The organism is Pseudomonas sp. NPDC089407 (assembly GCF_044900445.1).
Classification (GTDB): domain Bacteria; phylum Pseudomonadota; class Gammaproteobacteria; order Pseudomonadales; family Pseudomonadaceae; genus Aquipseudomonas.
In genome coordinates this window covers 1-55314 of record NZ_JBJDNB010000030.1, presented here as the reverse complement: position 1 = coordinate 55314, position 55314 = coordinate 1, and the positions used below count along the sequence as shown (strand labels likewise).

The 55314-nt window shown below is 63.7% G+C and carries 53 protein-coding genes (1 of these 53 only partly in view); 27 read left to right on the top strand and 26 right to left on the bottom strand.

The genetic code is table 11. The annotated features are described in order from the left end of the window. Positions 1–536, bottom strand: partial view of a cobalt-precorrin-5B (C(1))-methyltransferase gene (locus tag ACI2KG_RS21455; RefSeq protein WP_404663204.1) — the 5' end (the start) only. Its footprint begins 559 nt before the window's first position; 536 of the gene's 1095 nt are visible here — the first part of the coding sequence; the start codon lies at positions 534–536; its stop codon lies beyond the left edge, outside the window. Continuing rightward, a complete protein-coding gene (gene cbiE / locus ACI2KG_RS21450) occupies positions 529–1740 on the bottom strand; it encodes a precorrin-6y C5,15-methyltransferase (decarboxylating) subunit CbiE (RefSeq protein WP_404663203.1) in 1212 nt (403 codons plus the stop codon). The genes ACI2KG_RS21455 and cbiE overlap by 8 nt, the downstream gene beginning before the upstream one ends. Positions 1741–1969: 229 nt before the next feature. Here cbiE and cobG point away from each other — a divergent pair, with 229 nt between their 5' ends. The 7 genes from cobG (at position 1970) to ACI2KG_RS21415 (ending at position 8480) form a co-directional block, all read left to right on the top strand. Further along, positions 1970–3301 (top strand): precorrin-3B synthase, encoded by a 1332-nt coding sequence (gene cobG, locus ACI2KG_RS21445; protein ID WP_404663202.1) that lies wholly within the window; start codon positions 1970–1972, stop codon positions 3299–3301. Continuing rightward, positions 3294–3920, top strand: coding sequence for a precorrin-8X methylmutase (locus ACI2KG_RS21440; protein WP_404663201.1), 627 nt, complete (start codon positions 3294–3296; stop codon positions 3918–3920). Before cobG ends, ACI2KG_RS21440 begins: the two co-directional genes overlap by 8 nt. Beyond that, complete coding sequence (locus ACI2KG_RS21435) at positions 3917–4651, top strand: precorrin-2 C(20)-methyltransferase (protein ID WP_404663200.1); 735 nt, start codon at positions 3917–3919, stop codon at positions 4649–4651. The genes ACI2KG_RS21440 and ACI2KG_RS21435 overlap by 4 nt, the downstream gene beginning before the upstream one ends. After that, a complete protein-coding gene (gene cobJ / locus ACI2KG_RS21430; RefSeq protein WP_404663199.1) occupies positions 4639–6336 on the top strand; it encodes a precorrin-3B C(17)-methyltransferase in 1698 nt (565 codons plus the stop codon). The genes ACI2KG_RS21435 and cobJ overlap by 13 nt, the downstream gene beginning before the upstream one ends. Positions 6337–6428: 92 nt before the next feature. Further along, positions 6429–7112, top strand: coding sequence for a hypothetical protein (locus ACI2KG_RS21425; protein WP_404663198.1), 684 nt, complete (start codon positions 6429–6431; stop codon positions 7110–7112). 59 nt (positions 7113–7171) lie between these two features. Then, the gene (locus tag ACI2KG_RS21420) at positions 7172–7864 is read left to right on the top strand and encodes a hypothetical protein (RefSeq protein ID WP_400618159.1); all 693 of its coding nucleotides are present in this window, start codon (positions 7172–7174) and stop codon (positions 7862–7864) included. Continuing rightward, entirely contained in the window at positions 7857–8480 is a 624-nt protein-coding gene (locus ACI2KG_RS21415) for a hypothetical protein (RefSeq protein ID WP_404663197.1), read from the top strand. Before ACI2KG_RS21420 ends, ACI2KG_RS21415 begins: the two co-directional genes overlap by 8 nt. Here the strand turns inward: ACI2KG_RS21415 and ACI2KG_RS21410 are convergent. The 9 genes from ACI2KG_RS21410 to ACI2KG_RS21370 form a co-directional block, all read right to left on the bottom strand. Continuing rightward, a complete protein-coding gene (locus tag ACI2KG_RS21410; RefSeq protein WP_400618165.1) occupies positions 8477–9073 on the bottom strand; it encodes a MarC family protein in 597 nt (198 codons plus the stop codon). The genes ACI2KG_RS21415 and ACI2KG_RS21410 overlap by 4 nt on opposite strands. A gap of 162 nt (positions 9074–9235) precedes the next feature. After that, positions 9236–12007, bottom strand: a complete 2772-nt coding sequence (locus tag ACI2KG_RS21405) for a response regulator (RefSeq protein WP_404663196.1) — start codon at positions 12005–12007, stop codon at positions 9236–9238. A 135-nt stretch (positions 12008–12142) separates the two neighbouring features. Next, positions 12143–13438, bottom strand: coding sequence for a phosphoribosylamine--glycine ligase (purD, locus tag ACI2KG_RS21400; protein WP_404663195.1), 1296 nt, complete (start codon positions 13436–13438; stop codon positions 12143–12145). A gap of 183 nt (positions 13439–13621) precedes the next feature. Continuing rightward, positions 13622–15229 (bottom strand): bifunctional phosphoribosylaminoimidazolecarboxamide formyltransferase/IMP cyclohydrolase, encoded by a 1608-nt coding sequence (gene purH / locus ACI2KG_RS21395; RefSeq protein WP_400618174.1) that lies wholly within the window; start codon positions 15227–15229, stop codon positions 13622–13624. A gap of 81 nt (positions 15230–15310) precedes the next feature. Continuing rightward, positions 15311–15631, bottom strand: coding sequence for a DNA-binding transcriptional regulator Fis (fis, locus tag ACI2KG_RS21390; RefSeq protein WP_003249693.1), 321 nt, complete (start codon positions 15629–15631; stop codon positions 15311–15313). Continuing rightward, positions 15628–16641 (bottom strand): tRNA dihydrouridine synthase DusB, encoded by a 1014-nt coding sequence (gene dusB, locus ACI2KG_RS21385; protein ID WP_400618177.1) that lies wholly within the window; start codon positions 16639–16641, stop codon positions 15628–15630. The genes fis and dusB overlap by 4 nt, the downstream gene beginning before the upstream one ends. 277 nt (positions 16642–16918) lie before the next feature. Beyond that, entirely contained in the window at positions 16919–18286 is a 1368-nt protein-coding gene (locus ACI2KG_RS21380; protein ID WP_404663194.1) for a DUF3426 domain-containing protein, read from the bottom strand. Positions 18287–18328: 42 nt separating this feature from the next. Beyond that, positions 18329–19207 (bottom strand): 50S ribosomal protein L11 methyltransferase, encoded by an 879-nt coding sequence (prmA, locus tag ACI2KG_RS21375; RefSeq protein ID WP_404663193.1) that lies wholly within the window; start codon positions 19205–19207, stop codon positions 18329–18331. Between the two features lie 211 nt (positions 19208–19418). Continuing rightward, the gene (locus tag ACI2KG_RS21370) at positions 19419–19874 is read right to left on the bottom strand and encodes a MaoC family dehydratase (RefSeq protein WP_404663192.1); all 456 of its coding nucleotides are present in this window, start codon (positions 19872–19874) and stop codon (positions 19419–19421) included. Positions 19875–20017: 143 nt separating this feature from the next. Here ACI2KG_RS21370 and ACI2KG_RS21365 point away from each other — a divergent pair, with 143 nt between their 5' ends. From ACI2KG_RS21365 to ACI2KG_RS21355, 3 genes are read left to right on the top strand one after another with little or no spacing between them, the layout of a single operon-like run. After that, positions 20018–20380, top strand: coding sequence for a CidA/LrgA family protein (locus ACI2KG_RS21365; protein ID WP_201202573.1), 363 nt, complete (start codon positions 20018–20020; stop codon positions 20378–20380). After that, a complete protein-coding gene (locus ACI2KG_RS21360) occupies positions 20377–21093 on the top strand; it encodes an LrgB family protein (RefSeq protein WP_404663191.1) in 717 nt (238 codons plus the stop codon). The genes ACI2KG_RS21365 and ACI2KG_RS21360 overlap by 4 nt, the downstream gene beginning before the upstream one ends. A gap of 9 nt (positions 21094–21102) precedes the next feature. After that, positions 21103–21693, top strand: coding sequence for an LON peptidase substrate-binding domain-containing protein (locus ACI2KG_RS21355; RefSeq protein WP_404663190.1), 591 nt, complete (start codon positions 21103–21105; stop codon positions 21691–21693). A gap of 66 nt (positions 21694–21759) precedes the next feature. Here the strand turns inward: ACI2KG_RS21355 and ACI2KG_RS21350 are convergent, their stop codons facing one another. Both ACI2KG_RS21350 and ACI2KG_RS21345 read right to left on the bottom strand, forming a co-directional pair. After that, complete coding sequence (locus ACI2KG_RS21350) at positions 21760–23076, bottom strand: bifunctional DedA family/phosphatase PAP2 family protein (protein WP_404663189.1); 1317 nt, start codon at positions 23074–23076, stop codon at positions 21760–21762. Between the two features lie 2 nt (positions 23077–23078). Then, positions 23079–23747, bottom strand: coding sequence for a DNA-3-methyladenine glycosylase (locus tag ACI2KG_RS21345; protein WP_404663188.1), 669 nt, complete (start codon positions 23745–23747; stop codon positions 23079–23081). Positions 23748–24239: 492 nt separating this feature from the next. Here ACI2KG_RS21345 and ACI2KG_RS21340 point away from each other — a divergent pair, with 492 nt between their 5' ends. The 13 genes from ACI2KG_RS21340 to ACI2KG_RS21280 all read left to right on the top strand — a co-directional run bounded on the left by ACI2KG_RS21340 (position 24240) and on the right by ACI2KG_RS21280 (position 36789). Further along, a complete protein-coding gene (locus ACI2KG_RS21340) occupies positions 24240–25511 on the top strand; it encodes a glutamate-5-semialdehyde dehydrogenase (protein WP_404663187.1) in 1272 nt (423 codons plus the stop codon). A gap of 1 nt (position 25512) precedes the next feature. After that, complete coding sequence (nadD, locus tag ACI2KG_RS21335; RefSeq protein WP_404663186.1) at positions 25513–26172, top strand: nicotinate-nucleotide adenylyltransferase; 660 nt, start codon at positions 25513–25515, stop codon at positions 26170–26172. 43 nt (positions 26173–26215) lie between these two features. Next, on the top strand, positions 26216–26635 hold the full coding sequence (gene rsfS, locus ACI2KG_RS21330) for a ribosome silencing factor (protein WP_009685825.1): 420 nt from the start codon (positions 26216–26218) through the stop codon (positions 26633–26635). Positions 26636–26645: 10 nt separating this feature from the next. Continuing rightward, entirely contained in the window at positions 26646–27113 is a 468-nt protein-coding gene (rlmH, locus tag ACI2KG_RS21325) for a 23S rRNA (pseudouridine(1915)-N(3))-methyltransferase RlmH (RefSeq protein WP_003249722.1), read from the top strand. A 16-nt stretch (positions 27114–27129) separates the two neighbouring features. Next, entirely contained in the window at positions 27130–29019 is a 1890-nt protein-coding gene (mrdA, locus tag ACI2KG_RS21320; RefSeq protein ID WP_404663185.1) for a penicillin-binding protein 2, read from the top strand. Positions 29020–29057: 38 nt separating this feature from the next. Then, complete coding sequence (rodA, locus tag ACI2KG_RS21315; protein WP_050491907.1) at positions 29058–30161, top strand: rod shape-determining protein RodA; 1104 nt, start codon at positions 29058–29060, stop codon at positions 30159–30161. A 17-nt stretch (positions 30162–30178) separates the two neighbouring features. Further along, complete coding sequence (mltB, locus tag ACI2KG_RS21310; RefSeq protein WP_404663184.1) at positions 30179–31189, top strand: lytic murein transglycosylase B; 1011 nt, start codon at positions 30179–30181, stop codon at positions 31187–31189. Continuing rightward, positions 31189–32193, top strand: a complete 1005-nt coding sequence (locus tag ACI2KG_RS21305; protein WP_404663183.1) for a septal ring lytic transglycosylase RlpA family protein — start codon at positions 31189–31191, stop codon at positions 32191–32193. The genes mltB and ACI2KG_RS21305 overlap by 1 nt, the downstream gene beginning before the upstream one ends. A gap of 371 nt (positions 32194–32564) precedes the next feature. Further along, positions 32565–33725 (top strand): D-alanyl-D-alanine carboxypeptidase family protein, encoded by a 1161-nt coding sequence (locus tag ACI2KG_RS21300; RefSeq protein WP_404663182.1) that lies wholly within the window; start codon positions 32565–32567, stop codon positions 33723–33725. Between the two features lie 73 nt (positions 33726–33798). After that, positions 33799–34074 (top strand): DUF493 domain-containing protein, encoded by a 276-nt coding sequence (locus ACI2KG_RS21295; protein WP_009685832.1) that lies wholly within the window; start codon positions 33799–33801, stop codon positions 34072–34074. Next, complete coding sequence (gene lipB / locus ACI2KG_RS21290) at positions 34074–34721, top strand: lipoyl(octanoyl) transferase LipB (protein ID WP_404663181.1); 648 nt, start codon at positions 34074–34076, stop codon at positions 34719–34721. Before ACI2KG_RS21295 ends, lipB begins: the two co-directional genes overlap by 1 nt. Before the next feature lie 2 nt (positions 34722–34723). Then, positions 34724–35740, top strand: a complete 1017-nt coding sequence (lipA, locus tag ACI2KG_RS21285) for a lipoyl synthase (RefSeq protein WP_400618224.1) — start codon at positions 34724–34726, stop codon at positions 35738–35740. Between the two features lie 110 nt (positions 35741–35850). Further along, positions 35851–36789 (top strand): LD-carboxypeptidase, encoded by a 939-nt coding sequence (locus ACI2KG_RS21280; RefSeq protein ID WP_404663180.1) that lies wholly within the window; start codon positions 35851–35853, stop codon positions 36787–36789. 131 nt (positions 36790–36920) lie between these two features. Here ACI2KG_RS21280 and ACI2KG_RS21275 read toward each other — a convergent pair whose 3' ends face one another. The 5 genes from ACI2KG_RS21275 to leuS all read right to left on the bottom strand — a co-directional run bounded on the left by ACI2KG_RS21275 (position 36921) and on the right by leuS (position 43024). Continuing rightward, positions 36921–38237, bottom strand: coding sequence for a lytic murein transglycosylase (locus tag ACI2KG_RS21275; protein ID WP_404663179.1), 1317 nt, complete (start codon positions 38235–38237; stop codon positions 36921–36923). A 60-nt stretch (positions 38238–38297) separates the two neighbouring features. Continuing rightward, entirely contained in the window at positions 38298–38462 is a 165-nt protein-coding gene (gene arfA, locus ACI2KG_RS21270; protein WP_009685838.1) for an alternative ribosome rescue factor ArfA, read from the bottom strand. Between the two features lie 211 nt (positions 38463–38673). Then, positions 38674–39711, bottom strand: a complete 1038-nt coding sequence (gene holA / locus ACI2KG_RS21265) for a DNA polymerase III subunit delta (protein ID WP_404663178.1) — start codon at positions 39709–39711, stop codon at positions 38674–38676. 39 nt (positions 39712–39750) lie between these two features. After that, entirely contained in the window at positions 39751–40356 is a 606-nt protein-coding gene (gene lptE / locus ACI2KG_RS21260) for an LPS assembly lipoprotein LptE (RefSeq protein WP_404663177.1), read from the bottom strand. A gap of 61 nt (positions 40357–40417) precedes the next feature. Further along, on the bottom strand, positions 40418–43024 hold the full coding sequence (leuS, locus tag ACI2KG_RS21255) for a leucine--tRNA ligase (RefSeq protein WP_404663176.1): 2607 nt from the start codon (positions 43022–43024) through the stop codon (positions 40418–40420). A 227-nt stretch (positions 43025–43251) separates the two neighbouring features. Between leuS and ACI2KG_RS21250 the strand changes: the two genes are divergently transcribed. Then, positions 43252–43566 carry a hypothetical protein gene (locus ACI2KG_RS21250; RefSeq protein WP_404663175.1) on the top strand — a complete coding sequence of 105 codons (315 nt, stop codon included), beginning with the start codon at positions 43252–43254 and terminating at the stop codon, positions 43564–43566. Between the two features lie 135 nt (positions 43567–43701). Further along, the gene (locus ACI2KG_RS21245) at positions 43702–44463 is read left to right on the top strand and encodes a YdcF family protein (RefSeq protein ID WP_404663174.1); all 762 of its coding nucleotides are present in this window, start codon (positions 43702–43704) and stop codon (positions 44461–44463) included. A 153-nt stretch (positions 44464–44616) separates the two neighbouring features. Here the strand turns inward: ACI2KG_RS21245 and lnt are convergent, their stop codons facing one another. The 4 genes from lnt to ACI2KG_RS21225 are packed head-to-tail and all read right to left on the bottom strand — an operon-like array spanning position 44617 to position 48472. Further along, positions 44617–46134 carry an apolipoprotein N-acyltransferase gene (gene lnt, locus ACI2KG_RS21240; protein ID WP_404663173.1) on the bottom strand — a complete coding sequence of 506 codons (1518 nt, stop codon included), beginning with the start codon at positions 46132–46134 and terminating at the stop codon, positions 44617–44619. Between the two features lie 8 nt (positions 46135–46142). Next, positions 46143–46982 carry an HlyC/CorC family transporter gene (locus ACI2KG_RS21235; RefSeq protein ID WP_201203614.1) on the bottom strand — a complete coding sequence of 280 codons (840 nt, stop codon included), beginning with the start codon at positions 46980–46982 and terminating at the stop codon, positions 46143–46145. A 25-nt stretch (positions 46983–47007) separates the two neighbouring features. Then, positions 47008–47481 (bottom strand): rRNA maturation RNase YbeY, encoded by a 474-nt coding sequence (ybeY, locus tag ACI2KG_RS21230; RefSeq protein WP_404663172.1) that lies wholly within the window; start codon positions 47479–47481, stop codon positions 47008–47010. Beyond that, positions 47474–48472 (bottom strand): PhoH family protein, encoded by a 999-nt coding sequence (locus ACI2KG_RS21225; protein ID WP_404663171.1) that lies wholly within the window; start codon positions 48470–48472, stop codon positions 47474–47476. The genes ybeY and ACI2KG_RS21225 overlap by 8 nt, the downstream gene beginning before the upstream one ends. 273 nt (positions 48473–48745) lie before the next feature. Here ACI2KG_RS21225 and ACI2KG_RS21220 point away from each other — a divergent pair, with 273 nt between their 5' ends. Beyond that, a complete protein-coding gene (locus tag ACI2KG_RS21220) occupies positions 48746–49072 on the top strand; it encodes a DUF1820 family protein (RefSeq protein ID WP_016489346.1) in 327 nt (108 codons plus the stop codon). 3 nt (positions 49073–49075) lie between these two features. On the opposite strand, the gene ACI2KG_RS21215 is transcribed toward ACI2KG_RS21220, so the two are convergent. The 4 genes from ACI2KG_RS21215 to ACI2KG_RS21200 all read right to left on the bottom strand — a co-directional run bounded on the left by ACI2KG_RS21215 (position 49076) and on the right by ACI2KG_RS21200 (position 52641). Next, positions 49076–49621 carry a tetratricopeptide repeat protein gene (locus ACI2KG_RS21215; RefSeq protein WP_404663170.1) on the bottom strand — a complete coding sequence of 182 codons (546 nt, stop codon included), beginning with the start codon at positions 49619–49621 and terminating at the stop codon, positions 49076–49078. A 286-nt stretch (positions 49622–49907) separates the two neighbouring features. After that, complete coding sequence (gene hemL, locus ACI2KG_RS21210) at positions 49908–51191, bottom strand: glutamate-1-semialdehyde 2,1-aminomutase (RefSeq protein WP_003249773.1); 1284 nt, start codon at positions 51189–51191, stop codon at positions 49908–49910. 15 nt (positions 51192–51206) lie between these two features. Further along, positions 51207–51830 (bottom strand): thiamine phosphate synthase, encoded by a 624-nt coding sequence (thiE, locus tag ACI2KG_RS21205; protein WP_404663169.1) that lies wholly within the window; start codon positions 51828–51830, stop codon positions 51207–51209. Between the two features lie 13 nt (positions 51831–51843). Beyond that, complete coding sequence (locus ACI2KG_RS21200) at positions 51844–52641, bottom strand: hydroxymethylpyrimidine/phosphomethylpyrimidine kinase (RefSeq protein WP_404663168.1); 798 nt, start codon at positions 52639–52641, stop codon at positions 51844–51846. A 265-nt stretch (positions 52642–52906) separates the two neighbouring features. On the opposite strand from ACI2KG_RS21200, the gene ACI2KG_RS21195 reads away from it, so the two are divergent. Further along, entirely contained in the window at positions 52907–54895 is a 1989-nt protein-coding gene (locus ACI2KG_RS21195) for a sensor histidine kinase (protein ID WP_404663167.1), read from the top strand. The last annotated feature ends 419 nt before the right edge of the window (positions 54896–55314 follow it).

Genomic DNA, 55314 nt, shown 5'->3' with positions numbered 1-55314 from the left:
CCGAGGATCGACAGCCCGCCGAGGATGCCCAGGCGCGGATTCATGGTCTTCAGTGCCAGCTGCTCGCCGCCCTGCACATTGACCGTGACCTCAAAGCCGCCGGCGTAGCCGCACTCGTCGGCCAGGCCCTGCAGGTGCTCGCTGATCATCCGCCTTGGTACCGGGTTGATGGCCGGTTCACCCACGGCCAGCACCAGACCTGGGCGGGTAACGGTGCCGACACCCTGACCGGCGACGAAACGGGTACCGGGCTCGCCCTGCAGGCGTACCTGGCTGTAGAGCAGGGCGCCGTGGGTCACGTCCGGGTCGTCGCCTGCATCCTTGAGGGTTCCGGCTTCGGCGCACTCGCCCACCAGGCGACAGAACTCCAGGCGCATCTGCACCACCTTGCCCTTGGGCAGGGTGATATCCACCGCATCGTCACGCTGCCCGGTGAGCAGCAGCTTGGCCGCTGCCAGGCTGGTGGCGGTGGCGCAGCTGCCGGTGGTCAGGCCGCTGCGCAGGGGCGCGGGCTGTTCGCGGGTTTCTTCACGCATCGGTGGGCTTTACCACTTCGAGCAGGGTGATCGGCAGTGCCTGGCGCCAGGTGTCGAATGCGCCCAAGGGCTGGGCGTGGGCGATATGGATGCGGGTCAGTTCGCCGCCGTGTTGCTCGCGAAAATGTGCCAGGGCCAGTTCGCTTTGCAGGGTCACGGCGTTGGCCACCAGCCGCCCACCGGGGCGAAGGCTGGCCCAGCAGCGGTCAAGCACGCCTTCGCGGGTAACGCCGCCGCCGATGAAGATGGCATCCGGTTGCTCCAGGCCCTCCAGTGCTGCGGGCGCCTTGCCGCAGACCAGCTGCAAGCCAGGTACACCGAGCGCTTCGCGGTTGTGTTGGATAAAACCCTGGCGGCCTTCGTCGGCCTCGATGGCCAGGGCGCGGCAGGCGGGGTGGGCACGCATCCATTCGATGCCGATCGAGCCGCAGCCTGCGCCCACGTCCCACAGCAGTTCGCCGGGCTGCGGCGCCAGGCGCGCCAGGGTAATGGCGCGCACATCGCGCTTGGTCAGCTGGCCGTCGTGGCGCAAGGCGCTGTCGGGCAACCCGGCCAGCCGGTGCAGGCGTGGTGCGTCGGGTGCAGCCAGGCACTCGATGGCGACGAGGTTGAGCGCGGCGATGTCGGCGTGCGGCCAGTCCTGGGCGGTGCCGGCCAGTGCTCGCTCATTTTCGCCGCCGAGGTGCTCGAACACCTGCAGCCGGCTTGGCCCGAAGCCGCGCTCGCGCAGCAGCGCGGCGATGGCCGCCGGGCTGTCGCCATCGTTGCTCAGCACCAGCAGGCGCATGCCGCTGTACAGGTGGGCATTGAGCGTTGCCAGGGGGCGGGCTACCAGCGACACCACCTGCACGTCCTGCAGCGGCCAGCCCAGGCGTGCAGCGGCCAACGCGCAGGAGGAGGGCATCGACAGTACGCGCATTTCGGCGGCGGGCACCTGGCGCGCCAGGCTGGCGCCAACGCCATAGAACATCGGGTCGCCGCTGGCCAGTACGCACACCGGCTCGCCGCGCAGGGCCAGTACCGGGGTTAGCGAGAACGGGCTGGGCCAGGCCAGTTGTTCAGCGGTGATGCAGCGTGGCAGCAAGGCCAGTTGGCGTGGGCTGCCGACGATCTTTGCAGCGCCCAGCAGGGCGCGCCGGGCTTGTTTGCCCAGGCCAGGGAAGCCGTCTTCGCCGATGCCTATTACTGTCAGCCAGGGGGTCATGTATTCCTCTTCACGATTTTGGGGCCGCTTTGCGGCCCATCGCGACGCAAGGCCGCTCCTACATGGGGTGCGGTGTGCCCTGTAGGAGCGGCCTTGTGTCGCGACGGGGTGCGTAGCGCCCCCAAAATTTCAGCCCAAACTCGAATGATGCTCGACCACCGGCTTTTCATGCCGCCGGACAAAGCAGGCATAATACCGCGCCTTCTACACTCAAGCGCATTTTCACAGATTGCCGGACGCCCCTTTGACGCAGGACCATGCCCCCAACGTAACGCCCCGCCCCTCGGCCTGCCCGGGGTTGTGGCGCATCGTCAGTGCCCGTGATGGCGGTATCTGCCGCATCAAGCTGCCGGGTGGCTTGCTGCTGGCCGGGCAGGCCGAGGCAGTGGCCGCGGCAGCGGAGCGCTTCGCTGGCGGCGTGATCGAGGCCACCAACCGTGGCAACCTGCAAATCCGCGGCATCGGCAACAAGCACCAAGCCCTGGTCGAGGCACTGCTCGCGGCCGGCCTGGGCCCGCGCGATGCAGCCGGCGACGATGTGCGCAACCTGATGCTCAGCCCGCTGGCCGGGCATGACCCGTCAATGCTGCTGGACGCTCGGCCGCTGGCCGGGCAGATCCTCGACCTGCTTGAAGGCACCCCGCGCTTCCACCAGTTGTCGGCCAAGTTCGCCGTGCAGCTGGATGCCGGCGAAGGCTTGGCCATGCTTGAACACCCCCACGACCTGTGGCTGTCGGCCTTGCGTCTGGGGCAACACACCTGGCTGGCGTTTGGCCTGGCGAGTTGCCCGCAAGACGGCCAGGTGCTCGGCGCAGTGCCAGTGGCGCAGGGGCTGGCGCTGGTGCGGGCGGTGCTGGAGCGCTTCCTCGACCTGGCAACCCCTGAACAGTCGCGCATGCGCCAGTTGCTTGAGGTATGCCCGGCAAGCGATTTTGTCGATGGCCTTGGCCTGAACATCCGCCGCGATGCTGCCGTGCTCGCCTGGCGCCGTGAAGCACAACACACCCAATGGCTGGGCAAGCTGCCCCAGGCGCATGGCCTGGCCCTTGGCGTGGCCCCACCGCAGGGCCGCCTGACCCCGGCCATGCTGCGCGGCGCCGCACGCATGGCCCGTGAACTGGGTGATGGCAGCCTGCGCCTGAGCCCCTGGCAAAGCCTGGTGCTGCCCAACCTGCAAGCGCTGCATATCGCGCACGCCCAGGCCGAGTTGTCCGCAGTCGGCCTGCTGTGCCACGCCCATGAGCCGCTGGCGCGCATCAGCGCCTGCACCGGCAGCAGCGGCTGCGCCAAGGCGCTGGGCGAGACCAAGGCCGATGCCGTTACCCTGGCCGCATTGTTGGGCCCAGGTGCCCCTGCCAGCGTGCACCTGTCCGGCTGCCCCCGTTCCTGCGCCGTGGCCCATGTGGCCCCGGCCACCCTGCTGGCCCGCTCGCCGGGCCGCTATGACCTGTACCTGCGTGACGCGCGCCAGCCGGGCTTTGGCGCCCTGCGCGGCACCGACCTTACCTTGAATGAAGCAGGCGCCATGCTCGACCTGCCGACGGAGCACCTTGATGATTGACTACATCCGCGATGGTCAGGAGATCTATCGCAATTCCTTCCGGATCATCCGCGAGGAAGCCCGACTCGAGCGGATCCCCGCAGACCTCGAAAAGCTCGCCGTACGGGTGATCCACGCCTGCGGCATGGTCGACGCCATCGATGGCCTGCAGTTCTCCGAAGGCGCCGGCCGGGCCGGGCGCGAGGCGCTGCTGAACGGCGCGCCGATCCTGTGCGATGCGCACATGGTTGCCGAAGGCATTACCCGTGCCCGCCTGCCAGCGAACAACCAGGTCATCTGCACCCTGCGTGACCCGAGCGTGCCGGGCCTGGCCAAGGACGCCGGCAACACCCGTTCCGCCGTCGCCCTGGAACTGTGGCGCTCGCACCTGGAAGGCAGCGTGGTGGTGATCGGCAATGCCCCCACCGCACTGTTCTACCTGCTGGAAATGCTCGATGCCGGTGCTCCAAAGCCGGCATTGATCCTCGGCTTCCCGGTTGGCTTTGTCGGCGCTGCCGAGTCCAAGGCCATGCTCGCCGCCGACAGCCGTGGTGTGCCGTTCGTGATCATGCAGGGCCGACTGGGCGGCAGCGCGATGGCCGCCGCCGCGGTCAACGCCTTGGCCACGGAGGTGGAATGATGGCGCCGCGTGGACGACTGTTGGGCCTGGGCGTGGGCCCGGGCGACCCTGAACTGATCACCCTCAAGGCCCTGCGCCTGCTGCGCGAAGCGCCGGTGGTGGGCTACTTCGTGGCCAAGGGCAAGCGTGGCAATGCCTTCGGCATCATCGAGGCGCACCTGCAGCCCGAGCAGACCTTGCTGCCGTTGGTCTACCCGGTTACCACCGAAGCCCTGCCGGCGCCGCTGTCCTATGAACAGGTGATCAGCGACTTCTATGACGAAGCCAGCGTGCAGGTGGCCGAGCACCTGGAAGCCGGCCGTGATGTGGCGGTGATCTGCGAAGGCGACCCGTTCTTCTACGGCTCCTACATGTACTTGCATGACCGCTTGGCGCAGCGCTTTGAGGCAGAAGTGATCCCTGGTGTCTGTTCGATGCTCGGTGGTGCTTCGGTGTTGGGCGCGCCGCTGGTGTACCGCAACCAGAGCCTGTCGGTGCTGTCGGGCGTGTTGCCGGCCGCAGAGCTCAAGCGCCGCCTGGCCGACGCCGATGCGGCGGTGATCATGAAGCTTGGGCGCAACTTCCCCAAGGTGCGCGACGTGCTGGCCGAACTGGGCCTGGACGGGCGTGCGCTGTATGTCGAGCGGGCGACCATGGCCAACCAGAAGATCGTGCCGCTGGACCAGGTTGACCCACAGTCGTCGCCGTACTTCTCGCTGATCATCGTGCCGGGGGAAAAATGGCAGGGCTGAACATGCACAAGGCGCCGGCAATCGTCATCCTTGGCCCGGGCAGCCTGGCCACGGCGCAGCGGATCCAGCAGTGTTATCCACAGGCCACGATCCATGGCCTGGAAGGCCGGGTCGAAGGTGCCGATGCCTACTACGGCGCGTTCGGCGATACCTTGCGGGGGCTGTATCAGCAGGACACGCCGATCATCGCCCTGTGCGCCGCCGGTATCGTCATTCGCAGCCTGGCCAGCCTGCTCAACGAGAAGGGCAGCGAGCCACCGGTGTTGGCCGTGGCCGAGGATGGCAGCGCGGTCGTGCCGTTGCTCGGTGGCCTGGGCGGTGTGAACGTGATGGCGCGTGAAATTGCCGAAGCACTGGGCGTTGCTGCCGCCATCACCACCAGTGGCGAGCTGCGCTTTGGTACCTGCCTGTTGAACCCGCCACAGGGCTATGCCTTGGCGGATATCGAGCAAGGCAAGCGCTTTGTCTCTGACCTGCTGGCTGGCGAGTCGGTGCGCATCGAAGGCGATGCACCCTGGTTGCAGCAGGCACAGTTGCCTGCCAGCGACGTTGCCCAGCGCACCATCCATGTGGGGCATCAGGCGCGCCCGGCCAGCCGCGACGAGTTGCTGATCCACCCGCGTTCGGTGGTAGTGGGCGTTGCAGGTGGCAACCTGGCCAGCATTCGTGCGGCCTTGCAACAGGCCGGCATCGCCGGGCCTTCAGTGGCCTGCGTGCTGGCCGACGAACTGGCCATGGCCGATGCCGCCTTGCACGAGGCGGCGCATGAACTGGGCGTCGCCTTGCGCTTCGCTGCCAAGCCGCACGATGTGGCTGGGATGGTTGCCGCCGCATTGCCCGATGCCCAGTTGATTGAGCAGGCCGATGTGGTCATCGCCGTGGCGCCTGCCCCGGTCGAGGTGGCGCAGGTTGGCCGCCGCCGTGGTCGCCTGGCCGTGATCGGCCTGGGCCCGGGGGCTGCCGAACTGATGGTGCCGGCGGTCAAGGCCGAGCTGGCGCAAGCCGAGGATGTGCTCGGTTACGAAACCTATGTGCGCATGGCCGGCCCGTTCCGCGACGACCAGGTGTTGCACTGCACAGACAACCGCGAAGAGATGCAACGGGCCCGACATGCCTTTGAACTGGCGGCCCAGGGCCGGTCGGTGGTGGTAGTGTCTTCGGGTGATCCGGGTGTGTTCGCCATGGCGGCGGCGGTACTCGAAGCGCTACACGAATCGACTGACCCGGCGTGGCACCGCGTCGACCTCGAGATGCTGCCCGGGGTGTCGGCTTCGCTGGCAACGGCCGCCCAGGCGGGCGCGCCGCTGGGTCATGACTTCTGCGTGATGTCGCTGTCGGACAACCTCAAGCCCTGGTCGATCATTGAAAAGCGCCTGGACCTGGCCGCGCAGGCCGACTTGGTGCTGGCGTTCTACAACCCGATTTCCAAATCCAGGCCGCATCAGCTCGGTGTAGCACTGGAAGTGGTGCGCCGACACCGTGACGGGAACACGCCTGTAGTCCTTGGCCGTGACATCGGTAGGCCGGGGCAGACGCTGAAGGTAGTCTCCTTGACCGAACTGCTGCCGGAAATGGTCGACATGCGCACCATGGTGCTGGTCGGCTCCTCTACAACCTGCGTGTTTCCTCGTCTGTCGGGAGGGGTGTGGGCGTACACACCGCGGTGGTACCCGTCGGCCAGCTAGTTACCGCGGAAACGCTTCAGAGCGCTGCATCTTCAGCGCGCTGACTAAGGTGGCTGCCCCTGCTTAGAGGGGCAACCACCTTGGAGTTTCACATGACCGAAACAATGCAAATCGCTACGACCAACGATGCCGCGATCCTGGTCGACGGTAACCTGCTGGCCTGTGGCGCAGGCATGTCTGCGCAAAGCCGGCATGACGTCAAGAACGCCTTCCACTTTGCCACCCTGGTGGCCGACAAAGCCTTCGATGCCGAAAAGCAGAGCCGTGAATGGTACGACAAGTTTATCGATGTCATGCGTGACCTCGGTTTCACCATTCCACGGCGCAGCTTCGAGTTGGAAACCTCCGCAGAGCTGAGCGTTACCGTTGGCGCAGTCGCTGTACGCGCGATCGGTGTGGTAGGTAATGCGATGCTGGGGGGCACCAAGCTGGGTGATCTGGCGAAGATGGCCTTCGATCACCTGATCACCGTCGAAAACGACGCCAAGATCATTGATCACAAACGCAAAAACAAGGCGCGTGGCATGGTCGGCATGGCCGCCTGCATCGAAACCGAAAAAAACGATGTGGTCATGGTCGTGAGCTGCATCCAGTCTTCTGCCCCGCAGCTGGACGACGACATCCTGGGTATCCAGTGGAAGCTGGACAAGACTCACTATTATGCCGGCACGGCAGTGCTCACCCTCAACACCTTCGTCTACGACAAAGTCCGCGAAACCGTGGAAAACAAACTCGGCGTACGCAGCGTCGAGAACGTTCTCCAGTACGACATCTGATTGCAGGGCGGCGTTGTTGCAACGCCGCCTTGTCCGGTTCTTTGTAATGAGGCAAGGCAATGGATAGAACAGCTGAGCATCTGATGTTGGTTGGGGGGACGGCATTGCTGTATCCCGCAGATACGGGCGAGATACAGCGTCAGGCCGCTTTTGATTCAATCCTCTACGCGCAGTTGGTGGCCAACAAGAACGCTGGGTCACGCTTCACAAACTACGAGGGCTGGTACGCCGCCTATCGTGAGGCTTATCGCCAACTGGGCTGGATCAAGCTGGCCAGCACCTATGACCTCAAGCAGCTTGGGCAACCTGTGCGCAACGCGCACATCCAGCCACTGGAGGCGTGGCTGAAAATGCGCTCGATTCGCCATGAGGCTGTGCTGGCCGCCGTCAAGGCAGGGCTGGCCCGTTCAGCTGAGGGTTTTCGCCACCTGCTGAAATTCAGCACGCAAGACCAGGCGCAGGGCGCGAAGCTGGTGGTCGAGCTTGGCCTGCTCAAGCCGGGGCCAGCGTTGGACCTTTGCAGCATCACCCTGCACTTCGACAAGCCGATTGCCAACCTGTCGCAGGACCTGTTGCTGCAGGAGCACCAGCTCAAGGGCGAAGCCGAGTTCAATGGGGTGTCTTTGCTGCTGGACAACGGGCGCTTCCAGCGCCAGCGAGATGAACTGCAGGCATTGATGCAAACCAAGGATGCGCAGGGCGACTACCGGTTCGACCCTTACGCGCCCGTGAAAGGAGCGCATCATGAGTGACGCCACATCTGCCGTGATCGGCGCGGGGATTGTTTCGTTCCTGCCAGGTATACCGGTGGGGCAACGAAACAAGGTGAAACTGGCTTTGGCGCTGGCAGAGCGGGCGACCGAGACGGCGTATCAGGAGGGATTGATTCAGGACTGGCTGACGTACTATCGAAATCAGCTGAAATTCATGGGCTGGGATTCGGTCTCCCCCGAGCAGGTTCACTGGCCAGAGGCGGGCCGCAACAGGCAGACCGATCAGGTTCTGGAAACAATTGCTGCAACGGCGGGTGAGCATTTTGCTACAGCTACCCACCTTTCCATGCAAAAACTGTTATCCAGCCCAGCGGCATTGCATGAACTTGAGCGACGAGCTTATGAGCGCCAGCATTTTCAATTGCTGCCCTGCGCACCCGCCGGTGCCAACCGGGTCGATATGGTTATTTACCATGAGGTGGATATCAGTGCCGCGTTCACTTCGGGCTTTATCAGTCACAAGCGTAGCCATCAGATCGTGCGGGCTGAACTGGTACGCTTTAATGTGCTGGCATTCGAACACAGTTTTCTGCCCAAGGTGCAGGACCGCGTCGTGCAGGTATCGTTGAAACGTATTCTGGACTACGGCCTTTAGGGGACCAGGTAGCCCTTGATACCGGTAAAGATGATTTGCGCCGCCAGGGCGCAGACGAACAGCCCCATCAGCCGGCTGACGATCTGCAGGCCCTGGTCACCGAGGATGCGCTCGATGCGGTGCGAGAGGTACAGCACCAGGCCAACGGTGAAGCTGGCCAGTGCGATGCTGATGATGGCCAGCAGTTTGTCGTCCCAGTGCGGGTGGCCCACGCCCATGACCAGCAGTGCACCGATGGTGCCGGGGCCGACGGTCAGTGGGATGGTCAGCGGCACGATGGTCACGTCCTGCTGCACGTTGTCTGCTTGCACTGCGGATTTACCCTGGGCCATACCCAGTGCCGAGATGAACAGCACGCTGCCGGCACCAATGCGGAAAGCGTCGGCGGTGATGCCGAAGATGCCGAAGATCGCCCGCCCGAACAGGTACAGCAGGACACTGGCGACAAGCGCGGCGAAGGCTACCTTCCAGGCCAGTTGCTTGCGCTCCTTGCTGGAGTGGCCGCGGGTCAGGCTGATGAAGCACGACAGCACGAAGAACGGGCTATAGAGCACGAGCATTTTCAGGTAGACGCTGAACAACTCATGGAGCATGGGGGCTGGTCCTTGGCGAAGGTGGGGTCATGTAGGAGCGGCCTTGTGTCGCGATCGGGCTGCGCGGCAGCCCCCGGTTTCCAGGCTGTAGCATAGATCTTGGGGCTGCTGCGCAGCCCGATCGCAACACAAGGCCGCTCCTACAAAGAAATTCGTCAGCCGTTAAGAGATATGCGCCGGGTTCACCTGCGCTTCACGCTGATTGGCCCAGTACTGGATCAGCTCGCGCAACTGCGACAGTTCCACCGGCTTGGCCATGTGCCCGTCCATGCCTGCCAGCCGCGCGCGTTCCTTGTGTTCGGCAAGAATGTGCGCAGTCAGCGCCACCACCGGGGTGCGCTGGCGCTGGTTGGCGGCTTCCCAGGCACGCAACTGCTGGGTGGCCGAAAAACCATCCAGAATCGGCATTTCGCAGTCCATCAGCACCAGGTCATAGCGCTGCGCTTTCATCGCCTGCAGGGCTTCTTCGCCATTGCAGGCGGTGTCCGGTTGCAGGTTCAGCTTGCCGAGCATGCCGCGGATCACCTTGGTCGAGATGCTGTTGTCCTCGGCGACCAGCACGCGGAAATCAACTGGCAGGTCCAGAGCCTGCGGCACCCCGGGCAGGCTGGCGGGCACCGCCTGCTCGCGGCCGCGCTGGGCCAGTTCCTCGGCCAGGGTGGTTTTCAGCGTGTAGCCGGCCACCGGCTTGGCGAGTATGCGTTTGACCCCGGCATTGCGCGCAATGACCTTGCTTGGCGCATTGCTGATGCCGGTGAGCATCACCACCAGGATGTCGTGGTTCAGGCTGGGGTCTTCCTTGATCTTGGCCGCCAACTGCATGCCGGTCATGCCTGGCATGTTCTGGTCCAGCAGCACGGCATCGAAGTAGTCGCGCAGGTGCGCCTTGGTGCGCAACAGGGCCAGGGCCTCCTTGCCCGACGGCACCGCGCTGACGTTCATGCCCCAGGCGCTGCACTGCTGCACCAGCACCTTGCGGCAGGTGTCGTTGTCGTCCACCACCAATACGCGGGCATCGCGCAGCGGGCCGTCGAGGTCGGCCGGTGGCTGCTCCAGGCGCGAAGGGTCCAGTGGCAAGGTCAGCCACAGGGTATTGCCCATGCCGGTGCTGCTCTTGATGCCGAATTCGCCCTGCATCAGGCCTATCAACTGCTTGGCGATGACCAGCCCAAGGTGGCCGCCCAGCTTGTTGCTGGAAAGGAAGTGGTGGCTGTGCAGTTCGGCCTGCAGCAACGCTTCGCGGTCGGCGGCAGGCAGCGGCTCGCCGCTGTCCTGCACGGCAATGCGCAGGCGCGGTACCTCACCGCGTTGGTCCAGCGCCACCACCAGCAGGATTTCGCCCTGGTCGGTGTTTTTCAGTGCGTTTTCCAGCAGGCTCGAAAGGGCCTGGCGCAGGCGCGTCGGGTCACCACTGATCACCTGCGGTACTTGCGGCTGGGTAAAGCTGATCAGCTCGATGTTCTGCTGCTCGGCCTTGGCGCGGAAGATGTTCAGGCAATCCTCGATCAGCGCGTTGAGGTCGAACTGCACGTCATCCAGTTCGATCTGCCGGGACTCCAGCTTGGAAATGTCGAGAATTTCGTTGATCAGCGTGAGCAGTTCATTGCCGGCGCTGTGGATGGTCTGTACATAGTCGCGCTGCTTGACCGACAAGGGCGTGCCCAACAGCAGCTCGGTCATGCCCAGCACGCCGTTCATCGGTGTGCGGATTTCGTGGCTGATCTTGGCCAGAAACTCGGCCTTGGCGTTGATCTCGGCATCGCTGGCGGCCAGCGCCCGGCTGGCGCTGAAGCGCTCTTCGCTCATGCGCCGCAGGCGTTCGCTGACCGCCAGGTTGAGCAGCAGGCCGCTGACCACGGTCAGGCCCAGCAGGATGCACAGCAGCCAGGGGGTCGAGGTGCGGGTCAGGCCGAGCAGTGCCGGCAGCAGCACCAGGCCACCGAGGTTGAACACCACCATGGCCAGGCTGAACAGGCGACCCGGGGGGTAGCCCTTGTACCAGTGGTAGCTGCTGACCAGCAGCATGCTCACGCTGCCCAGCGCCATCAGGGCGTAGGTCATCAGGTTGAGCGGCAGGGTATCGACGAACAGCAGCACCAGGCCACTGACCCCGACAATCAGTATTTCACCTTGCAGCAAGCGGTTCAGCCGTGGCGAGTTGCACGGCGAAAAGAAATGCTGGGTGAAATACAGCCCGGCCAGGCCGGCCAGCACCAGGGTCAGGTAGGCGGCGGGCGTTTGCGCGCTGTGCCAGACATGCCACCAGGGGCCGCTGAGGTTCAGCAGGATCAGGCCACTGAGCAGCATCAGGCCGTGGTACAGCGCCAGGATCAAAGTGGTGCTGGAGCGGCTGTAGAGGAAGCGGATCAGGTTGTGCATGATCAGCATCACCAGGCCGCCGAACAGCATGCCGAACAACAGTGGCTGGCTCTGGTTGGAGGCGGCCTCGGCCGCAGGCTCCAGGCTGATGGCCGGGCGCAGCTGGTGCTCGGAAACCAGACGCAGGTAGATATCCAGCGGTTGCCTGCTGTTGGGCAGGGGCAGTACATGGTCGCTGCCGCGCAGGGTCGGGCTGGCATTGCCGGCCTGGCGCCCATGGTGCAGCTGACGCAGAAGTTGGTCGCCTTCGAGGGCGTAGAGGTCAAGGCCAGACAGGTCCGGGGCAAATACCCGTAGCAGTTGTTCCTGGTCGCCTGGGTCCAGGCGGTAATGCAGCCACAAGGCCTGCTCTGCCGGGGCGGCATCCAGGTCGGCAAGCGTCAGTGGGCTGAACTGGTTGCGGTAGCGCTCGGAGCGCACGTCGCTCAGTTGCAGGTTGGCCTGTTCGTCGAGCAGAACGCTCCAGCCTCCGTCATGATCGGCTAAAGCCGGGAACATGCAGAGCAAGGTCAGCAAGCTGACGATCAGAGCTGAGGCAATCCGAAGCCGACGCACTACGAAATCCCTTCTTAGCCGATGTGCCGGGTATTAACTATGCGCGGCGCGCCAAGTCGAAGGCAAGGCCCATGCCGGGCCTTGTCGACGAGCCGGATGCCGCGTGCGCAAGGCAACACGGCGCTCCGGTAGTCCTTACTGCTGGTGCTCACCGCGCTCACGGGCGATGGCCCGGTAGCCGATGTCGGTACGGTAGAAGCTACCGTTCCAGTTCACTTCCTTGGCCAGGCGGTAAGCCTGCTGCTGCGCGTCGGCAACGGTGCTGCCCATGGCGGTGGCGCACAGTACGCGGCCGCCGTTGCTGACCACTTGGCCATCCTTGAGCGAAGTACCGGCATGGAACACCTTGCCTTCGATCTTCGCTGCAGCGTCCAGGCCGTTGATCACGTCGCCCTTGGCGTAGTCGCCCGGGTAACCGCCAGCGGCCAGTACCACGCCCAGGCTCGGGCGCGGATCCCACTGGGCCTCGACCTTGTCCAGCGCCTTGGCGAAGGCAGCTTCGATCAGCAGCACCAGGCTCGATTCCAGGCGCAGCATGACCGGCTGGGTTTCCGGGTCACCGAAGCGGCAGTTGAATTCGATGACCTTGGGGTTGCCCGCCTTGTCGATCATCAGGCCAGCATAGAGGAAGCCGGTGTAAACGTTGCCTTCCTCGGCCATGCCGCGCACGGTTGGCCAGATCACCTGGTCCATCACGCGCTGGTGCACGTCGGCAGTCACCACCGGGGCAGGGGAGTAGGCTCCCATGCCGCCGGTGTTCGGGCCAGTGTCTTGGTCGCCGACGCGCTTGTGGTCCTGGCTGGTGGCCATCGGCAGCACGTTGTGGCCGTCGACCATGACGATGAAGCTGGCTTCCTCGCCGTCGAGGAACTCTTCGATCACCACACGCGAACCGGCTTCACCGAAGGCGTTGCCGGCCAGCATGTCACGCACGGCGGCTTCGGCTTCTTCCTGGGTCATGGCGACGATCACGCCCTTGCCCGCGGCCAGGCCGTCGGCCTTGATCACGATCGGCGCGCCTTTTTCCTGCAGGTAGGCCAGTGCCGGCTCGATCTCGGTGAAGTTCTGGTAGTCGGCGGTCGGGATCTTGTGACGCGCCAGGAAGTCCTTGGTGAAGGCCTTGGAGCCTTCGAGCTGGGCCGCGCCCTTGGTCGGGCCGAAGCAGTCCAGGCCGCGGCTGCGGAACAGGTCGACCACGCCGATGACCAGCGGGGCTTCCGGGCCGACGATGGTCAGGTCGACGTTCTTTTCGGCGAAGTCAGCCAGTTGCTCCAGTGCGCAAACGTCGATGGCGACGTTCTCGCACTTGGCTTCGATGGCGGTGCCGGCGTTGCCCGGGGCAACGAAGACTTTCTCGACGCGTGGGTCCTGGGCGACTTTCCAGGCCAGGGCGTGCTCACGGCCGCCGCTGCCGATGATCAAAACTTTCATGTCAAAACCTCGAATTCTGTTTGGCGCCGATCCCGGTTTTTGTAGGAGCGGCCTTGTGTCGCGAAAGGGGCGCATCGCGCCCCCAGGTTTTCAGCTTCGCAGCAGAAATTGCCGGGGCCGCTTTGCGGCCCTATCGCGACACAAGGCCGCTCCTACAAGGGCCGGCGATCGGCCCACATCTGATTAGTGGCGGAAGTGGCGCATTCCGGTGAACACCATCGCAATGCCAGCTTCGTCAGCAGCAGCGATGACTTCAGCATCACGCATCGAACCACCCGGCTGGATCACGGCGCTGATACCCACCTTAGCGGCATTGTCGATGCCGTCACGGAACGGGAAGAACGCATCCGACGCCATGACTGCGCCCTGCACTTGCAGGCCAGCATGCTCGGCCTTGATTGCAGCAATGCGAGCGGAGTTGACGCGGCTCATCTGGCCGGCGCCGACACCGATGGTCTGGCGCTGCTTGGCGTAGACGATGGCGTTGGACTTGACGAACTTGGCCACTTTCCAGGCAAACACCAGGTCGTGGATTTCTTGCTCGGTCGGCGCACGCTGGGTGACGATTTTCAGGTCATCGGCGGTGATCATGCCGATATCACGGCTTTGTACCAGCAGGCCGCCGTTGACACGCTTGAAGTCCCAACCGGCAGCGCGCTCGGCTGGCCACTCGCCGCATTCCAGCAGGCGAACGTTCTGCTTGGCCGCGACCACGTCGCGGGCAGCCTGGGAAATTTTCGGGGCGATGATCACTTCGACGAACTGGCGCTCGACGATGGCCTTGGCGGTTTCGCCGTCCAGTTCACGGTTGAAGGCGATGATGCCGCCGAATGCCGACTCGGTGTCGGTCGCGTAGGCCAGGTCGTAAGCCTTGCGGATGCCGCCTTCTTCTTCAGGCACCACAGCCACGCCGCATGGGTTGGCGTGCTTGACGATGACGCAGGCCGGCTTGACGAAGCTCTTCACGCACTCCAGCGCGGCGTCGGTGTCGGCCACGTTGTTGAACGACAGTTCCTTGCCCTGCAGCTGCACGGCGGTGGAAATGCTGGCTTCGCCTTTCTTGGCTTCGACGTAGAACGCCGCGCTCTGATGCGGGTTCTCGCCGTAGCGCATTTCCTGCGCCTTGACGAACTGGCTGTTGAAGGTGCGCGGGAACTCGCTGCGCGCTTCAGTGCTCAGGGTGTCCTTGGCCTGATCGATGGTGCCCATGTAGTTGGCGATCATGCCGTCGTAGGCGGCAGTGTGCTCGAACGCCTTGAGCATCAGGTCGAAGCGCTGGGCGTAGGTCAGGCCACCGGCCTTGAGGCCGTCGACGATGCCGGCGTAGTCGCTGGCGTTGACCACGATGGCCACGTCTTTATGGTTCTTGGCAGCCGAGCGGACCATGGTCGGGCCGCCGATGTCGATGTTCTCGATGGCGGTCGGCAGGTCGCAGCCAGGCTTGGAAATGGTGGCTTCGAACGGGTACAGGTTGACCGCAACCAGGTCGATCGGCTTGATGCCGTGCTCGTTCATGATGGCGTCGTCGGTACCGCGACGGCCGAGGATGCCGCCGTGGATTTTCGGGTGCAGGGTTTTGACCCGGCCATCCATCATTTCGGCGAAGCCGGTGTAGTCGGCCACTTCCACCGCGTTCACGCCGTTGTCCTTGAGCAGCTTGTAGGTGCCGCCAGTGGACAGGATCTCGACACCGAGCTGTTGCAGCTCACGGGCGAATTCGAGGATACCGGTCTTGTCGGAGACGCTGATCAGGGCGCGGCGGACTGGCAGGCGGGTAGTCTGGTCGGTCATTTCGGGTTCCAATAACGCGGTGGAGTCAGCAAAAAAGGCGCCTCTGTTCAGGGAGCCGCCTTTTCTGGTTGGGATTCTGGCTTACAACAAGTCGTACTGCTTGAGCTTCTTGCGCAGGGTGCCTCGGTTCAGCCCGAGCATCTCGCTGGCCTTGGTCTGGTTGCCCTTCACGTAGTTCATCACGCTTTCGAGCAGGGGCGCCTCGACTTCGGAGAGCACCAGGTTGTACACGTCCGTGACGGTCGCGCCTTCCAGGTGGGCGAAGTAGTTGTGCAGCGCCTTCTCGACGCTGTCGCGAAGGGTCTGGCCCTCTTCGCTCGGCGTGTTCAGGTGCTGTTTCAGGTTGGCGTTGTCGCTCACGGGCGTTGTTCCACTCACAAAATTCTCGGTCATCATCGTCATGCGGCCACCCCTTGTCCGTCCTCTGTCTCAAGGCTCTGTCGACGTTCGCTGAAAAACGCACGAACGTTGGCGCACTGCGCTTGTGTGTCTTCCAAAGCGTTGAACCGGGAGCGAAACTCCTTGCCGCCGGGTCGTGTTGCCAGGTACCAGCCAACGTGCTTGCGGGCGATACGTACGCCCATCACATCGCCATAAAAGGCATGCAACGCGGCCAGGTGCTCCAGCAGGATGCGTTCTACTTCGTCCAGCTGCGGCGCCGGCAGGTGTTCACCAGTGCGCAGGTAATGCTCGATCTCGCGAAAGATCCATGGCCGCCCTTGGGCAGCCCGGCCAATCAGCAGGCCATCGACCCCGGTGGCGTCCAGCACCGCCCGGGCCTTTTCTGGCGAAGTGATATCGCCGTTGGCAAAAACCGGGATCGACACCGCTTGCTTGATGGCAGCGATGGTGTCGTACTCGGCTTCGCCTGTGTACAGGTCGGCGCGTGTGCGGCCATGCACCGCCAGCGCCTGGATGCCGGCCTGCTCGGCGATTTTCGCCACGTTCAGGCCGTTCTTGTTCGCCCGGTCCCAACCCGTGCGGATCTTCAGGGTCACCGGAACATCCACGGCGCCGACCACGGCGTGGAGGATCTCGTGAACCAAGGCTTCATCTCTCAATAAAGCAGAGCCTGCGGCTTTGTTGCAGACTTTTTTCGCCGGGCAGCCCATGTTGATGTCGATGATCTGGGCGCCTGCCTCGACGTTGGCCCGTGCTGCCGCCGCCATCATCTGCGCATCACCCCCGGCGATCTGTACCGAGCGTGGCTCGGGATCACCTTCATGGATGCGGCGCAGGCTCGACTTGCGGCTGTTCCACAGGCTCATGTCGCTGCTGACCATTTCCGATACCACCATGCCGGCGCCAAGGCGCTGGCAAAGTGTTCGGAAAGGCTGGTCCGTGACCCCGGCCATGGGCGCGAGGATCAGGTTGTTGCGTAGTGTGTATTGGCCGATGCGTACCGCCGACATAGGTGATCCCTGTTGTGGGGCCGAATCTTGGAGTTCGAAAAAGGGTTGGCATGATACCCGCTCTCGGTGACCGGATAAAGATGGATTTGGATAAAATCTGAACAGTTGTCGGCTTATGACAATTGCTTGGTTGGCGCTGACCTGTAGGAGCGGCCTTGTGTCGCGATGGGCCGCGAAGCGGCCCCTAGGGCTCAGCGCAGATGCATACATTGCTGGGGCCGCTTTGCGGCCCTATCGCGACACAACGCCGCTCCTACAGGGGGGCAGGGGTGGGTGGTTATTCCGGCGAACGGAAGCTCAGGCTGTAATTGACCGCCTTCGGCCCCGGATCGAGGATATCCAGCGCGATGTGAATCGGGGTCTGGCTGGGCATTTCACCACGCCCGGCCAGTTCCCCGGACAAGTACTCGCTGGGCTTGAACCGGCGGCTGGCGATCAGCTGGCCATTGAGGTCGGCGAAGCGCAGCTCCAGTAGCGGGAATGGCTGGGCGAACGGTGCGCGGTTGTAGATGATTGCATCAACGATCAGCGCGCCCTTGAAGTCCGGGTGGCTGCGCACTACCAGGTTGCTGCTTTTGATCCGGGCAATGTCGACGCGGGTGGGCACCTGGCAGCCGACGAGCGGGCAGACCTGCTGGAAGATCGGCCGGTACTGGTCCTGGCGCGCCATTTCGTCGAAATGGAACCAGACGTACTGGAACGCCAGCAGGCCGGCGGCCAGCAAGGTCAGCACGCCCCATAGCAGGCGCTTGCCCCAGTTGGGTGCAGGTTTTTCCCAGCCCAGTTGCAGCGGGTCGTCGACCACATCGACCAGCGGCTCTTTGCGCGACGGGCGCTCCGGTTTGCTGGTCAGGCCTGGCTCCAGGCGCTCGCCAGGCACTGCCTCGACCGGGTCGTCGTCGTGCGCCGAAAGATGCAGCGGCAGCGGCTCATCGTCGCGGGCGCTCAGGCCTTTTTCCGGCAGTTCGTCATCGCTGGCGCGCAGGGGTTCGCTGAAGGCTTCGGGCTCATCGATTTCGGCCGCGCGGTGCACGGGCGGTTCGTCGTCGAGGTCCAGCGCCAGGTTGCCGCCCAGGGTCGGCTCGGTGCGCTCGCCGGGGCCGGGCTGCAGGCCCTGCTCCAGAGGCTCCGGCTCCAGCAGCACAGGCGCGGACTCTGCTGGCTGCTGCAGCTCGAACGGCTCGTCGGTGGCCGTACCGAACAGGTCGTCGCCATGTTCATCTGCTTGCGGTTCGTCGCGCCGCGCCTGCAAGCCGTTATCCTGCTTGGCCGGGTGCGTCGAGGCCAGCTGGCCTCGGCGCTCAAGGCGCGCCAGCTCTTTGTCGAGGTCCAGTGCATCGAGCGCCTGGGCAGTGAGCGCCCAATCCTCGTCAGGGGTGCTGCTGCGTGCGCTGAGCGCCGGCTCAGGAGGGATCGCCGCTTCAATCGCTGGTGGCACCGCCGGTTCGGCAGGTGCCGCAGGGACCGCTGCCGGCGCTGCAGGCGCGCTGGCGCTGCGGTTCTGCTCAAGCAGCTGCTTGGCAGCGTTGAACACCTGCAGGCAGTGGCCGCAGCGCACCACGCCGCGAGCCACGCTCAACTGGTGGTGAGTGACGCGAAAGCTGGTCTGGCAATGCGGGCACTGGGTGACGAAACTGTCGGTCATGCGGCGATCCGGGAGCTGTGCAGAAAAGTATTCTAGGCCCGCTTAGCGGCGCCGACCACTGATACGCACCCAGCCGTCGCGTACGACGATCGGGTCCAGCTCAAAGTCGGCAGCGTAGGCGGCAGCCACTTCTTCGCCCTGTTCGGCGAGGATGCCCGACAGCGCCAGCAGGCCACCTGGGCGTACCAGCCCGGACAGCTGCGGCGCCAGCGATACCAGCGGGCCGGCGAGGATGTTGGCGACCAGCACGTCGGCCTGCATCGCCGGCATGTGTTCGGGCAGGTACAAGGCCAGCTTCTCGTCGGCGATGCCGTTGCGCTGGGCATTGTCGCGCGAAGCCTCGATGGCCTGCACGTCGATGTCGGTACCGACCGCTTCACGGGCGCCCAGCAGCAGCGCGGCAATGGCCAGGATGCCCGAGCCGCAGCCGAAGTCCAGCACCTGGGTGCCGTCGAGCTGTTGGCCGTCGAGCCATTCCAGGCACAGGGCGGTGGTGGGATGGGTGCCGGTGCCGAAAGCCAGGCCCGGGTCGAGCAGCAGGTTTACCGCGTCTTTTTCAGGGGCATCGTGCCAGCTGGGCACGATCCACAGGCGGTTGCCGAAGCGCATTGGTTGGAAACCATCCATCCAGCTGCGTTCCCAGTCCTGGTCTTCGATCACTTCGGCCTGGTGCTCGGGCAGCTCGGCGCCGGTCAGCAGGCGCAGGTGGGCGAACACCTGCTCAGGGTCGGCGTCGGCCTCGAACAGGGCCAGCAGGTGGGTGTGCGACCACAGCGGGGTGGTGTTCAGGTCGGGCTCGAAGATCGGTTGATCTTCGGCGTCCATGAACGTGACCGAGACGGCGCCCACTTCAAGCAGGGCGTCTTCGTAGGTTTCGGCTTGTTCCGGGCTGATGGCCAGGCGTACTTGCAGCCAGGGCATGGCGGGCACCTTTGGTAAATCGACAGAGGGCAGCCCTAGGCTGCGCGAAGGCTGGCAGTTTACGCGAGTGCGGGAGATTTGTGGATCGGCTTGGGAATGGGGCTGCTGCGCAGCCCGATCGCGACACAAGGCCGCTCCTACAGGAGATCGCATTCCCTTGTAGGAGCGGCCTTGCGTCGCGATCGGGGCGCGCAGCGCCCCCAAAAATCTATCAGACAAAACAGAGCGAGAGCGACTCAGCTATATAAGCAGGCTTCTCTTCACCTTCAATCTCCAGCGTGGCAATCGCCTTGAGCAGCCACTGACCCGGCTTTTTCTCCGTCACTTCGGCCAGGTCCACCTTCAACCGCACCTGGCTGTCTACCTTGACCGGCTGGATGAAGCGCACGCTGTCCAGGCCGTAGTTCACCACCATCTTCAGCCCTTGCGGCAGGACCAGAATGTCCTCCATCAGCACGGGAATCAGTGACAAGGTCAGGAAACCGTGGGCAATGGTGCCGCCAAACGGGGTTTTTGCCGCCTTTTCCGGATCGACATGGATGTACTGAAAGTCGCCGGTGGCCTCGGCGAACAGGTTGATGCGCTGCTGGTCGATCTTCAGCCAGGCCGAGCGGCCCAGTTCCTTACCAACGTATTGCGAAAGCTCTGTAACCGGTACATGGGGCATCGCGGACTCTCCGGGTTGTCAGTTGGTACGAAAGTGCAAGATCAGCACGGCGAATCGTTTCAGTCAAGTTGCCCGCTTTTAGGCGAATATCGGTCTATAGCTGCGCGTGCTTATAATGACGGCCATGCCCGAGGGAGATGCTTATGCTGTTGCGTGGTTTGACCTGGCTGGTGCTGTTCCAGCTGCTGGGGACGGCGATCAATCACCTGTTCGTGCCGTTTTTGCCGGGGCCGATCATCGGTCTGTTGCTGCTGTTGTTCTTCCTCATGGCCCGCGGTGAGGTCGGCAAGCCGTTGAATGAAGCTGCCAGCAGCCTGTTGCGCTACCTGCCGTTGTTGCTGGTGCCGCCGGCTGTAGGGGTGATGGTGTACGCCAAGGACATCGCTGCCGACTTCTGGGCGATTGCCGGCGCCTTGCTGATTTCCTGCCTGGTGACGTTGGTGTTCGTCGGCGTGCTGATGCAAAAGCTCATGCATCGCCAGGGCAAGCGCGAGGAGCAGCCATGATGCTCGACTGGCAAGGCGCACTCGAAGCGGTGGTCCATCACCCGCTATTCGGCATCGGCATCACGCTCGCGGCCTACCAGGTGGTGCTGGCTGCCTTTGAGAAGACCCGCTGGATCTTCCTGCAGCCCGTGCTGGTGTCGATGTTGCTGGTGATCGGCGTGCTGCTGGTAAGCGGCATCGACTACAGCGAATACCGCAAGAGCACCGAAATCATGAACACCCTGCTGGGCCCCGCCACGGTGGCCCTGGCCGTGCCGCTGTACCTCAACCTGCGGCGTATCCGGCAGCTGTTCTGGCCCATCTTTACTACGCTGGTAGTCGGAGGCCTGTTCGCCACGCTGTGCTGCCTGCTGCTGGGCTGGTGGTTTGGCGCCGAACACATGATCCTGATGACCATGGCGCCAAAGTCGGTCACTTCGCCGATTGCCATGCTGGTGGCCGAGCAGATTGGCGGCGTAGCGGCCCTGGCGGCGGTGTTCGTGCTGATTACCGGGGTAATCGGCGCCATCTTCGGCCCGGCGCTGCTCAGCCGCTTTGGCGTACACAGCCCCGAAGCGCGCGGCATGTCGCTGGGTGTGACGGCGCATGCGGTGGGTACTTCGGTGGCCCTGCAGGAAAGTGACGAATGCGGCGCCTTTGCCGCCCTTGCGATGAGCCTGATGGGCGTGGCCACGGCGGTGTTCCTGCCGCTGGCGGTCAGCCTGGTAGCTTGAGGACTTGTAATGACACTACCGCTGTTTCCGCTCAACACCGTGCTGTTTCCTGGCTGCTTTCTCGACTTGCAGATTTTCGAGGCGCGCTACCTGGACATGATCGGGCGCTGCATGAAGCAGGGCGAAGGGTTTGGTGTGGTGTGCATCCTGGAAGGCGAGCAGGTCGGCAAGGCGCCACCGGTGGTTGCGTCAATCGGCTGTGAAGCGGTGATCCGCGACTTCGTGCAGCAGGATAACGGCTTGCTGGGTATTCGCGTTGAAGGTGTGCGGCGCTTCAACCTGGACAGCACCGAGGTGCAGAAGGACCAGTTGCTGGTGGGCCAGGTGCAATGGCTGCCGGAACAGGCGGACAGCCCGCTGCAGGAGGCGGATGACGACTTGCTGGCACTGCTGGTGGCCTTGGGCGAGCACCCGATGGTCGAAGCCCTGGACATGCCACGCCCGGTGGACGGGCGCCAGGCGTTGGCCAACCAGTTGGCGTACCTGTTGCCGTTCATGGAAGAGGACAAGCTGGACTTGTTGACCCTTGATTCGCCGCAGCAGCGGCTGGGGGAGATACAGAAACTGCTGGAGCGGATTCAGGGTGAGTTGTTTGCCTGAGGGTTATGTTTGCCTGTGCGGGCCTCTTCGCGTCGAACCGCCGCGAAGAGGCCCGCACAGGCACCATCAATACTGATAACGCAACAAAGCCTGCGGCAACGCATGCATGGCAAAGAACGCCAGCAGCGCAATGCACGCCGGCAGCACCAGCCACCACACCCGCTGTGGCAAGGCTGGCAACGTCTGCTTGTATTGCACCAGTGTCAGGCTAAGCGCACACACGCAGCACGCCAGCATGGCCCCGGCGAGGATGTCGGTCGGCCAGTGCGCCCCCAGGTACACCCGCGACAGCGCAATCGCCAGCGCCGGGATACAGCCCAGCATCACCCACGTCAGGCGCATGCGCGGCGGTTGGCCGCGCCCGGCCAGCACCGCCAGCACCAGAAAGAACGCAAACGACGCCGAACTGTGCCCGCTGGGCATGCTGTAGCTGGTCAGCGGGTCGCTCAGCACCTCGGGGCGGGCCCGCGCAAACAGCCATTTCAGTGAGCCGTTGGCGATCGCCGTGCCCATCAGCGCGCCTGCGGCGAACAGCGCATGGCGCCATTGCCTGGCCAGCAGTAACAGCCCGGTCAGCAGGCCGCCGAGGAAAAACTGGGTGCGGAAATCGCCCAGTCGGGTTACCAGCACCACCGTGCCATCGATGGCCTGGCTGCGGTGTTCTTGCACAAGCGTCATTACGCCTTGATCGAACTGGTGCAGGTAGGGCCAGCCCAGAAACAACCCGGCCAGGGCCAGGAAGCACAGGCCGGCCACTAGCCGGGTGCCGTGGCGGTGGTCGCGGATGCTGCTGTTCAGGCTCAGGCCGATCAGCACTGCCAGGGTGCCGGCAATGATCCCGGCATCCAGCCAGAAGCCTTCCGGCAATGGCAGGCGCATCGCCGCGCCCGTGGCCCAGCCGGGTAGCAGGTAGGCCACCGACCAGCCGGCGCCGGCCACCAGGCTGACGGCAATGAAGCGTGGCAGCGGCATGTCGAACATGCCGGCGACCATCGGCAGCATAGGCCGCAGCGGGCCGATGAAGCGGCCGACCAGCAGGCTGGCGATGCCGTAGCGCTGGAAGTACGCCTCGGCGCTGCCGATCCACTCCGGGTGATGCCGCAGCAAGGGCAGGCGGCGGATGTTCTGGTGGAAATACTTGCCCACCGTATACGACAAGGCATCCCCCAGCAGGCCACCGAGAAAGCCCAGCAACAGCGTTTCACCGAGGCTGAAGGCGCCGCTACCAGCCAGTACCGCCACGGCGAACAGCAGTACCGTGCCGGGTACAATGATGCCGGCAATGGCCAGGCACTCGATGCAGGCAATGAGGAAAATCGCCAGGCCAAGCCACTGCGGGTTGGCACCGAGCCAAGCGGTCAGGCTGTCGAGCCATTGGCCCATGTTCAGCTTCCTTGTTCGAGAATGAAGAAGTCCCGGCCTTCGACTTGGCCGCGGCGTAACGGGTTCCGTGTGCAAAAGCGCGCATATTCGGCGTCGACGAAGCGGTAGGGCAGGTGCTCGTCTCGCCCGTGCGGGATGCCCAGGCGGGCGGCCTGGATCACCTGTGGTACCGGGTTGCCGCAATCTTCCACGTACAGGCGCTCGGTGTCGAAGCGCTGGGCGTCCCAATGCGGCACTTTCAGGCCCAGTGCGCGGCACAGCAGCGTTTGCCCGGCACACAGGCGTTCGGCCGGGCGCACCTGGCCGCTGGCGTCGGGGTTGTTCAGTTGCATCTGCGCCAGGCTGTTGGGGCCCGAGAGGGCGTCCTGCCAGGGATAGGCAGACTTGATCAGCACTGCGTTGCCCGGCCCGTGGGCGCTGAAGTTCAGCGAATCGCCGCCGCGGGCGTAGTACATGTAAATGTGCCCGCCGTCGAGGAACAGGGCCTTGCGCTTTTCGGTGTAGCCGAGCGAGGCATGGCTGCCTTTGTCGGTGAGGTAGTAGGCCTCGGTCTCGATGATGCGCGCGGCCAGCCACAGGTCACCGTGACGATGGCGGATGACTTTGCCTAGCAGGGCCTTGGCCAGGGTCTGGGCGTCGCGGTCGAAAAAGCTGTCGGGCAGGGCTGGCATGCGGACGGTTCGCGGTTGGGGAGGCGGGGATGATAGCAATGAATGGCTTAATCGAGGCTGAACCTGAGGAGGGACTGATTGGTATCTGTATGTTTCATTGGGGGAGTGGCTGGTGGGGTTTGCCTTGAAGGGTTTGGCGCCTGTGAAATCGAGCGCCGCCCGCGCGGCGCTTCGCGGGGCAAGCCCGCTCCCACATCTGTTTCGGGCCAGTTATTCCTGTAACCGACGCACTCGCACCCTTGGCGTCCGCCTTGATATTCAAATTGGAACAACAAGGCGGTCGCGCGCCGCCGGCACAGGACGCACTGGCCCGAAATAGATGTGGGAGCGGGCTTGCCCCGCGAAGCGCCGCGCGGGCGGCGCTCGATTTCACAGGCGCAGAAAGGTTATAGGCGAACAACCATTTTCTACCATCCGCCTCCCGCCGCTGGGCGTATACCTGCGCGGCAGTTATAATCAGCCGATTTCCCCTTTCGCCAAGACACCGAACCCATGACTGAGTCCGTTCTTGACTACATGACCCGCCTGGGTCGCGCTGCCCGTGAGGCTTCCCGGGTGATCGGCCGTGCCAGCACCGCGCAGAAGAACCGCGCCCTGCAAGCCGCCGCCGAGGCGCTGGATGGCGCACGTGCCGAGCTGACTGCCGCCAACCAACTGGACCTGGCCGCTGGCCGCGCCAATGGCCTTGAACCGGCGCTGCTTGACCGCCTGGCCCTGACCCCTGCGCGTATCGACGGCATGATCACCGGCCTGCGCCAGGTGGCCAGCCTGCCGGACCCGGTCGGTGCCATCCGCGACATGAGCTACCGCCCCTCGGGCATCCAGGTCGGCAAGATGCGCACGCCGCTGGGGGTGATCGGGATCATCTACGAGTCGCGCCCGAACGTAACCATCGATGCCGCCAGCCTGTGCCTGAAGTCGGGTAACGCGACCATCCTGCGGGGCGGCTCCGAAGCCATCCATTCCAACCGTGCCATCGCCACCTGTATCCAGCGTGGGCTGGCCGAGGCCGGCTTGCCGGCGGCAGTGGTGCAGGTGGTCGAGACCACTGACCGCGAAGCCGTGGGCGCGCTGATCAGCATGCCGGAATTCGTCGACGTGATCGTCCCGCGCGGCGGCCGTGGCCTGATCGAGCGCATCAGCCGCGATGCCCGCGTGCCGGTCATCAAGCACCTGGACGGTATCTGCCATGTCTTTGTCAGCCAGCATGCCGACCTGGACAAGGCCTGGAACGTGGCCTTCAACGCCAAGACCTACCGCTACGGCATCTGCGGCGCCATGGAAACCCTGCTGGTCGACCAGCAGGTGGCCGAGCGCTTCTTGCCGGAGATGGCCCGCCGCTTCCACGACAAGGGCGTAGAGCTGCGTGGCTGCGAGCGGACCCGGGCGTTCATCGATGCCAAACCGGCCACAGAAGCTGACTGGCACACCGAGTACCTCGACGCCATCTTGTCGATCCGCGTTGTCGATGGCCTGGACCAGGCCATCGAGCACATCAACCACTACGGCTCGCACCACACCGACTCGATCATCAGCGAACACCAGGGCGAAGCCCGCCAGTTCATGGCTGAAGTCGATTCGGCGTCGGTCATGCTCAACACCCCGACCTGCTTCGCCGACGGCTTCGAGTACGGCCTGGGTGCGGAAATCGGCATTTCCACCGACAAGCTGCATGCCCGCGGCCCGGTCGGCCTGGAAGGCCTGACCTGCGAAAAATACGTGGTGATCGGCGACGGCCAGCTGCGCGGCCAAGGGGCCTGCTGAGTTGAGCAAGGCTCAGGCAGTCCGGCGCATCGGCATTCTAGGCGGCACCTTCGACCCCGTGCACATCGGCCACCTGCGCAGCGCGCTGGAAGTGGCCGAGTTCATGGGGCTGGACGAGTTGCGCCTGCTGCCCAATGCCCGGCCGCCACACCGTGACACCCCGCAGGTGGCCGCGCAAGACCGCCTGGCCATGGTCCGCGAAGCGGTGCAGGGCGTGGCGTGCCTGAGCGTCGACGCCCGCGAGCTCGAGCGTGACAAGCCTTCGTACACCATCGACACGCTGGAATCGATCCGCGCCGAACTGGCCGGCAGCGACCAGCTGTTCCTGCTGCTGGGCTGGGATGCCTTCTGTGGCTTGCCCAACTGGCACCGCTGGGAAGAACTGCTGCAACACTGTCACATCCTCGTGCTGCAACGCCCGGATGCCGACGTAGAACCCCCTGACGAGCTGCGCAACCTGCTGGCTGCGCGCTCCGAGAGCGATCCCACCGCCATGTCCGGCCCGGCGGGAAATATTTCGTTCGTCTGGCAGACACCGCTTGCGGTGTCGGCTACACAGATCCGACAGCTGCTGGCCAGCGGCAAATCGGTGAGGTTCCTGGTGCCGGACGCCGTACTGGCCTATATCGAGGCGCACGAACTGTATCGTGCGCCCAACTGACGGTGCCTCTGGCGCCTCATCCAACGAGTTGAACGAGTTTTATATGACCAAGCAGAAAATTTACGGCGAAGAACTGGTCGCAGTGACCAAGGCCGCGCTGGAAGACGTCAAGGCCCAGGATATCCAGGTCATCGACGTGCGCGAAAAGCACAGCCTGACCGACTACATGATCATTGCCACCGGTACCTCCAACCGCCAGATCAACGCGATGGCCGAAAAGGTTCGCGAAGCGGTCAAGGCCAAGGGCGCACAGCCACTGGGCGAAGAAGGCAAGGGCGATAGCGACTGGGTACTGCTGGACCTGAACGACGTCATCGTGCACATGATGACTGCCGCTGCCCGCCAGTTCTATGACCTGGAGCGCCTGTGGCAGGGTGCCGAGCAAAGCCGTGCTGCCGATGGCAAGCACCACAGCCCGGACCATGCCCACGAGTATTCCGACAAGCTCAAAGACCGCGAATAAGGATAGCGCTGTGCGTCTGCGCCTTATTGCGGTCGGCTCGCGCATGCCGAAGTGGGTCGAGGAAGGCTGGCATGAATATGCCAAGCGCCTGCCTGCCGAGCTGTCGCTGGAGCTGGTGGAAATCCCGCTGAACACCCGTGGCAAGAATGCCGATGTCGCCCGCCTGATCCGTCAGGAGGGCGAAGCCATGCTGAGCAAGGTGCAGCCCGGGGAACGCATCGTCACCCTCGAGGTCCATGGCAAGCCCTGGAGTACCGAGCAGCTGGCGACCGAGCTGGACCGCTGGCGGCTGGATGCGCGCACGGTCAATTTGATGGTGGGAGGCCCGGAAGGCCTGGCGCCTGAGGTTTGCGCGCGCGCCGAGCAGCGCTGGTCGCTGTCGCCGCTGACCCTGCCGCACCCGTTGGTAAGGATACTCATCGGCGAGCAGATCTACCGCGCCTGGACCGTGTTGTCCGGGCACCCTTACCACAAATGAGCCTGTAAGCAGTCCGATGTCGCAGCCGATCCGTCTCAAGGACCACGAGAAAGACGCCCGCCTGGTGCGCAACCGCGTCGTGGTCGGCGCAGTGGCGGTCATGCTGCTTATTTGCGTGCTGATCGCCCGGCTGTACTACCTGCAGATCATTCAGTACGACTACCACTCGACGCTGTCGGAGAACAACCGGGTGCATGTGCAGCCGATCCCGCCAACCCGCGGGCTGATCTTCGACCGCAACGGCGTGATCGTTGCCGACAACCGGCCCAGCTTCAGCCTGTCGATGACCCGCGAACGTGCGGGTAACTGGCAGGAAGTGCTGGATACCATCGTTGAAGTGCTGGAACTGACGGATGATGATCGGGCGCTGTTCGAGAAGCGCATGCGCCAAGGCCGCCGGCCGTTCGAGCCGGTGCCGATCCTGTTCGAGCTCAACGAAGAACAGATCGCCCGGGTGGCGGTGAACCAGTTCCGCCTGCCGGGCGTCGAAGTGGTGGCGCAGCTGGTGCGGCATTACCCGCAGGGGGCGCACTTTGCGCATTCCGTGGGGTATGTGGGGCGGATCAACGAAAAAGAACTGAAAACCCTCGACCCGGTGAACTACAGCGGCACCCACCATATTGGCAAGACCGGCATCGAGCGCTTCTACGAAGATGCCCTGCACGGCCAGGTGGGTTACGAGGAAGTCGAAACCAACGCCCGGGGCCGGGTGTTGCGGGTGCTCAAACGCACCGACCCCAAGCCGGGCAAGGACATCGTGCTGAGCCTGGACATCAAACTGCAGGAAGCCGCCGAAGCCGCCCTGGGTGGCCGCCGTGGTGCAGTAGTGGCGCTTGACCCGCGAACAGGCGAAGTGCTGGCCATGGTCAGCCAGCCCAGCTTCGACCCCAACCTGTTTGTCACCGGCATCAGCTTCAAGGCCTATGCCGAGCTGCGCGAGTCGATTGATCGGCCGCTGTTCAACCGTGTGCTGCGTGGCCTGTACCCGCCGGGTTCGACCATCAAGCCGGCGGTGGCCATCGCCGGCCTCGACAGTGGCGTAGTCAATGCCAGTAGCCGGGTGTTCGACCCGGGCTACTACCAGTTGCCCAACTACGACCACAAGTACCGTAACTGGAACCGCTCCGGGGATGGCTGGGTCGACCTGGACACCGCGATCATGCGTTCCAACGACACCTATTTCTACGACCTTGCGCACAAGATGGGCATCGATCGGCTGTCCAGCTACATGAACAAGTTCGGTATCGGCCAGCGGGTGTCCCTCGACATGTTCGAGGAATCTGCCGGGCTGATGCCTTCGCGCGAGTGGAAGCGCGCCACCCGCCGCCAGGCCTGGTTCCCCGGCGAAACTTTGATCCTCGGCATCGGCCAGGGCTACATGCAGGCGACACCGCTGCAACTGGCCCAGGCCACGGCACTGATCGCCAACAAGGGCGTGTGGAACCGCCCGCACCTGGCCAAGACCATCGAAGGCCAGCAGCCGGTAGATGAAAACCCGATGGAAGACATCGTGCTGCGCGACAAGTCTGACTGGGCCAAGGTTACCCATGGCATGGAGCAGGTGATGCACGGCGCCCGTGGTACGGCGCGCAAGGCCGCAGCCGGTGCCCAGTATCGTATTGCCGGCAAGAGCGGTACCGCCCAGGTGGTGGCGATCAAGCAGGGCGAGAAGTACGACCGCAACAAACTCCAGGAGCGCCACCGCGACCATGCGCTGTTCGTCGCCTTTGCCCCGGCCGAAGCCCCAAAGATCGTGGTCTCGGTAATGGTCGAGAACGGTGAGTCCGGTTCGGGTGTGGCCGCGCCGGTGGTGCGTCAGATCATGGACGCCTGGCTGCTCGACGAAAATGGCCGGCTCAAGCCCGAGTTCGCGCCTGCCACCGTTACCCAGGAATCGGCCCTGTGATGAACAATTTCGATCGCATACTCTCCAGCGAGGATGTGATGCGTCGGCGCGCCAGCTTCCTGCAGCGCATCCATATTGATGGCCCCTTGCTGGTCATCCTGCTGACCCTCGCGGCCGGCAGCCTATTCGTGCTCTATTCGGCCAGTGGCAAGAACTGGGACCTGCTGCTCAAGCAGGCCACCTCGTTCGGCATCGGCCTGGTGTCGATGTTCGTCATCGCCCAGCTGGAGCCGCGCTTCATGGCCCGCTGGGTGCCACTGGCGTACCTGGCCGGGGTGCTGTTGCTGGTGGTGGTGGACGTGATGGGCCACAACGCCATGGGCGCCACGCGCTGGATCAACATCCCCGGGGTGATCCGCTTCCAGCCCTCGGAGTTCATGAAGATCATCATGCCGGCGACCATCGCCTGGTACTTGTCCAAGCGCACCTTGCCGCCGCACCTGAAACACGTGGCAATAAGCCTGGTGTTGATCGGTGTGCCGTTCATTCTTATCGTGCGTCAGCCGGACCTGGGCACAGCGCTGCTGATTTTGGCCTCCGGCGCCTTCGTGCTGTTCATGGGCGGTCTGCGCTGGCGCTGGATTCTCAGCGTGCTGGCGGCGGCAGTGCCGGTGGCGGTGGCGATGTGGTTCTTTGTCATGCACGACTACCAGAAACAGCGGGTACTGACCTTCCTCGACCCGGAAAGCGACCCATTGGGTACCGGCTGGAACATCATCCAGTCCAAGGCTGCCATCGGCTCGGGCGGGGTATTCGGCAAGGGCTGGCTGCTCGGCACCCAGTCGCACCTGGACTTCCTCCCGGAAAGCCACACCGACTTCATCATTGCCGTGCTCGGTGAGGAGTTTGGCCTGGTGGGTATCTGCCTGCTGCTGATCGTCTACCTGCTGCTGATCGGCCGTGGCCTGATGATTACCGCGCAGGCGCAGACCCTGTTTGGCAAGCTGCTCGCGGGCAGCCTGACCATGACGTTCTTTGTGTACGTGTTCGTCAATATCGGCATGGTCAGCGGCCTGCTGCCCGTGGTGGGCGTGCCGCTGCCTTTTATCAGCTATGGCGGAACATCGTTGGTGACGCTGTTGTCAGCGTTTGGCGTTTTAATGTCGATCCATACGCACCGCAAATGGATCGCGCAGGTTTGAATAAGGTGAACAATTTCATGCAAGCAGTGCGTAACTGGGCTGCCCGTTGTGCGCCGTGGGTCGGCGCGGTGGGCCTGTTCGGCGCTGTACAGCTGGCCCATGCCGGCGATTATGACGGCTCGCCGAAGGTGGCCGAGTTCGTTGGCGAGATGAGCCGCGACTACGGTTTTGCCCCTGAACAGCTGATGGGCGTGTTCCGTGAGGTTCAGCGCAAGCAGTCGATCCTCGATGCCATTTCGCGGCCGGCCGAACGGGTAAAACCGTGGAAGGACTACCGGCCGATGTTCATTACCGATGCGCGCATTGCCCGTGGTGTGGACTTCTGGCGCCAGCATGAGGCAGTACTGGCACGTGCCGAGCGGGAATACGGCGTGCCGGCGCAATACATTGTCGCGATCATCGGCGTGGAAACCTTCTTCGGCCGCAATACCGGCAACTACCGCGTGATCGACGCCTTGTCGACATTGGGCTTCGACTACCCGCCGCGGGCCGAATTCTTCCGCAAGGAGCTGCGTGAGTACCTGCTGTTGGCGCGTGACGAGCAGCTCGACCCGCTGACGCTCAAGGGTTCCTACGCGGGCGCCATGGGCCTGCCGCAGTTCATGCCTAGCAGCTTCCGCAACTACGCGGTGGACTTTGATGGCGACGGCCACATCAATATCTGGAACAACCCGGACGATGCCATCGGCAGCGTGGCCAGCTACTTCAAGCGCCACGGCTGGGTCGCCGGCGAGGGCGTGGTCAGCCGCGCCTGGGTCCAGGGCGAGCGCGCCGAACAGGGCCTGACCACCGGTATCGAACCGGTCAAGACGGTCGGGGAGTTGCGTAGCCTGGGTTGGTCGGTTCATGATTCGCTGCGCGATGATCTGCCGGTTACCGCTTTCCGTCTCGAGGGTGACAATGGCCCCGAATACTGGATGGGCCTGAAGAACTTCTACGCGATCACGCGTTACAACCGCAGCGTGATGTATGCCATGGCGGTGCATCAGCTCGCGGAACAGCTGGTTCAAGTACGGGGCGTCAAGTAATGCGCGCAATCATCTCTGCCAATTCCTTCAAGCTGCTCACCTGCCTCGCCGTCGGCGTGGTGCTGGCCAGTTGCTCTTCCAGCCGCCCGACCCAGCAGCAAAGCAGTGGCAACGCGGTGCGCAGCCAACCGGGCCTGGACATCAACCGGGCGCACAAGGACGGCGCACCGTGGTGGGACGTGGATGTGAACAAGATCCCCGACGCCACGCCGACCGTGCACACCGGCAACTACAAGGCCAACCCGTACACGGTGCTGGGCAAGACCTACTACCCGATGCAGGACTCGCGCAATTACCGCGCCGAGGGCACGGCGTCATGGTACGGCACCAAGTTCCACGGGCAGAACACCGCCAACGGCGAGCTGTACGACCTGTACGGCATGAGCGCTGCGCACAAGACCCTGCCGCTGCCGGCCTACGTCAAGGTGACCAACCTGGCCAACGGCCGTAGCGTGGTGCTGCGGGTCAACGACCGTGGCCCGTTCTATTCCGACCGCATCATCGACCTGTCCTATGCCGCGGCGAAAAAGCTCGGTTATGCCGAAATCGGTACCGCGCATGTGCGTGTCGAGGGCATCGACCCGCAGCAATGGTGGGCCCAGCGCGGGCAAACCCCGCCGATGGTGCTGAAAGAGCCGCAAGTGGCGCAGACCCAGGCGATCCCGGCCACGACCGGGCGCGTCGAGCAATGGACCCCGCCGCCACAGCAGCACGCAGCGCCAGTGGTGCCGGTGCAGGTGGGGGGTAACAACGTGCCTGGCGGCAACGGTGGCAGCTTCCTGCAGGTGGGCGCTTTCGCCAACCCGGACGCCGCTGAACTGCTGCGCTCCAAGCTCAGCACCATGGTCAGCGCGCCGGTGTTCATCAGCTCGATCGTGCGTAACCAGCAGACCCTGCACCGCGTGCGCCTGGGGCCGATCGGCAGCCAGGGCGAGATCCAGCAGGCACAAGACAGCATCCGCCTGGCGAACTTGGGGCAGGCCAAGCTGGTCACAGCTGACTGACAGTGGCAGTGCAGCCTTGATGTGCTGTGCGTAGGAGCGGCCTTGTGTCGCGATCGGGCCGCGAAGCGGCCCCGGGATATCTGCATGAATGCAACAATTGCCGGGGCTGCTTTGCAGCCCGATCGCGACACAAGGCCGCTCCTACAGTGACTGCGTTCCCATGCAACGCCACCGTTAAACTGTCGGTTTTGTCATGAATTGCCGGGCACGGCCATGTACAATGTCGGCTTTTGCCCGCAGCGACATAAAGCCGCACTTTGATTTACAAATGCCGGCGGGCCAGGCCTACGGCCATAAAACTAGACTGACTGGCGCTGGGCACATGATCTTGCCCAGGGAACATCAGACCATTAGCGATTTTCGAGAGACGGATGAACATCACCAACCTTGCCAAACGACTTTGCCTGCCCGTACTGCTGTTGATCACGCCTGCCGCCTTCGCGGCTGAGCAGATGACACCGGCACCACCGCAACTGGCAGCCAAGTCCTACGTACTCATGGACGCGTCCAGCGGCAACGTGCTGGTCGAGAACAACGGTGACGAGCGCCTGCCGCCAGCCAGCCTGACCAAGCTGATGACCGCCTACATCGCCACCCTGGACATCCGCCGTGGCCAGATCGGCGAAAACGACCCGGTGACCGTCAGCGAAAACGCCTGGCGTACCGGCGGTTCGCGCATGTTCATCAAGGTGGGCAGCCAGGTCACGGTCAGCGACCTGCTGCACGGCATCATCATCCAGTCCGGCAACGACGCCTCGGTCGCCCTGGCCGAGCACATCGCCGGCAGCGAAGACGCTTTCGCCGACATGATGAACAAGACGGCTGCCGACCTGGGCATGAGCAACAGCCACTTCATGAACCCGACCGGCCTGCCGAACCCGGAGCACTACTCGTCTGCCCACGACATGGCGACCCTGGCCCGTGCGATCATCAACGTCGACCCGGCCCACTACGCCATCTACTCGCAGAAAGAGTTCTTCTGGAACAACATCAAGCAGCCTAACCGCAACCTGCTGCTGTGGCGTGACAAGACTGTCGATGGTCTGAAAACCGGCCACACCGACGAAGCCGGCTACTGCATGGTGGCTTCGGCCGTTCGCGATGGCCAGCGCCTGATCGCCGTGGTGTTCGGTACCAACAGCGAGCAATCGCGTGCCGCCGAGACCCAGAAGCTGCTGACGTATGGCTTCCGCTTCTTCGAAACCCAGACTTTCTACCAGAAGGGTACCGAGCTGACCCAGGCTCCGGTATGGAAGGGCGCCTCCAGCATCGTCAAGGCCGGCCTGGCCGACGACCTGACCATGACTATGCCTAAAGGCCAATTGAAGCGCCTTCAGGCTTCGATGACCATGAACCCGCAAATTACTGCGCCTATCGCCAAAGGTGACGTGATCGGTAAAGTGGAAGTCAAACTGGACGAGAAAGTGGTTCACAGCGCCGACCTGATCGCCCTTGATGGCGTCGAGGAAGGTGGTTTCTTCCGCCGTATGTGGGATAGCATCCGTCTATTCTTCTATGGCTTGTTCAACTGATACGTGACCTGCAAGCCCCCGCGTATCACGCGGGGGCATTGTTGTTGCCACGGCTTACGAGGCCGTTTCCGCCATGAGCGAACCAGACGTAAAGTCGCACAAGATCGAATTCCCTTGCGCCGATTACCCGATCAAGGTCATCGGTGACACCGTTGTCGGCTTCAAGGACACGGTCATCGAGATTCTCAGCAAGCACGCCAAGGTCGACCTTTCCACGCTGGCCGAACGCCAGAGCAAGGAAGGCAAGTACACCACCGTGCAATTGCACATCGTTGCGGAAAGCGAGAACCAGCTGCACGATATCAACAGTGCCCTGCGCGCTACCGGCATCGTGAAAATGGTGCTCTGATGTCCGCCTGCCTCGGTTTTCGCGAACTTGGCCTGCAGCCCTATGAACCGGTGCTGGAGGCCATGCGTCGCTTCACCGAGCAGCGCAGCCCGGACAGCCAGGATGAAGTCTGGCTGGTCGAGCACCCCGCAGTCTTCACCCAGGGCCAGGCCGGCAAGGCCGAGCACCTGCTGGTGCCGGGCGACATCCCGGTGGTGCAGACCGACCGCGGTGGCCAGGTGACCTACCATGGCCCCGGGCAGCTGGTGGCCTACCTGCTGCTGGATGTACGCCGGCTGGGTTTTGGCGTGCGTGAGCTGGTCAGCCGTATCGAGCAGACCCTGGTTGATCTGCTTGCCAGTTATGACGTCCAGGCTGCGGCCAAGCCCGATGCGCCGGGCGTCTATGTCGACGGAGCGAAAATCGCCTCCCTCGGCCTGCGAATTCGCAATGGCCGTTCGTTCCACGGCCTTGCCCTGAACGTGGACATGGACCTTGCGCCATTCCGCCGAATCAACCCCTGCGGTTATGCGGGGCTGGCGATGACCCAGCTGCGTGACCTGGCAGGCCCGATCGAACTCGACGAGGTCAGGACAAGGCTGCGCGGACAGCTGGTCAAGCACCTCGACTACGCAGAGCAGACGACCCTCACGGGCGGAATCGACTGAATATGACAACTGTGCAAGAAGCCGTGCCGAACCTGATAACCACCCAGGATGTCACCCCGCGCCCAGCGCCGAAGAAGGTGGAAGCTGGGGTAAAACTGCGGGGCGCCGACAAGGTCGCGCGCATCCCGGTAAAGATCATCCCTACCGATGAGCTGCCGAAAAAGCCCGACTGGATTCGCGTGCGTATCCCGGTATCGCCCGAGGTAGACCGCATCAAGCAACTGCTGCGCAAGCACAAGCTGCACAGCGTGTGTGAAGAGGCCTCCTGCCCGAACCTGGGCGAGTGCTTCTCCGGTGGTACCGCCACCTTCATGATCATGGGTGACATCTGCACCCGTCGCTGCCCGTTCTGCGATGTTGGCCACGGCCGGCCGAAGCCGCTGGACCTGGACGAGCCGAAAAACCTGGCAGTCGCCATTGCCGACCTGCGCCTGAAGTACGTGGTTATCACCTCGGTGGACCGCGACGACCTGCGTGACGGTGGTGCCCAGCACTTTGCCGACTGCATCCGGGAAATCCGCGCGCTGTCGCCGGGCGTACAGCTGGAAACCCTGGTGCCGGACTACCGCGGCCGTATGGACGTGGCGCTGGAAATCACCGCGCAAGAGCCGCCGGATGTGTTCAACCACAACCTCGAAACCGTACCGCGCCTGTACAAGGCTGCGCGCCCGGGTTCGGACTACGACTGGTCGCTGGACCTGCTGCAGAAGTTCAAGCAGCTGGTACCGCATGTACCGACCAAGTCGGGCCTGATGCTCGGCTTGGGCGAGACCGACGAAGAAGTGATCGAAGTGATGCACCGCATGCGCGAGCATGACATCGACATGCTCACCCTCGGCCAGTACCTGCAGCCGTCGCGTAGCCACCTGCCGGTACAGCGCTTCGTCCACCCGGACACCTTCGCCTGGTTCGCCGAGGAAGGCTACAAGATGGGCTTCAAGAACGTTGCTTCTGGCCCGCTGGTGCGTTCTTCGTACCACGCCGACCAACAGGCGCACGAAGCCAAGATCAAGCTCTGAGCCTGGGCTGAAACACAAATGCCGATGCTTGCCGAAAAGGTAACGTCGGCATTTTTTTTTGCCGGCGACAAGCCATAAGCTACACGCGACAAGATGTCTGGAGCTGCATGATGAATTGTGTCGATACCCTTCCCGTACATTTGCACAGGGCGATTCCGCAGGGCGCCTGCTTCGCCATCATTGCGCCGGCGGGCTCGGCGCGGCTGGATACGCACAAGGTCAGCCAGTGGTTCGCTGATCGCGGCTACCGTTGCCGCATTTACCCAGGTGCCCTGCAGGCTCAGGGTTACCTGGCAGGCCCGGACCCGCAGCGGCTGCAGGACCTGCACGATGCCTTTGCCGACCCGGCGATCGACGCCATCCTGTGCATGCGCGGCGGTTACGGCAGCATGCGCCTGCTCGACCAGCTGAATTTCGAGCTGATCCGGCGCAACCCCAAGCCACTGATCGGCTACAGCGACATAACCGCGCTGCACACAGCGCTGTACCGCCATTGCGGGATGCTTACCTTCCATGGCGGGATGCTCAATGCCGACCTGCTGGGGGGCAAGCTGGCGCCGACCGAGTCGTCACTGCTGGCGCAACTAGGCGGGCATGTGCGTGCAGGTGAGCAGATCGTGCACCCGGCAGAGTTCGCGTTGGACAGTGTGTTGCCGGGTGAGGCCCGCGGGCCGTTGCTGGGGGGCAACCTGTCGATGCTGGGCGCGACCATGGGCACGCTTGCCGAACTGGATACCCAGGGCTGCATCTTGTTCATCGAGGACGTCAACGAGCCGCTGTACCGGGTGGACCGGTTGCTGACCCAGATGCGCCTGGCGGGCAAACTGGCGGGGATCAAGGGCGTGCTGGTGGGGGATTTTGCCGGGATTACCACGGCGGCGTTGGCGCCGTTACTGGTGGAGACCTTCGGGCCGCTGGGCGTGCCGGTGCTGGCCGGGTGGCGCAGTGGGCATTGTGACCCGAATGTGTGCTTGCCGCTGGGGGCCAGGGTCAGGCTGGACTGTGGTCGGCAGAGCCTGGTGTTGGAGCAGGACCTGTTTCAGGCTTGAGACTTTTGGGGCTGCGTTGCAGCCCATCGCCGGCAAGCCAGCTCCCACAGGTCCTGTGCTGTCTGTCAGGCCTGTCCATCCCTGTGGGAGCTGGCTTGCCGGCGATGGGGCGCAAAGCGGCCCCTAAAATCTCACTGGCTACGCAAGCTCTCAAGCAACTTATGGGTCGGATACCCATCCGCCGGCCACCCCAGCCCTTGCTGGGCATTGCGAATGGCCTTGCGGGTATTGGCACCGATAATGCCATCTGCATTGCCCGCCTCATGCCCACGGCTGTTCAGCAGGTTCTGCAATTCCATGCGTTCGCTGCGGCTGAGCGGCAGGTCTTCCTTAGGCCAGCTGCCGGCAATGAAGCCCCAGCCACTGAAGCGATCGCCCAGCAGGCTGACCGCCAACGCATAGGACGACGAGTTGTTGTACTTGAGGATGGCGCGGAAGTTGTCCAGTACCAGGAACGCCGGCCCACGTGCGCCCGCGGGCAGTAGCAGGGCGGCAGACAGCTGGTTGCTACCTGCCGGCAATTGCGTGCCTGCCGGCAACTTCACGCCCATTGCCAGCCATTCGCTGACCGGCTTGCGCAGCGCGCCATCGGCCTGCCAGAAGTCGAAATCAGCAGGTACCTGCACTTCGAAGCCCCATGGCTGGCCACGCTTCCAGCCCGAGCTCTGCAGGTAGTGCGCAGTAGAGGCCAGGGCGTCCGGGGTGCTGTTCCAGATGTCGCGGCGGCCATCGCCGTCAAAGTCCACGGCATGGGTGTTATAGGTGGTCGGGATAAACTGGGTCTGGCCCATGGCCCCGGCCCACGAGCCGCGCATGGCTTCAGGCTGGATGTCGCCATGCTGGATGATCTGCAGGGCGGCGATCAACTGGTCCTGGGCGAACTGCGGACGGCGACCTTCGTAGGCCAGGGTCGCCAGCGAGCGGATAACCGACTTGCTGCCCTGGAACTGGCCGAAGTTGCTCTCCATGCCCCATACCGCGACCAATACCTGGCGGTCGACGCCATAGCGTTGCTCGAGGCGGGTCAGCAGGTCGGCGTTCTGCTCCAGCAGCCTCTTGCCGTTGCGCACACGCAGTGGCGACAGGGCGCCTTCGAGGTATTCCCATACTGGGCGGGTGAACTCTGGTTGGCTGCGGTCGGCCTTGATCACGTCCAGGTCGGGGGTAACACCGAGGAAGGCGCGGTCGAAGGTGCTTGGCGAAATACCGGCTTGCAGTGCCTGCTGGCGGAAGCCTGCCTGCCATTGGGCGAAGGTTTGCAGAGGCTGGACTTCAGTGCTGACGTCTGGCGTTGCACCGGGCACGGTTACCACGGGCGCGGGTTGCGCGGGGGCCAGCGGCAGCGCGTCGGCGGCGGTGGGTTTTTCCGCGCAGGCAACGAGCAGGATGAAGCTGGAGGCCGCGATCAGCTGGCGGGTTTCCCAGCGGGGAAGAAGACGGAAGAGCATGCACAGATCCAGAATTGCAGGTCAGGTGACGACCATACCATGCCTGCGCTTGCGATGCTTTCATGCCGCCAAAAAGTAGGAAGCCTCCCAATCTCTCGATTGGAAGGCTTCGCGGCGGTAGCTGCCTTTGCCTTTTTCCGGTTGTTCCTGGCGGCAGCGGAACAGCGGTTGGGCGATGATTGATTTGGCCTTGTTGGGGCCGTGCTTTTTCGGCTTTTTGCTCATGGCGGGGTTCCCGTGGTGGGTGGGTTTCGGGGTGCAATGTAGGGCCCTGGCTGTGTGAGGGCCAATTGATTGTGTATATGGTTGAGATCCTGGGGCTGCTCTGCAGCCCATCGCGACACAAGGCCGCTCCTACAGGGAATACGCGATCTCCTGTAGGAGCGGCCTTGCCGGGGCGCCGGACCGGTCGGATGGGGCGCGAAGCGGCCCCAAGTTATTCAGGGGGGAGTGCCAGGCGCTGGCCAGCCATCAGCAGCGACAAGCGCGCCAGGCCGGTCCAGGGCGAGCCTTCGGCCTGGCCCTTGATCTGCGCATCGATGCGCTGGGCATCCTGCAGCAGCTGCGCCCAGCGCTGCGCCGATAGGCGCTGCAAAGCCTTGCTGACCAGCGGCCGGCGTTTGTCCCAGATGGGCGGGCGGGCCTGGCTGAACGCCTTGTCCAGCGGCACGCCCTGGCTGAACTGCTGGGCCAGCCCGGCCAGTTGACGCAACTCGCGGGCCAGGGCCCAGAGAACCACCGGTGGCTCCACGCCTTCACCGCGCAAGCCTTCGAGCATGCGCAGGGCATGGGCGGCTTCGCCGTTGAGAATGGCATCGACCAGGCCGAAGACATCGAAACGGGCACTGTCGGCGACAGCCGACTGCACGGTTTCTACGGTGATCTGGCTGCCTTCGGCCAGCAGTTTGAGCTTTTCGATCTCCTGCGCGGCGGCCAGCAGGTTGCCTTCGACGCGCGCGGCAATCAGGTCGACGGCGTCACGCTGTGCCGACAGGCCGGCTTGCTGCAGGCGCTGGTTGATCCACTGCGGCAGCTGGTGCACATCCACCGGCCAGATCTGGATGAACTGGCAATGAGCGCCTTCGATCAAGGCCTTGCCCCACTTGGTCTTCTGCGCGCTGGCGTCGAGTTTGGGCAGGCTGATAAGCAGCAAGGTGTCTTCAGCGGGGTTGGCGCAGTATTCCATCAAGGCAGCGGCGCCCTTGTCACCGGGCTTGCCCGAGGGCAGGCGCAGCTCCAGCAGGCGGCGCTGGGCGAACAGCGACAGGCTGGCGCCCGCCTGGAGCAGGGTGCCCCAGTCGAAGTTGGCGTCGGCACTGAATACCTGACGTTCGTCGAAACTTTGCTGGCGCGCGGCATGGCGGATGGCGTCGGCGGCTTCCTGGCACAGCAGCGGGTCATCGCCGCTGACCACGTAGACCGGGGCCAAGGCGCCTTGCAGGTGCTTGTTGAGTTGGGCGGGGGCGAGCTTCATGGCGAGCAGGTGGGGCACCCGAAGGTGCCCCGCACGGGCTTAGTTGCCCGGGATTTCCAGTGGCGATTGCTGCGGCGTTTCTGCCTGCTGGCGGCGGGCAGCCTCCAGTGCGGCAGCTTCAGCCTGGGCGCGCTGGTCGGCTTTGTGCTGCAGTTCGTCCAGTTGGGCCGGGCTCAGCTGCTGCAGGCGCACGACCATAGAGTTGACCAGGTCGCGACGCATTTCCTGGCGGGAGCGGGCGGCTTCCTGCTCGGAACCGGTGATGTTCGAGGCATCACGCACGTAGACCTTGCGTACTTCCAGCTTGTCGCTGAGCAGTTCCAGGTTGTTCAGGCCCTGAATGCTGTAGTTGAGTTCGGTGGTCAGTTCGTATTCGGCGGTGCGGTTGCCGCTGTTGTAGCTGGCCGAACGCTCGCGCTGCTGTTCGTTGGTCAGCACTAGGCGGTAGGGCGCGCCGGTATGCACGTTAACGCCGCTGTTCTTGAGCACCTGGCGCAACTCGGTCACGGTAGGCCCGTAGGCATCCCGCGCGCTAACGTCCATTTCCTTGATGCTCAACTCGTTGGTGCCAGTGCCGCGCAGCTGGAAACCGCAGGCGCTGAGCATGACCGCCAGGCCGATTACCAGCAAATTGCGTTTGATCATGTTGTTGCTCCCTTGTGGGCCTGTTCCGCCCGCCCGCAGTGGCTGCGGGCGGGCGTTGCCATCAGTTGGCGACGATGTTGACCAGCTTGCCAGGTACCACGATGACCTTGCGGATGGCCAGGCCATCGATGAAGCGCAGGACGTTCTCGTTGCTGCGCGCGGCAGCTTCGATTTCTTCGCGGCTGGCGGCGGCCGGCATTTCGACCTGACCACGCAGCTTGCCGTTGACCTGCACCACCAGGGTAACGGTGTCCTGGACCAGGGCGGCTTCGTCTACGGCTGGCCAGCCGGCATCGATCACGGCCTGCTGGTGGCCCAGTTGCTGCCACAGCTCGTGGGAGATGTGCGGGGTGATCGGCGCCAGCAACAGGGTCACGGCTTCCAGGCCTTCCTGCAGCAGGGCACGGTCCTGTTCGGTGGCTTGCGGGGCCTTTTCCAGCACGTTCATCACGGTCATCACCTGGGCGATGGCGGTGTTGAACTTGTGGTACTGGCCGACGTCGGTGCTGGCCTGCTTGATGGCCGCGTGGATGGCGCGGCGGATGACCTTTTGCGCGTCGTCCAGGGTGGCGATGTCCAGCTTGCCTGCCGGGCCTTGGGCCACGTGGGCCTGGGCCAGGCGCCAGACACGGCGCAGGAAGCGGCTGGCACCTTCGACGCCGGAGTCGGACCATTCCAGGCTCGCATCAGGTGGCGAGGCGAACATCATGAACAGGCGGCAGGTGTCGGCGCCGTACTGATCGATCATTGATTGCGGGTCGACGCCGTTGTTCTTCGACTTCGACATCTTCTCGGTGCCGCCGATTTCCACCGGCAGGCCGTCGGTCTTCAGGCGAGCGCCAGTGATCTTGGCCTTGGCATCGCGCTCGATTTCGACATCGGCCGGGTTGAACCAGTCCTTGCCGCCGTTGCTGGCCACACGGTAGTAGGTTTCGGCGACTACCATGCCCTGGGTCAGCAGGTTCTTGAACGGCTCGTTCGAGGTGACCAAGCCTTCGTCACGCATCAGCTTGTGGAAGAAGCGCGCGTACAGCAGGTGCAGGATGGCGTGTTCGATACCCCCGATGTACTGGTCGACCGGCAGCCAGTGGTTGGCCGCTTTCGGGTCGACCATGCCACCTTCGTAGTTAGGCGAGGCGTAGCGGGCGAAGTACCAGGACGACTCGACGAAGGTGTCCATGGTGTCGGTTTCGCGCTTCGCTGCAGTGCCGCATTTCGGGCAGCTGCATTCGTAGAACTCTGGCATGCGCGCCAGCGGCGAACCGGCGCCGTCCGGCACTACGTTCTCCGGCAGGGTGACCGGCAGCTGGTCTTCCGGCACTGGCACGTCACCGCAGGAAGGGCAGTGAATGATCGGGATCGGGCAGCCCCAGTAGCGCTGGCGGCTGATACCCCAGTCGCGCAGGCGGAACTGGGTACGCGATTTGCCCAGCTCCTTGCGGATCAGGGCAGCTTCGATGGCGTCGAAGGCGCCGGCGAAGTCCAGGCCGTCGAACTCGGCGGAGTTGATCAGCTGGCCGTGTTCGCCATAGGCGTCCTGCCACTCGTTGCCGACTTCATCGCCAGCGCTGGTGCGCACCACGGCCTTGACCGGCAGGTTGTACTTGTGGGCGAACTCGAAGTCGCGCTCGTCGTGGGCGGGTACGGCCATTACCGCGCCATCGCCGTAATGCATCAGCACGTAGTTGGCGACCCACACCGGCAGCTTCTCACCGGTCAGCGGGTGCTCGACCAGCAGGGAAGTGGCCATGCCCTTCTTCTCCTGGGTGGCCATGTCGGCTTCGGCGACGCTGCCGCCCTTGCACTCGTCGATGAACGCCTGCAGCGCCGGGTTGCCCTGGGCGGCCTGGGTGGCCAGCGGGTGTTCGGCGGCGACGGCGACGTAGGTGGCGCCCATCAGCGTGTCGGGACGGGTGGTGAAGACCTTGAGCGCGCCTTCGTGGCCGATGCTGGCCTGGTCGTACGGGAACTGCACTTCCATGCCGCGCGACTTGCCGATCCAGTTGCGCTGCATGGTCTTGACCTGCTCAGGCCAGCCCGGCAGCTCGTCGAGGCTTTCCAGCAGCTCGTCGGCGTAGTCGGTGATGCGGAAGTAGTACATCGGGATTTCGCGCTTTTCGATCAGCGCGCCGGAACGCCAGCCACGGCCGTCGATGACCTGCTCGTTGGCCAGCACGGTCTGGTCGGCCGGGTCCCAGTTCACGGTCCCGTTCTTGCGGTAGATGATGCCTTTCTCGAACAGGCGGGTGAACAGCCACTGCTCCCAACGGTAGTAGTCGGGCTTGCAGGTGGTGACTTCACGTGCCCAGTCGATGGCCAGGCCCAGGCTCTTGAGCTGGGTCTTCATGTAGTCGATGTTTTCGTACGTCCACTTGGCCGGGGCGACGTTGTTCTTCATCGCCGCGTTTTCCGCAGGCATGCCGAAAGCGTCCCAGCCCATTGGCTGCAGGACGTTCTTGCCCAGCATGCGCTGGTAGCGGGCAATCACGTCGCCGATGGTGTAGTTGCGCACGTGGCCCATGTGTAGCTTGCCGCTCGGGTACGGGAACATCGATAGGCAATAGTAGGTGTCTTTGCCTGGCTGTTCGGTAACAGCGAACGATTGTTGCTCGTCCCAGAAGTTCTGGGCGGCGGCTTCGATATCACGGGGCGTGTATTGTTCGTGCATGGCTACTTTTGGCTGAGAGAGAAGAGACCTTGTTCCAGGCAGCGGAACCTCGCTGCGTCCGGCACTCCGGTGTCGTTTAGAGTGAACGCCGTAGCATACAGCAGCGCTGCGCATCGTGGGAAACCTTCGTTGCGAATGGCCGCTGGTCGCGGCACACGGCTGCTTTTTGCAACGACGCTAAGCTCAGGTGTGGGGGGAGATATTCTTATCTTCAATGAGGTGAACGGATGGGAGAGACGCAGCTACCCGCAATCAGACCGGAGCTTTACGAGCGCCTGATCGACCGGCTTGGCCTGGCACTGGAAACCGCCAGGACTTCGGTGCGATTGCGCGACGAGATGCCAGCCGAGCTGGAATTGCGTGGTCTGAGCCACGCAGAGTTCGAAGTGATCAAGGCTTACCTGGATTCACTCCCGGAGCGCCAAAACGCTGCAGTCGGCAGTTACCCACAAGCGGAGCCGACGTCGGCCAAGATCATCTGGCTCAAGGACAAGAAACGCCCCGCCAATACGGCGAGATCCAGGACGCTGCCACATCGCTAGCCGTTCAGGACGCCAGGCGCAGGCCAAGCGCGCCGGTTCTTCAATATCATCACAGCTCACGTTTGGCGCCGGTCGCACCCTTGTTGACCGGCGCCGATCCTTCTAGGCTGCACCTCTGCCAAGGAGCTGTGGCCAATGCCGATCCGATTTTTCATCAAACAATGGTTGATGCCGCCGGGCATCCTGTTCCTGCTGCTGCTTGCCGCGTGGTGGTTGCGTGCGCGGCGGCCGCGGCTGGCAGCGCTGTGCTTTGTCGTGGGGCTGGGTGGCCTGTGGCTGATGAGCCTGCCGCTGGTGGTGCAGGAAACCGCCCGGGTGCTGGAGACCGAGCCGCCGCTGGCGGTGAGCGACTGGGCGGGGCTGGCCAGCCGGGCAGATGCCATCGTGGTGCTGGGTGCGGGGCGCGAGCGGGGTGACCCGGCCTGGGGCGGCACTGACCAGCCAACGGCCACGGCGCTGGAGCGTATGCGCTTTGCCGCGCAACTGGCCAAGGCGTCGGGCTTGCCGGTACTGACCAGTGGCGGGCTGCACTACGGCACGCCGCCGAGCGAGGCGCAGTTGATGGCGGATCGCTTGCATGAAGATTTCGCGGTGGCGGTGAAGTGGCGCGAAGAGGCCAGCCGCACGACCTGGGAGAACGCCCAGCTGTCGGCCAAGGTGCTGCAACCGTTGGGTATTCGTCGGGTGGTGGTGGTGACCCAGGCCTGGCACATGCAGCGCTCGCGCTGGAGCTTTGAACAGGCAGGGTTCGAGGTGGTACCGGCGCCGGTGGGGTTCCTTGGGCGCGAGCATGCACGGCCGTTCGGCGGGTTGCTGCCGGAGAGCCGGGCGATGTGGCAGAGCGGGCAGTTGGTTAATGAAGTGGTGGGGTTGGTGGGGTATCGGGTGTTTTATTGAATTCAGGTTTACGCGGTTCCTTGTAGGAGCGGCCTTGTGTCGCGATGGGCTGCGCAGCAGCCCCCGGATCTCAGCTCTATCTCAAGATTGCCGGGGCTGCTTTGCAGCCCATCGCGACGCAAGGCCGCTCCTACAGGGACCGTGTGACGCCAGCTAGACGGTCTTGGCAATGCGCCCGGCCAGCAACGCCCAGCCCAGCAGCAGCACGCAGGCAATCGCCAGCGGCCACGAACGCCATTGCAGGTATGGCGTCAGCTGCTGCATCGGCACCACCTCGCCATACAACACTGCCTGCTGGAACTGCGGAATCTGCGTGGTAATGCGGCCAAACGGGTCGATCAGCGCGGTCACGCCGTTGTTGGTGGCGCGGATCATCCAGCGGCCGGCTTCCAGTGCACGCATCTGCGCCATCTGCAGGTGCTGCAGCGGGCCGATCGACGTGCCGAACCAGGTGTCGTTGCTGATGGTCAGCAGCAGGTCGCTACGTGCCGCCAGGCTGGCAGCAAACTCCGGATAGACCACTTCGTAGCAGATGTACGGCGCAATCTGGTAACCCTTGGCCTGCAGCAGCGGCTGGTCTTCCGGCCCGCGGGCGAAGTCCGACATCGGCAGGTTGAAGAACTCGATGGCGCCGCGCAGCATGTCCTGCAGCGGCACGTACTCGCCAAACGGCACCAGCTTCTGCTTGAGGTAGGTGCCATCGCCTTCGCCGGTAACGGTAACGCCGTTGTAGTAGCGGCGCTGATGGTGCACTTCTTCACGTACCGGTACGCCCGTGATCAGCGCCGAGTGCCGCTCGGCAGCGAAGCGGCCCATCACGTCGATGTAGCCCTGGGCCTGGTCCTTGAGTATCGGCACTGCTGTTTCCGGCCAGACCAGCAGGTCCACGGGTTTGGCGGTGAAGCTCAGGTCACGGTACAGCGCCAGTTGCGCGTCGATGTGCGCCGGGTCCCATTTCAGTTCCTGCTCCACGTTGCCCTGAATTGCTGCCACTTTCAGCGGGTCGCCGGCCGGCTTGGTCCAGGCGTGGCCCTTGAGCGCCAGGCCCAGTGCCCACGGCGCCAGCAGCAATACCGCGGCAATGGCCAGGAACGACGGGCGCGCGCGCAGGCGGTGCAGGTTGCACAGCAGGGCGGCGGTCAGGGCCAGGGTGAAGGAAACCAGCCATACACCGCCCAGCGGCGCCAGGCCGGCCAAGGGGCCGTCCAGTTGGCTGTAGCCCGCGTAGAGCCAGGGGAAGCCGGTCAGGAACCAGCCGCGGAAGGCCTCTTGCAGCAGCCACAGCGCAGCGAAGCACAGGGCGTCGGCCAGTGGCGCTTCGTTGCGCCTTAGCCAGCGTGCCCATAGCCAGGTGGGCAGGGCGAAGAACCAGGCCAGGGCGGCGAAAAACGCCAGCAGCAGCAGGATTGCCAGCAACGGCGAGGCGCCGCCGTAGGTGTTCATGCTGACGTAGATCCACCAGGTGCCGGCGCCGTACAGGCCGAAACCGAACCACCAGCCCCGCCACATGGCCTGGCGCGGGCTGAGCTCGCGCAGGCCAAGGTAGAGCACGGCGATCGACAACAGCGCCAACGGCCAGATGTCGAACGGCGCCAGGGCCAGGAGGGTGGAGGCACCGGCCGCCAGGGCCAGCAGGTTACCGGGCCAGCCGGGGCGGGTGATCCAACGCATGTTTGTCCTTAACGGCTGATCGGGGTCAGGCGCAGCAAGTGTATCCGCCGGCTGTCGGCGTTGAGAATACGGAACTTGTAAGACCCGATCTCGGTGGTTTCGTTGCGCTTGGGCAAGTGGCCGAATGCACTCATCACCAGGCCGCCGACCGTGTCGAACTCGTCATCGGAAAACTCGCTGTCGAAGAACTCGTTGAAGTTCTCGATCGGGGTGAGCGCCTTGACCAGGAAGTCACCGCTGGGCAGCGGCTTGATGTAGCTGTCTTCCTCGACGTCGTGCTCGTCCTCGATATCGCCGACGATCTGCTCCAGCACGTCCTCGATGGTCACCAGGCCCGCCACACCGCCGTATTCGTCGATAACGATGGCCATGTGGTTATGGTTGGCGCGGAACTCGCGCAGCAGCACGTTCAGGCGCTTGGACTCGGGCACGAAGGTGGCCGGGCGCAGCAGGTCCTTGATGTTGAAGCTGTCGCCGTTCTCCTTGAGGATCAGCGGCAGCAGGTCTTTGGCGAGCAGAATGCCGAGCACATCGTCGTGGCTTTCGCCGATCACCGGGTAACGCGAGTGCGCGGCGTCGATCACCGCCGGCAGGAATTCGCGCGGCGACTGGCTGGCCTTGATGCTGATCATTTGCGAGCGTGGGACCATGATGTCGCGCACCTGCAGGTCGGCGACCTGGATGGCACCTTCGACAATGGTCAGCGCTTCGCTGTCCAGCAGCTTGTTCTGATGGGCTTCGCGCAGCAGCTCAAGCAGCTCCTGGCGGTTTTTCGGCTCATGGGCAAAAGCCTGGGTCAGTTTACCCAGCCAAGACTTTTGCCCGTTGCTCGATCGATCTTCGCTCATGGCGGTTCTCGTGATCCTTCGTGTATCAGTGTGTGAGAGTGTCGGTTTCATCGTCGGCGTACGGGTCAGGGTGACCCAGTTCTGCCAGCAATTCTCGTTCCAGGCCTTCCATTTCCTCGGCTTCCTCATCCTCGATGTGGTCGTAACCGAGCAAGTGCAGGCAGCCGTGGATGACCAGGTGCGCCCAGTGTGCTTCCAGCAACTTGCCTTGTTCGGCAGCCTCGCGCTCGACCACGGCTACGCAGATGACCAGGTCGCCCAGCAGCGGGATATCGAGCAGGTCATCGGGCACGTCGGCCGGGAACGACAGCACGTTGGTCGCGTAGTCCTTGTGCCGGTAGGTGTGGTTCAGCTCGCGGCCTTCGGCTTCGTCGACCAGGCGAATGGTCATTTCCGAGTCGGCGCTGCGCTGGCGCAAGGCCAGTTCGCACCAGCGGCGGAAGGCGTCGTCACCCGGGGCGGCAGCATCCGTGGCCCGTTGGATATCAAGTTCAAGCATCTTTGCCGGGCGCCTCGGGCTTGGCCTGGCGGCCTTCGAAGCGGTCATAGGCTTCGACGATACGCTGCACCAGTGGGTGACGAACCACATCTTTGGGTTGGAAGTGGGTAAAACTGATACCCGGAACGTCCTTCAGCACCTCGATGACGTGCGCCAGGCCCGACTTGGTGCCACGCGGCAGGTCGACCTGGGTAATGTCACCGGTAATCACGGCGGTGGAGCCGAAACCGATGCGGGTGAGGAACATCTTCATCTGTTCCAGCGTGGTGTTCTGGCTTTCGTCGAGGATGATGAAGCTGTTGTTCAGGGTGCGGCCACGCATGTAGGCCAGCGGGGCAATTTCGATCACCTGGCGCTCGATCAGCTTGGCGACGTGTTCGAAGCCGAGCATTTCGTACAGGGCGTCGTACAGCGGGCGCAGGTACGGGTCGATTTTCTGCGCCAGGTCACCGGGCAGGAAGCCGAGCTTTTCGCCCGCCTCGACCGCAGGGCGCACCAGCAGGATGCGGCGCACCTGTTCGCGCTCCAGCGCGTCCACCGCGCAGGCCACGGCCAGGTAGGTCTTGCCGGTACCGGCCGGGCCAATGCCGAAGTTGATGTCGTTGGCCAGGATTTCCTTGACGTAGCGCTGCTGGTTAAGCCCGCGCGGGCGGATGTTGCCCTTGCGCGTACGCAGCGAAACGCTGACCTCGTTGACGGCCGGGTTGTCGATGTTCTCGACCGCCGACTCCTGCAGGTACAGGTGCACGGTTTCCGGCGACAGGTCGGTGGCCTTGGTCTCGCGGTAGAGACGGCGCAGCAGCTGTTCGGCAGCGGAGGTGGTCTTGGGTTCGCCGATCAGTTCGAACTGATTGCCACGGTTGCGGATTTCGATGGCCAGGCGCTGTTCGATCAGGCGCAGGTGCTCGTCGAACTGGCCGCACAAGTTGGCGAAACGGTGGGCCTCGAAAGGTTCGAGGATGAAACGATGGGGTTGTATGGGTGCGTTCAAGGTCGTTTTTAGCCGCTCGACGGCAATGGAGTTGATCTCAAGAATAACCCTTGAATGGCAGTGGCGAAAGCACTGAAACGTTCAACGGTATGTATGGCCTGTTGTGGCCATCGCCGGCAAGCCAGCTCCCACAGGTACTGCACAGGCCTGGGGGTGGCGCGTTACCTGTGGGAGCTGGCTTGCCGGCGATGGGGCCGGGCCAGGCAACACAGTTCAGCAAGCCTGTCTGCTATGATGCGCCCCTTTTCTTACGCATGTGTTATCCCGCCGAACATGAGCAAACGCGAACCCGCCATCTATAAAGTGATCTTCCTCAACCAGGGGCAGGTCTTCGAGATGTACGCCAAGCAGATCTACCAGAGCGACCTGTGGGGCTTCCTGGAAATCGAGGAGTTCGTGTTCGGCGAGCGCTCGCAACTGGTGGTGGACCCGAGCGAGGAGAAGCTCAAGAGCCAGTTCGAGGGGGTGATACGCAGTTTCGTGCCGATGCACTCGATCGTGCGCATCGATGAGGTGGAGCGGCTGGGCACGGCAAAAATCAGCGAAGCCAAGGGCGGCGGCAATGTGATGCCGTTCCCGATGCCAATGCCGGAAAAGTAACCCTCAGGGAAGTGGCGAGAAGGGCGTGCGCCCTTCGGCGTTCTGCAGTTCCAGCAGGTACTTGCGGAAGATCTGGCCGAGCACCTGGGTGGCATGCTCCAGCTCGTCGCGGGGCATTTGCTCGGTGACTTCATCGGCCATGTCCAGCGCATCTTCGGCGCCGTTGACCGCGGCCATTTTCAGCAGGATATAGGCCTGCACGTTATTGGCCTTGACCCCTTCGCCATGGAAGAACATGGCGCCCAGGCGGTACTGGGCATCGGCGTGGCCTTGCAACGAGGCCTTCTGGAACCAGTCCAGCGCCTTGTTCAGGTTTTTTGGCGTTTGCGTGTAGTAATACTCACCCAGCTCGTATTGCGCCTGGGCATCCCCGGTCGCCGCAGTTTGCTCACAGGCTTTCAGCGCGTTCTGCAGGTCTTCTGGCTGAACATTGAGCGTGCAGCGCCCCGTTGCCGGAATCAGCAACGAGTTACCGCCCTCCGCCAGGGCCAGCAGGGGCTGAAGAAGCAACAGGCAGCCCAGGGTCAGGGCGCGGCCGGTGCGGTTCATGGGGATCGACTTACCTCTGCAAAGCTGCGGCCAATGTCTCTGGTGGCACATTATGGGATAAGCAGCGCCAACCTTACAAAGTTTTACTCGAATTTCTGCTTGGTTGGGGAAGTCAGCTGATTGTGCATGAATAATTGTTGCCTGTGCCGGCCCTTGTGGGAGCGGCCTTGTGCCGCGAATGGGCCGCAAAGCGGCCCCAAAGATTTATGTATTTGCATAAGACCCGGGACTGCTACGCAGCCCTTTCGCGGCGCAAGGCCGCTCCCACAACGGCGCGGTGCAGCCCTTACTTCAGGGCAGCAAAAGCCTTCTCAGCCGCATCCAGGGTGATCTGCAGCTCCTTGTCGCCATGGGCAATGGAGGTGAAGCCTGCCTCGAACGCGCTCGGCGCCAGGTACACGCCACCGTCGAGCATCAGGTGGAAGAAGCGCTTGAAGCGCTCGGCATCGCTGGCCATCACGTCTTCGAAGGTGACGATGTCGTCGGCACCGCTGAAGTACAGGCCGAACATGGCACCGGCCTGGGTGGTGACGAACGGCACGCCTGCAGCATCGGCGCGCTGCTGCAGGCCGTCGAGCATGCGGCTGGTGTAGTCGGTCAGCTCGGCGTGGAAGCCCGGGCGGCTGATCAGCTTCAGGGTGGTCAGGCCAGCGGCCATGGCCAACGGGTTGCCCGACAGCGTGCCCGCCTGGTAGACCGGGCCGAGCGGGGCGATGCAGCCCATGATTTCACGCTTGCCGCCGAAGCAGCCGACCGGCATGCCTCCGCCGACGATCTTGCCGAAGGTGGACAGGTCCGGCTTGATGCCGTAGTGGCCCTGGGCGCCACCGAGGGATACGCGGAAGCCGGTCATCACTTCGTCGAAGATCAGCACCACGCCGTGTTTGTCGCACTGCTCGCGCAGGCCTTCAAGGAAGCCTGGCGCTGGCGGCACGCAGTTCATGTTGCCGGCCACCGGTTCGACGATGATGCAGGCCACGGTCTGGCCAACTTCGGCCAGGGTTTTCTCGACCGCGGCAATGTCGTTGAACGGCAGGGTCAGGGTGTGCTTGGCGAAGTCGGCCGGCACGCCCGCCGAGCTTGGCACGCCCTGGGTCAGCAGGCCGGAACCGGCTTTTACCAGCAGGCTGTCGGAGTGGCCGTGGTAGCAGCCTTCGAACTTGATGATGGCATCCCGGCCGGTGTAGCCACGGGCCAGGCGGATGGCGCTCATGGTGGCTTCGGTGCCCGAGCTGACCATGCGCACCATTTCCATGGACGGCACGATCGAGCAGACCAGGTCGGCCATTTCGGTTTCCATGGCAGTAGGTGCGCCGTAGGACAGGCCGTGCTCCAGCTGCTTGCGCACCGAGTCGAGCACGTCCGGGTGGCCGTGGCCGAGGATCATCGGGCCCCAAGAGCCGACGTAGTCGACGTAGCGCTTGTCGTCCTCGTCAACGACGTAGGCGCCTTCGGCATGCTTGAAGAACAGCGGCGTGCCGCCCACGCTCTTGAAAGCGCGGACGGGCGAGTTGACGCCACCGGGGATGTGCTTCTGGGCTTGGGCGAACAGGGCTTCGGAACGGGACATGGGGGTTCTCTCGAATCAGGATGCGAACAAGGCGTTGAAGGCGCGGGCGCGGCGGGTGACTTCCTGCGCGCTGTCGGCACCGAACAGGCCGTGGATCACCGCCAGCAGGTCGGCGCCATGGGCGACCAGCGGGGCGGCGTTGTCGAGGGTAATGCCGCCGATCACCGCGATCGGCAGTTTGACCTGGGCGCGGGCCTGCTCCAGCAGGTCGGTGTTGGCCGCGGGCGCGCCTGGCTTGGTAACGGAGTTGAAGAAGCGGCCAAAGGCTACATAGCTGGCGCCTTGGTCGGCAGCTTGGGCAGCCAGCTCGAGGCTGGCGTGGCAGGTAGAACCGATGATCGCCTGGCGGCCGAGCAGGGCGCGGGCCGGGGTCAGCGGGCCGTCGGTCTGGCCCAGGTGCACACCAACCCCCAGGCGCGCGGCCAGTTCGGCATCGTCGTTGATCAGCAACTGGGTGCCGTAACGCTCGCAGAGCTTGAGCAGCCCTTCGGCTTCACGCAGCCGGCGCGCCGCGTCGTTGCTTTTGTCGCGGTACTGCAACAGGCATACACCGCCTTCCAGCGCCGCTTCGACATGGGACAGGAAACGGCCGGCGAGCAGCTGGCTGTCGGTGATGGCGTACAGACCGCGTAGCTTCATTGAAAGCCTCGTATCAGGAACAGAAATCCAACGGCAGACGGCGTGGGACGTATTGGCCTTTGCCCAGTTGCTCGGCGTCCCGCAGGGTGCGCCAGGTGTAGTCCAAGGCGCTGCGCACGGCGCTTTCCAGCTGCTCGCCCAGGGCCAGGCGGCCGGCCAGGGCGCTGGCCAGGGTGCAGCCCGAGCCGTGGTAGCTGCCCGGCAGGCGCTGGCAGGTCCAGGTGTGGAGCTTGCCGTCCTGGGTGTACAGGCGGTTGTGAATTTCGTCTTCGTCGCCGTGACCGCCGGTAATCAGCAAGTGTCTACAGAACGGCAGCAGTTTCTCGGCACACTGGTCGGCAGTGCCTTCGGGCAGTTCGGCGAGGATGCGCGCTTCGGGCAGGTTCGGCGTGGCGATGGTCGCCAGCGGCAGCAGGCGTTCGCGCAGCGCGTAGCCCACTTCGTCCTTGCCCAGGCGGCCGCCGCCACCGGCACGCAGTACCGGGTCGCAGACCAGCGGCAGGTGCGGGTGGGCGGCGAGCAGTTCGGCGACGGTGTCGACCATGTCGATCGAGCCGAGCATGCCCAGCTTGACGGCGGCCACCGTGGAGTCGGCCAGCACGGCGTTGGCCTGGGCCAGTACCCACTCGCGGTTGAGCACGCGGAAGTCGGAAACGTTGACGGTATCCTGCACGGTCAGGGCGGTCACTGCAGGTGCAGCGTGACACCCTTGGGCGATCAGGGCTTCGATATCTGCCTGCAGGCCGGCGCCGCCACTTGGGTCGTGGCCGGAGAGACAGAGGACAACGGGGCGGGAGCTGTAGGTATTCATGGTCGGCGAGCTTACCACCAAACCTGTTTGGGCGGATCGTCCGACAAACCAGATTTACTGATCGTTCGGTCAGATTTGTTTTTTATTTTCTTCTGAAAGCATTGAGTTAGAGCCTTTTCATTGTGATTTCTTATGGCCGATTGCCAGGTTGTGAAGCTATGCTAGAGTGCTCGGATAACTCGACAAACGGGTTCTGCCGGATTACGTCGTCTCAAACGGATGGGAGGCAACCGCGACGCGACCGGACAGGCCATGCTGGGGCTGTATGCGCTATTTGCTGATTGTGCTTCTGGGTTTGTTGCCCGTGCTGGCCGGAGCGGTCGATTTCGACGACGCGACCGGGCATGTTCCGTTGGGCAAGGCCATGCAGGTTTATGAAGACCTCGATGGCAGCACCAGCATTGCCCAGGTCAGCGCCCCGGGGTTCGCCAAACGCTTTCGCCCCCATCATGAAGACGTGCTGAACGCCGGTTATTCCACCTCGGTGTTCTGGCTCAAGGTCGAGTTGCGCCCTGTAGCCCCGCCCGGCGCTGCCCCCCGGCAATGGCTGCTGGAACTGGCCTATCCGCCGCTGGACCACCTTGAGCTGTACCTGCCCGACCGCAGCGGCGTATATCGCCTGGCCCAACGCACCGGCGATGCCTTGCCCTATGGCAGCCGGCAGATCCGCCAGAACAACTACTTGTTCGAACTGCAGCTGCCGCCTGGCCAGGTGACCACCGTCTACCTTCGCCTGCACAGCCAGGGCTCGGTGCAGGCGCCGCTGGCGCTCTGGTCCCCCCAGGCCTACATGGAAGACCAGCCCACGCGCCTGTATGTGCTGGGGATGATCTACGGTGTGCTGCTGGTGATGCTGGTGTACAACCTGTTCATCTACCTCAGCGTGCGCGATGTCAGCTACCTTTACTACATCCTCTATATCGCGTCGTTCGGCTTTTATCAGGTGTCGGTGAACGGTGCCGGTGTAGCCTATTTCTGGCCGGACAGTCCATGGTGGGCGAATGCCTCGACACCGCTGTTCATTGGCGCTGCCGGGCTGTTCGGTTGCCAGTTTGCCCGGCACTTCCTGCAACTGGGCAGCATCAGCCGCCGCTTCGACCGGTTGCTGCAATGGCTGATGCTGGGCGGCGCCGTGGTGATGGTGCTGGCGGTGAGCGTGCCTTACGGCATTGCCTTGCGCATGGCCACGTTGCTGGCGCTGCTGTTTACCGTGAGCATCTTCAGCGCCGGGCTGTATGCCTGGTGGCGCGGCCTGCGCGTAGCGCGCTGGTTCATCATTGCCTGGACGGCGTTTTTGCTCGGTGGCCTGGTCAACACCCTGATGGTGCTGGGTTACCTGCCCAATGTGTTTATCACCATGTATGCCAGCCAGCTGGGTTCAGCGCTGGAAGTGGCGTTGCTGTCGCTGGCGCTGGCCGACCGCATCAACAGCCTGCGCGAGCAGCAGGCGCAGACCTTGCGTGAGACCGGGCGCACGCTGGAACAGTTGAACCTGCAACTGGCCAGGAGCAACCGGCTGAAGGATGAGTTCCTGGCGAGTGTGACCCATGAGCTGCGCACGCCGATGAATGGGGTGATTGGCTCGCTGGAGCTGATGCACACACTGCCGATGGAAGGTGAGATGGCCCAGTACCATCGTACAGCGGTGGGCTCGGCGCAGGGCATGATGGACATGGTTGATGCGATTCTGACCCTGTCCGAGTTGCAAGCGGGCCGTTTGCGCGCACAGCCTGCGCCGTTCAGCTTGCGCACGCTGTTACAGAGCTTGCGTGCCGGGTATGCCGGGCAGGCTTTGGGCAAAGGCCTGTACCTGAGCCTGGATATCCCGGCCGACTTGCCGGACGGGCTGTTGGGTGACGGGCAGAAGCTGGCGCGCTGCCTGGGCTGTCTGGTGGACAACGGGCTGAAGTTCACCCATCAGGGCGGGGTGATGATCCAGGTGCGCGGGCGCCGGGTGGGGCCGGATGACCTGGCGTTGACCTTTACCGTGAGTGACAGCGGGATCGGTTTTGATGACCTGGAACAATCGACCTTGTACCAGCGGTTCTTCCAGGTAGATGGCTCGATGACCCGGCGCTATGGCGGGTTGGGGATCGGGTTGTCGATTTGCCGGCAGATGGGGGAATTGCTTGGGGCGCGGTTGGCGCATGAGTCGACGCGCGGGTTGGGGAGCCGGTTTGAGTTAAGTTTGAATATGGCGGTTTCGCAGGTGCAGATGCCGGTTGGTATTCCGCAGACGCGACGTTCGGTTTGAGGGTGTGGAGTTGGGGTTGGGCTGGAGGGTGTTCGCCGAGACATTTTCAGCGCCTATGAGATCGAGCGCCGCCCGCGCGGCGCTTCGCGGGGCAAGCCCGCTCCCACATTTGTTTCGGGCCAGTCCTGCCTGTGCCATTGGCGCGCGCCCCCTTGTGTGTCCTCCTCGATATTGATGGTTGCGCCTCTGCTTTTCTGCAATTCCCAGCCATGTACCCGAGGAACGAGTGCGGAGGAAGCAGGAGTAACTGGCCCGAAACAGATGTGGGAGCGGGCTTGTCCCGCGATGCGCCGCGCGGGCGGCGCTCGATCTCACAGGCGCTGAGAGGGTGTCAGAAATTTTGTGTTCGGGCATAACATGAGTAAGAGGTGCATGTATGCCAACCAAAAAGAAAACCTTGCGTGACCTGCCCAAAATTC

What these genes read in the sequence shown, in the direction of transcription:
- leuS (WP_404663176.1), bottom strand. Translation starts at nt 43,024, where the DNA reads ATGCACGAACAATACACGCCCCGTGATATCGAAGCCGCCGCCCAGAAC.
- ACI2KG_RS21235 (WP_201203614.1), bottom strand. Translation starts at nt 46,982, where the DNA reads ATGAGCGAAGATCGATCGAGCAACGGGCAAAAGTCTTGGCTGGGTAAA.
- ACI2KG_RS21435 (WP_404663200.1), top strand. Translation starts at nt 3,917, where the DNA reads ATGATGGCGCCGCGTGGACGACTGTTGGGCCTGGGCGTGGGCCCGGGC.
- ACI2KG_RS21380 (WP_404663194.1), bottom strand. Translation starts at nt 18,286, where the DNA reads ATGACCGACAGTTTCGTCACCCAGTGCCCGCATTGCCAGACCAGCTTT.
- ACI2KG_RS21420 (WP_400618159.1), top strand. Translation starts at nt 7,172, where the DNA reads ATGGATAGAACAGCTGAGCATCTGATGTTGGTTGGGGGGACGGCATTG.
- ACI2KG_RS21365 (WP_201202573.1), top strand. Translation starts at nt 20,018, where the DNA reads ATGCTGTTGCGTGGTTTGACCTGGCTGGTGCTGTTCCAGCTGCTGGGG.
- ACI2KG_RS21275 (WP_404663179.1), bottom strand. Translation starts at nt 38,237, where the DNA reads ATGCTCTTCCGTCTTCTTCCCCGCTGGGAAACCCGCCAGCTGATCGCG.
- ACI2KG_RS21300 (WP_404663182.1), top strand. Translation starts at nt 32,565, where the DNA reads ATGAACATCACCAACCTTGCCAAACGACTTTGCCTGCCCGTACTGCTG.
- hemL (WP_003249773.1), bottom strand. Translation starts at nt 51,191, where the DNA reads ATGTCCCGTTCCGAAGCCCTGTTCGCCCAAGCCCAGAAGCACATCCCC.
- rsfS (WP_009685825.1), top strand. Translation starts at nt 26,216, where the DNA reads ATGACCAAGCAGAAAATTTACGGCGAAGAACTGGTCGCAGTGACCAAG.
- ACI2KG_RS21280 (WP_404663180.1), top strand. Translation starts at nt 35,851, where the DNA reads ATGAATTGTGTCGATACCCTTCCCGTACATTTGCACAGGGCGATTCCG.
- ACI2KG_RS21340 (WP_404663187.1), top strand. Translation starts at nt 24,240, where the DNA reads ATGACTGAGTCCGTTCTTGACTACATGACCCGCCTGGGTCGCGCTGCC.
- dusB (WP_400618177.1), bottom strand. Translation starts at nt 16,641, where the DNA reads ATGTCGGCGGTACGCATCGGCCAATACACACTACGCAACAACCTGATC.
- ACI2KG_RS21345 (WP_404663188.1), bottom strand. Translation starts at nt 23,747, where the DNA reads ATGCCAGCCCTGCCCGACAGCTTTTTCGACCGCGACGCCCAGACCCTG.
- lnt (WP_404663173.1), bottom strand. Translation starts at nt 46,134, where the DNA reads ATGCGTTGGATCACCCGCCCCGGCTGGCCCGGTAACCTGCTGGCCCTG.
- ACI2KG_RS21305 (WP_404663183.1), top strand. Translation starts at nt 31,189, where the DNA reads ATGCGCGCAATCATCTCTGCCAATTCCTTCAAGCTGCTCACCTGCCTC.
- ACI2KG_RS21440 (WP_404663201.1), top strand. Translation starts at nt 3,294, where the DNA reads ATGATTGACTACATCCGCGATGGTCAGGAGATCTATCGCAATTCCTTC.
- ACI2KG_RS21370 (WP_404663192.1), bottom strand. Translation starts at nt 19,874, where the DNA reads ATGCCCCATGTACCGGTTACAGAGCTTTCGCAATACGTTGGTAAGGAA.
- ybeY (WP_404663172.1), bottom strand. Translation starts at nt 47,481, where the DNA reads ATGCTTGAACTTGATATCCAACGGGCCACGGATGCTGCCGCCCCGGGT.
- ACI2KG_RS21360 (WP_404663191.1), top strand. Translation starts at nt 20,377, where the DNA reads ATGATGCTCGACTGGCAAGGCGCACTCGAAGCGGTGGTCCATCACCCG.
- purD (WP_404663195.1), bottom strand. Translation starts at nt 13,438, where the DNA reads ATGAAAGTTTTGATCATCGGCAGCGGCGGCCGTGAGCACGCCCTGGCC.
- prmA (WP_404663193.1), bottom strand. Translation starts at nt 19,207, where the DNA reads ATGCCCTGGCTGCAAGTACGCCTGGCCATCAGCCCGGAACAAGCCGAA.
- holA (WP_404663178.1), bottom strand. Translation starts at nt 39,711, where the DNA reads ATGAAGCTCGCCCCCGCCCAACTCAACAAGCACCTGCAAGGCGCCTTG.
- rodA (WP_050491907.1), top strand. Translation starts at nt 29,058, where the DNA reads ATGCGTCGGCGCGCCAGCTTCCTGCAGCGCATCCATATTGATGGCCCC.
- arfA (WP_009685838.1), bottom strand. Translation starts at nt 38,462, where the DNA reads ATGAGCAAAAAGCCGAAAAAGCACGGCCCCAACAAGGCCAAATCAATC.
- ACI2KG_RS21200 (WP_404663168.1), bottom strand. Translation starts at nt 52,641, where the DNA reads ATGAATACCTACAGCTCCCGCCCCGTTGTCCTCTGTCTCTCCGGCCAC.
- ACI2KG_RS21245 (WP_404663174.1), top strand. Translation starts at nt 43,702, where the DNA reads ATGCCGATCCGATTTTTCATCAAACAATGGTTGATGCCGCCGGGCATC.
- lipA (WP_400618224.1), top strand. Translation starts at nt 34,724, where the DNA reads ATGACAACTGTGCAAGAAGCCGTGCCGAACCTGATAACCACCCAGGAT.
- ACI2KG_RS21410 (WP_400618165.1), bottom strand. Translation starts at nt 9,073, where the DNA reads ATGCTCCATGAGTTGTTCAGCGTCTACCTGAAAATGCTCGTGCTCTAT.
- ACI2KG_RS21295 (WP_009685832.1), top strand. Translation starts at nt 33,799, where the DNA reads ATGAGCGAACCAGACGTAAAGTCGCACAAGATCGAATTCCCTTGCGCC.
- ACI2KG_RS21415 (WP_404663197.1), top strand. Translation starts at nt 7,857, where the DNA reads ATGAGTGACGCCACATCTGCCGTGATCGGCGCGGGGATTGTTTCGTTC.
- ACI2KG_RS21355 (WP_404663190.1), top strand. Translation starts at nt 21,103, where the DNA reads ATGACACTACCGCTGTTTCCGCTCAACACCGTGCTGTTTCCTGGCTGC.
- ACI2KG_RS21195 (WP_404663167.1), top strand. Translation starts at nt 52,907, where the DNA reads ATGCGCTATTTGCTGATTGTGCTTCTGGGTTTGTTGCCCGTGCTGGCC.
- ACI2KG_RS21350 (WP_404663189.1), bottom strand. Translation starts at nt 23,076, where the DNA reads ATGGGCCAATGGCTCGACAGCCTGACCGCTTGGCTCGGTGCCAACCCG.
- mltB (WP_404663184.1), top strand. Translation starts at nt 30,179, where the DNA reads ATGCAAGCAGTGCGTAACTGGGCTGCCCGTTGTGCGCCGTGGGTCGGC.
- fis (WP_003249693.1), bottom strand. Translation starts at nt 15,631, where the DNA reads ATGACGATGATGACCGAGAATTTTGTGAGTGGAACAACGCCCGTGAGC.
- cbiE (WP_404663203.1), bottom strand. Translation starts at nt 1,740, where the DNA reads ATGACCCCCTGGCTGACAGTAATAGGCATCGGCGAAGACGGCTTCCCT.
- ACI2KG_RS21250 (WP_404663175.1), top strand. Translation starts at nt 43,252, where the DNA reads ATGGGAGAGACGCAGCTACCCGCAATCAGACCGGAGCTTTACGAGCGC.
- ACI2KG_RS21220 (WP_016489346.1), top strand. Translation starts at nt 48,746, where the DNA reads ATGAGCAAACGCGAACCCGCCATCTATAAAGTGATCTTCCTCAACCAG.
- lipB (WP_404663181.1), top strand. Translation starts at nt 34,074, where the DNA reads ATGTCCGCCTGCCTCGGTTTTCGCGAACTTGGCCTGCAGCCCTATGAA.
- mrdA (WP_404663185.1), top strand. Translation starts at nt 27,130, where the DNA reads ATGTCGCAGCCGATCCGTCTCAAGGACCACGAGAAAGACGCCCGCCTG.
- purH (WP_400618174.1), bottom strand. Translation starts at nt 15,229, where the DNA reads ATGACCGACCAGACTACCCGCCTGCCAGTCCGCCGCGCCCTGATCAGC.
- cobJ (WP_404663199.1), top strand. Translation starts at nt 4,639, where the DNA reads ATGGCAGGGCTGAACATGCACAAGGCGCCGGCAATCGTCATCCTTGGC.
- ACI2KG_RS21425 (WP_404663198.1), top strand. Translation starts at nt 6,429, where the DNA reads ATGACCGAAACAATGCAAATCGCTACGACCAACGATGCCGCGATCCTG.
- thiE (WP_404663169.1), bottom strand. Translation starts at nt 51,830, where the DNA reads ATGAAGCTACGCGGTCTGTACGCCATCACCGACAGCCAGCTGCTCGCC.
- ACI2KG_RS21215 (WP_404663170.1), bottom strand. Translation starts at nt 49,621, where the DNA reads ATGAACCGCACCGGCCGCGCCCTGACCCTGGGCTGCCTGTTGCTTCTT.
- lptE (WP_404663177.1), bottom strand. Translation starts at nt 40,356, where the DNA reads ATGATCAAACGCAATTTGCTGGTAATCGGCCTGGCGGTCATGCTCAGC.